Here is a 41,635-nt window from a genome sequence, read left to right as displayed (position 1 = left end):
ACTCACCCCTCCCGAAACGGCCGTCCCATGCTCGACTCCCTCTCCGACAATCGGCGGCTCACCGCCTCGATCCTCTGGATTCCCTTCAGCTGGCTGGTGCAGGCTCTGGGCCTCGCGCTCGTCGCCACGGCGATCACCGCGCTGCTCGGCTTCCGCGGCTCTGTCGAGCCCGGCACCGCACTGCTGATCGTCGGCGCACTCCCGATCGTCGGGATCGTCGTGGCAGCGCTCGCCGCACTCTTCGTCACGCGATCCTCCGACGGGAGCGGGAGCAGTCGGCTCGCGCGGGTCTCGCGAGCGTTCTTCCGCATCTTCAGTCTCCCGGCGCGCTGGTGGGTCTTCGGCTTCGGATGGGTGGTGAAGATGATGGTCGTGTACGCCGTGGCGGTCATCATCGGCTTCGTCGGCCTGCTGATCACCGGGTGGGCGGTCAGCATCTTGATCGATATGGGGGCTAACGGGCTGCTCGTGATCCTCGTCGGCGTCGCGCTCCCCTTCGTCACCATCGGAGGTGCCGCCTGGGGCAACCAGTACGGCAGCGGTACCACCGGGGGAATGCCGTCGGGCATCATCATCGCGATCGCCCTGGCGATCATCGGAGGGTTCTTCTGGTTCTGGCTGCTGATCCTCATGCTCGCACTGTTCGCGCTCCCTGCGTCGATCGTGCTCTTCGCCTTCAGCGGCGGTGATTTCTCGTCGCCGAGCTGGGAGCCGCACGAGTGGGCGATCGCCATCGGCGCGTTCCTCGCACTGACGGTGCCTCCGATCATCGTCGAGCGATCCGGCGAGCTCGGAGCGGCGTTCGGGGCGCTCGCCGACCGGGTTCCGTATTTCGGCCCCCGGCGGCGGGCTCGGCGGAACTTCGATGCCGCGGTGGCGGAGAGCCGGCGCCGCCAGGTCGAGGAGCAGACGGAGGCGCGGGCTCGCGCCGAGGTGGAGCAGCTCCGCCAATCCGTCTGGGCGCCGGCGAAGGCCCGAGCCTTCCCCGATTACGCCGATGCGGCATCGTTGCCGATTACGGAGTGGGGGCGCGCGCGGCTGGAACTGCAGCGCGTCGAGCTGCTCGAAGCCGAGGTGCGGAGGAGGTTTCCGCTCGGTCTCGACGGAGACGCGAAGCGGCAGCTGATGCAGCAGCACCCGTGGGCGAGCAGCATCATCGAGCAGTTGGCGTAGCGATCCCGCGCACCCGTCGCGCAGGGGCATACTGTTCGCATGCAGATTCGCTCCGTTCGACCCGCAGATACCGATGCCCTGGTGGCGCTCTGGGAGGCTGCCGACCTCACGCGCCCGTGGAACGACCCGCGGAAGGACATCGCGCGCAAGCGCGAGGTGCAGGCGGAGCTGTTCGTCGTCGCGGAGAGCGCAGACGGGCGCATTCTCGGGTCGGTCATGGCGGGGTACGACGGGCACCGGGGGTGGATGAACTACCTCGCCACGCACCCCGAGGCGCGCGGCACCGGGGTGGCCCGGGCGCTCGTGGAGCACGTCGAGCACGAACTGCTCAACCTCGGGTGCCCGAAGCTCAACCTGCAGGTGCGCGCCGACAACGCCGACGTCGTGGAGTTCTACCGGCACCTCGGGTACGGGATCGACGAGACCGTCTCTCTCGGCAAACGGCTCATCGCCGATTGACCGCGGCCCGGCGTCAGGGCTGGTCGGTGGTCCTGGCGGTTCGACTTCTGCGCCCACCGGGGCCGGTGGCCGATTCCGGCCCCTCGACCTCCATCACTTCGCGGATCGCTGCCTCCGGATCGCACAGCAGCTCGCGCCGATCCGGGTGACGCAGGTAGTACAGGATCAACTCTGCGACGTAGTAGGGATTCGACCCGACGTGGACGGGCATGACGGAATAGTCAGGGCCGGACTGGAACTCGAGCACCACCGTCAGATCCCGTTTCACGGGCCGGAGAGATACGCTCTCGAGCTGATGCCAGGGAATCGTGTGCTCGATGATCCCTTTTCGCACTCGAAGCGCATCCTCTCCGATCTTGATTCCTGTCGGCAGGAACGGTTTGATGGTCCCCGCGACGACGCAACCGGCCCCAGAGATCAGGAAGACGAGTGGTCCACCTCGTCGACCGCCGTTTCCGAAGACCGGCGGCACCCCGAAGCGCGCGCTCAACCAGGCATCGGCGAACACGACGCCGATGAGACAGAGCCCGGCGAGCACCGTCAGCGAGCCGCCGTACTTCCCGCCGATGAGATGCAGTGGTCCCTGCGACCGAATCCGAAATCCGTTCCATACGATCCGCAGGTTCGCTCGCACCGATACGAAGAGGAGCAAGTCCAAGGCGGCGACCATCAGCATCAGCGATGTAGCCATCGGGCGCCAGTCATCCTCACTGAACAGCACCCACGCAAGCGCGGCGAAGAACAGGACAGGCATCACCCAAAGTCGCCGCACCAGGAGCTTCCAGGTGACGCCTCCCAACCCCAGCGTCCTCGGATGAAGCAGGGGCTGGTCGCCCACTTGGGCGACCAGCACGACGCGATCCCCCCTGGCAGCACCCGATGGCAGAGAGCCCTTCGATCTCCTCTCAGGCAACCTCCATCACCTCGCGGATCGCAGCATTCGGATCGCGCAGCAGCTCGCGCCGACCCGGGTGACGCAGGTAGTAGAGGATCAGCTCCGCGACGTAGTAGGGGTTCGAACCGAAATACATAGGCCTGACCGAGTAGTCCGGACCTGATTCAAAACTGAGCTCGAGCGCTAGAGCTTTTCCGCGCATTTTCAGAGCAACGTCTTCGAGCTGATCCCAAGGCATTCGGTGCTCGATAATCCCTTTACGCACCCAGACCGCGTCCTCACAGATTCTGATCCCCGAAGGCAGGAACGGCTTGACTATTCCGAATGCAACGCAGCCGAGTCCGACGAGTACGAAGAAAAGTGGGCCTCCCCTACGCCCGCTGTACCCGGAGCTTGGTGGCATGCCCATACCTGCTCTCAACCACGACTCCGCAATCACCGAACCCACGAAACAGAATCCGACGAGCACTGTGAGTGGCCCCCCATACTCCCCTCCGACGAGATGCAACTCTCCCCTAGAACGCACTCGCAGCCCGGTCCAGGCGATCCTGCGGTAAACCAACACTGATACGAGCATGAGTGAACTCATCCCGGCAAATACGAGCGTCGTACTGACAGCCAGCGGACGCAGATCGTCCTCGCCGAGGATTGCCCCTGCAAGGGCAACGAGAGACAACAATGGAAGCAAGCAGAGCGGACCCTCGAGGCACTTCCACGACACCCCGGTGAGCTCGCAGGAATTCGGGTGAGAAAGCATCGGCCTGAGGACCCGCGTGATCTGCACTACGGACTTACGTGAATACATAGCCGAAGTCCCCTGAATCGATCGCTTCGCACGCGTCGTCACGGCGCATCAGGCCCTTCGATCTCCATCACCTCGCGGATCGCAGCATCCGGATCGCACAGCATCTCGCGCCGACCCGGGTGACGCAGGTAGAAGAGGATCAGCTCCGCGACGTAGTAGGGATTCGACTCGTAGTAGATGGCGGGAAGCGACAGGTGGTTTCCCTCCTCGCCGGCGATGTCGAGAAAGGCGTGTCTGCGCCGAATATGCAGGGTTACGCTCTCGAGTTCGCTCCAGCGAAAGCAACGTTCGCTGATCCCCTGGCGCACCCGCACTGCTTCCGCGTCCATCTTGATGCCGGACGGATAGAAGCGTTTGAGAACGACGACGCTCAGCGTGCCGAGCCCCATGAAGGTGAGCAGGAGCAGCCCCCCGGTGCGACCGACGGGACCGGTGATGGGGATCTCACCGGGGGTGACCCACGTCCATATGATGATGGCTGCCGCACTCGTGAAGCACAGCCCCGCGAGTGCGGGCGATACGCCGGAGAATCCAGTGCCGACGAAGTGCATCTCGGTGCCGGATCGGAGCCGAAAGCCGTCCCACACCACGCGCCTGAGCATGACGAGCTCCATGACGACGAGGAAAGTGACCCCCAGGAAGAGCAACGTCACCATCACCGCGAAGGGCCGGTCTTCTCGGTCGGCGAGTATGGCGAACGCCAGGCACCCCATACTGACAGCCGTGAAGAGCACGCTTCGCCATGCTGCTGGAACATGACTCGACCTCATCACTGCATCGAACGAGGCCGGCGCATCGACGAGTGGCCGCCGCACCCGGTCGACCCTCAGAACATGCTCACGTGAAGACATAACCGAAGTCCCCCGCGTCGATGGCCTCCCGAATGTCTAGGGGTACCTGTGACTCCCACACCTTCTCAGACACCCAGCCCACGCCAGCCGCGATCGCAGCAACAATGAGGGCTGCGACACCTGGAGAGAGGGCAGTAGCTGCAAGGATCGCTGCACCCGCTGAACCACCTGCAGCGCTACCGGCGAGCCCCACCCCCGCAGATGAGACCGATCCGCCATTCGCCACGTCCGCGCTCGCCGAGACGATGTCGATGACCAGCCCGGAGCCGGGGATGATGATCTTCGTGCCGACTGTGAGCTGCCCGACGCGGTCTGCGAGCACGTCGGCGACGGCGCGCACCTCCGCCTTCGACGTGCGCTGCAACGGCCCCGAGACCGACGGATCTCCCGAACGGAGTCGGTCGGCGAACTCGTCGGCGGACGCCTGGGCCGACTTCGCCTCGCTTTCGAGCGCCCTGAGCTGCTCCTCCCAGGCACCGGCGCTCAATGCGAGCGGAACGGACCGGGCGAACTCGGTCGCCGCCTGCAGCTCGTCCATGTAGTCGGTGAGCGGTGCGAAGTCCGTCGCGCGTGCCATGAGCGGAACGATCTGCTCGTTGATCCAGTTCTCGAGCTCGCCCCACCACGTGCCCACGCTCTCGCCGATCTCGTCGAACAGTCGGCACGCCGCCTCGTACTCCTCGCCGCTCATCGGGTCGAGGCACACCCCGCCCGGCCCGCGCTCGATGGGCGTCGCCTGCCCGGGCGCCGTGATGTAGGTCTTCGGCGGCATGGGAAGCGCGATCGTGTCGCCCGCGACGATCAGGGCCGAAGCGACGGCCTCGTCGCGGTACCCTGCGAATTCCTCCCGTCCGCGCTCGAGCCGTCGCGCGTAGGCGCGGAACACCGCTGCGGCCTCGCCCGCGAACTCGCCGATCGGCTTCACGCCTTCGGCGATCGTCTCGGCGTTCGCGCGAAACCGGTCTCCGGTGCGCCCCTGCCAGAACTCGTGCGAGTCGCCATCCGTTTTCTTCAGCGACGCCTCGATCTCCTCCGCCGAAGTGACGACGTTCGCGTCGAGCCAGTCGGCCAGGTCGTAGATGCCCGAGGGGTGGCCGGGAATCGTGAGGTCGATCGCGCCCATCAGCCGAAGTGCTCCGCGGTGATCGCCTGCAGGGATGCGAACACCTCTGCCTCGTCGCCCAGCTGCCCGGTAACGGCCGCCCGCGCGACCGTTGCGAGGCCGTTCGTGGCGTCTGCCGCGAGCTGCGCGGCCTCGATCGCCATGCGCACGATGAAGGCGATCTTGTCGCTCGCGATGCCCCCATCCGCAGTGATCGCGAACCCGCCGAGGGCCGCCGTTGCGTCGGAGGCGACGTTCTCGGTTCGACGCAGCAGCACCTCCATCTGGTCCGGTTCGACCGCGATCCGGCTCATCGCGCTCCTCCACCGCGCCGAGCGTGTCGATTCACGCGAGGATCGAACGCGACCACGTCGAACGGCTGCGCGTCGCGCACCTCGCCGAGCGATTCGACGGGCATCAGCACCCAGCTCTGCTCCTCGCCGAGTTCGGCCACGAGCCGGTCGAGCGCGGTGAATGCGAGGAGGGCATGCCGTCCGTCGCCGCGCATGCGAACCTCCGCCGCGGGCCGCCCCGCTTCGTCCACGCGCACCGGAAGATACAGCACCGGCGGAATGATCACCCCGTCGCGCTGCGACAGCGGAGCAGGCCGATCGACCTTCGACATCACCTGCTCATAGGCCAGATCCTCGTCGAAATCGAGGTCGTCGTCGACGAACGGCTGACGGCTGCGGGACGCGGTGTGGTCTCGCGCGGGCGACCAGTGGTGCATTCGGGGCTCCTGTTTCGGCGTGGCCCCCCAGCGCACCATCAATCTACAAGGCCGCCGCCACCGAGTGCCCACGCTTCCCGTTCAGTGGGAGCGGGGCCCGCAGCGCTCAGACGCTGAGGCGCCCCGCGAGCACGCCGACGCCGTCGCCCGAGAGCTGCGGCAGAAACGCGCGCCGCCCCGCCATCACCATGACGAGCGCGAGGATCGGCCCCCGCACCGCCGGGCCCGCGCCGTTCGCGAAATCAGCGTCGCTCGCCTCGAGCGAGACTCCGCGCACCATCTTCTTGCTGTTCACCGCGAAGTCGCGCGTCGAGAAGAACCGCGCGATCTCGAGCACGCTCTGCGGGTCGGGATCGAGCGGGATGCCGAGCGGCTGCGCGATGTCCTGCCCGTGCACTACGACCTCGCCGAGAAACGCCGCGTAGTCGCGCGTCGGGGTGATCCGGCTCGGCACCGCATCGCGAAAGCGGGCGAGCGTGCCGGTCGCATCAGCCCCGCGGTAGCGCTCGATCATGCGATCGTTGTGCTTCGCGGCGTCGAACCCGGAGCGCACGATGCTGAGCAGCCACGCGGCGGTGCCGGTGCGCGCCGCCGCCGTGAGGTGCGCGACGACCTCCTCCACCGTCCAGCCGTCGCAGAGCGACGTCGCCTGCCACTGCTCCTCGGTCAGCTCGCAGAGGCGGCGCTCCAGACCGGCGCGCTCGGCGCGGACGAGGGTCTCATACGCGTCGCGTTGCATGTGCGCCTTTCGGTGAGGTGCCGCTGCCCCCGAGGCGAGCGTCTCTGAGTACTGAGTAGTCTCGCACGGCCGAGCGGCACGCGCGCACGCTCACGCGCTCGGGTACCGCAGCACGAAGCGCTCGCAGATCACCGGCATGTCGGGAGCGAAGCCGCGCTCGTTCTCCGAGTAGCGACGCCAGTAGCGCTCGTGCGTCTCGCGCCAGTCCTCGAGGGTGCGATCCCCCTCTCCCTCGGAGTGCGCGTGCTCGGCGGTGACGTCGCGGAACGGGACGATGTCGATCCGCGTCGTCTCGAGCACGGCCCGCGGGGCGCCCGATCCGTCGATGATGACGCTCAGGTCGCCGACGGCGGGCACCGGATCGCCGCTCGCCTCGTAGTCCCAGAGCGATGAGGCGGTGCCCGTCTTGATGCCCGCCAGCACGAGGTCGAGCAGCGCGTCGGCGTGCGCCGGGGTCGCCCCGAACGCCCACACCTCGGGAAGCGCCTCCGGCAGCGCGGGGTCCGCACGGCGTCGTTCGTTCCAGAAGCTCTCGACAGCCGGGTCCGCACTCATACCGAGTAATCTACCGCCCGCGCGCGGTCACATCGCCAGATACGCCTCGCGCAGGGCCGGGTAGTACTGATCGAAGCCGGGGCGCTCGGTGCCCTCGGTCGCCGCGACGAGCAGGTCGAGGTAGTACTCCCAGCCGGGCCCGATCTCCCCCACGGCGTCGTCGGGGGCGAGGTGATGCACGAAGGTGAGCAACGAGTCCTCCCCGTCGGGCTCGAGGTGCAGTTCGAGTCGCCACGATCCGACCTCCTCGTCCGACAGCAGCGCGAGCGCGCGCGGCGGCTCGCACGCCAGAATCTTCATCGTGACCGCGGGCTCGTGCTCCTCGAAGCGCATGCGCACGCGCACTGCGCCGCCCACCCGGTGATCGCCCTCCCACGGGCCGAACCACTGCTCGGTGAGCTCCGATTCGGTGAGGTACGCCCACGCCTCCGCATCGCTGAGCGCCAGAGAGCGCACCAGCACCAGGTCCCGCCCGCGCTCCGTCGCGACGACGCGCCCGCTCGCCTCGGTCATGTCGGCCTCCACCCTGCTCCACGCTGCTCGATGCCGGATCGCCCGGCCCCCACCAGCCTAGAGCCCGCAGGAGCGCCCGCGCAGAGTTCGCCGCGCCGAACTCGCGACACACCCCGTTTCGAGGTCTGATCCGGGCTTCTCACGATCACGCGAACGTTGCTACGGTTGCTGCTCGTGCGCCGCCGCGCACCGCACGACTGGAGCACACATGAGCGAGTACAACATCGCGAAGCCGCACGACTACGACCACCGTCACGCCGACGTCAGCGCCGGCTGGCTGCGCGCCAGCGTCTTCGGCGCGATGGACGGCCTCGTCTCGAACCTCGGCCTCATCGCGGGCATCGCCGCAGCGGGCGCGGCGCCCGGCATCGTCGCTATCACCGGCATCTCGGGACTCATCGCCGGCGCCATCTCGATGGCCCTCGGCGAGTACACCTCGGTGCGCACGGCCAACGAGCAGCTCGACGCCGAGGTGCGCATCGAGCGCGAGGCGCACCTGCGCAACCCCGAGGGCGAGATGGCGGAGCTCACCGCCCTCCTCGAGAATCTGGGCGTCGAGCCGCGCATCGCCGAGACCGCCGCCGAGCAGGTGCACGCGAACGCCGATCAGGCCGTGCGGGTGCACCTGCTCTCCGAGCTCGGCGTCAGCCCCGAGGAGCGGCCGTCTCCATGGGTCGCCGCGTTCTCATCGCTCGCAGCCTTCGGCATCGGCGCGCTGATCCCGATCCTCCCGTTCATCTTCGGCTTCGGCACCCTCGGCTTCGGGCTCGCGTTCGGCGCCGCCGGGCTGCTGATCGCGGGCGGTCTCGCTGCGCGGTTCACGAAGCGCAACTGGCTGATGGGCGCCGCCCGGCAGCTGCTGTTCGGCGGCATCGCCGTCGCGGCGACGTACACGATCGGGTCGCTGCTCGGGGTCTCGGTGGCGTAGTCGGCGGCGGCGCGTGGCTCCGGCCGGACGACGCGGTGGCATCGCGCCCGAGCGCGTAGGCTGATCACATGCCCAGCGCCGAATTCGTCGAAGCGGTGCTCGACGTCGTCGTGCGCATTCCGCCGGGGCGCGTCATGACCTACGGCGACGTCGGGATCGCGATCGGCTCGTCCGCTCCGCGCGCCGTCGGCCGCGTACTCGCACTCTACGGGCACGCGTCGCCGTGGTGGCGGGTCGTGCCCGCCAGCGGCAAGCCCCCGCAGGGCCACGCCGCGCTCGCGCTGCCGCACTACCTCGACGAGGGCACGCCGATCCGCGCGACGGGCTCCGCCTTAGCGGGCACTGCGGCGGCGGCGAGCGCGAGCGCCCCGCGTCGCGCCGCCCTCTCGGGCGATTACCGCATCGCGCTGTCGGCGGCCCGGCTCCCCTACACCCATGACATCTACGGAGAGGTGGCGCTGTGAGCGACACGACGACCGCACCCGACCCCGGCGCGCCGAACGATGCGGGATCGGCCCCCGCTCCGATCCGTCTCGGGTTCGCCCGCGGCATCGCCCCGAGCAAGTGGGCCCGCCGCTGGAAGGCCGCGACCCCCGGCCGCAAGCTCGAACTCGTGCCGCTGGAGGTCGCCTTCGGCACGGCGCTCGACGCGCGGAATCGGGAGACGGCTGCCGCGGCCGCCGGCTGCGACGTGCTCATCGAGCGCACCGCTCCCAGTGCCCGCCCCAGCGGCTCCGACGGCCCGGAGAGCACCCGCCGGGCGATCCGGCTGTACGCCGAATCGATGGCGCTCGTCGTGCCCGCCGACCACGAGCTCGCGCAGCAGGAGTCCGTGAGCCTGGCCGAGATCGCCTTCGTCGAGCTGCTCGACCACCCCGATCACGACGCGGGCTGGCCCGAGGCGCGCCCGTGGGACGACCCGGAGTGGATGCCGAAGGGGCCGCGGGCCGCGCTCGCGCTCGTCGCGACGGGCGCCGGGGCCGTACTCCTGCCGGTGCCGCTCGCGCGGCACCTCATCGACAAGCGCGAGCACACGGTGCTGCCCATCCGCCCGGAGGCGGGCGAGCAGCCTCTCGACGGCCCCGTCGTCTGGGCGGTCTGGAACGCTGAGCGCGACGACGCGACGGTGCAGCACCTCGCCGGCATCCTGCGCGGGCGCACTGCCAACAGCTCCCGCGAATCCGCGCAGGAGGAGACGAAGCGCACCACCCGAGCACCTCGGGTGCAGGCGCAGCCGAAGAAGCAGGCCCCCAAGCTGAAGCCGAACTCGCGCGGCGCGCAACTCCAGGCGGCCAAGGAGAAGGCGGAGCGCAAGAAGGCGGAGGCCCGGCAGGCGAAGCGGCGCAAGCGCCGGTGATTCGCGTCGCCTACAGGTCCGCGGCGCTCACGTCGAACGTGCCGCAGGCCGTGGGCCCCTCCTCGTAGCCCGTCATGAACCACCGCTGCCGCTGCTCCGAGCTGCCGTGCGTGAACCGCTCGGGGTTCACGTCGACGCCCGCCGACTCCATGATGTGATCGTCGCCGACCGCAGCGGCTGCGCTCATCGCATCGTCGATCTGCTGCTGCGTGACCGGCTTCAAGAACGTCACGCCCTGGTCGTCGGTGGTCGTGGACGCGGCCTGCACCCACGCGCCCGCGAAGCAGTCCGCCTGCAGTTCGAGGCGCACGGAGCCCGACGCGGGGCCCGTCTCGCGACCCGTGCTCTGCAACGAGCCGATCAGGTTCGAGATGTGATGGCCCCACTCGTGCGCCAGCACGTACATCTGCGCGAGCGAGCCGTCTGACGCGCCGTACTCTCCCGAGAGGGTGTCGAAGAACGCGACGTCGATGTAGATGGTCTCGTCGGCCGGGCAGTAGAACGGGCCGGTCGCGGCCGACGCCGCACCGCAGCCCGACTGCGTCTGCCCGTCGAACAGGATCACGGGGCCGGGCGAGCGGTAGTTGCCGACCTCGCCCGCCCAGAAGCGATCGAGCGAATCGGCGGTCGCGTTCATGCGGCACTCGTCGTCGGTGTTCGCATCAGCCCCGCTCTTGCACGCGTCGAGCACCACCTCCGACTGCTCCGACGTCGTGCCGCCGCCCACCGCCTGCTGCACCGCGGGGGCGAACGGGGTCAGGTCGAAGCCGAGCAGCTGCGAGCCGAGCGCGAGCAGCAGGGCGATGCCGATGCCGCCTCCGGCGACCATCCCGCCGGTTCGTGCGCCCCGGCGCTTGCGCACCTTGCTGTTGTCGATGCGCACGTTGTCGTTGAACGTCATGGCTCCCCCACCGTCACTCGCGGACCGTGCCCGTGTCGGCCCGCCCGAGATGCTTCAGAGTGTACTGCGCCGGCGCGGGCGCCTTCGCGAGCGGGGTCACTTCGGGAGGGTGTTGCGGGCCCGCACACGCGCAACACGCTCCCGAAGCGACCCCGCTCGCACGACCCCGCTCGCACAACCCCGCTCGCACCGCCCACCGCCGCTCGCTCAACCGACCGCCGTTCGCACGACCGCCGAGCGCATTACCGTCGCGCCGCCGCCCCGCCTCCGAGCGGCGGCCTAAAAGATCGACCAACCGGTGCGCGACGTGAGCTCGTCGAGCGCCGCCATGCCGATCAGCGAGTTGCCCGAGGAGTCGAGCCCCGGGCCCCACACGCAGATCGAACACACGTCGGGCACGACCGCGAGAATGCCGCCCCCCACGCCCGATTTACCGGGCAGGCCGACGCGGTACGCGAACTCGCCCGCCGCGTCGTAGAAGCCCGAGGTGAGCATGACGGCGTTCATCCGCTTCGTCTGGTTGCCGCTGAGCAGCAGCCTGCCGTCCGCGCTCTCGCCGCGCCGAGCGAGAAAGGCGCCCGCCGCCGCGAGGTCGGCGCAGCTCATCGCGATGGAGCACTGGCGCACGTACCGGTCGAGCACCGCGTCCACGTCGTTGATGAGGTTGCCGAAGCTCCGCAGCAGGTGCGCGATCGACGAGTTGCGGTCGGCGTGCGCGAGCTCCGATGCCGCGGTGAGCGCGTCGATCGAGATGTCGGGGTTGCCCGACTCGGTGCGCACGAAGTCGAGCACCGGGTCGTCGGCGTCGGGCGTGAGCGACAGCAGGTGGTCGGCGACGACGAGCGCGCCGGCGTTCATGAACGGGTTGCGGGGAATGCCGCGCTTGTACTCGAGCTGCGCCAGCGAGTTGAACGCCGCTCCCGAGGGCTCGCGATCCACACGCTGCCAGATCTCATCGCCGTCGCCGGCGATCACGAGCGCCAGCGAGAAGACCTTCGAGATGCTCTGGATCGAGAATTCGACATCGGCATCGCCCGAGGAGCACTGGGTGCCGTCGGTCATCATGACGGAGATGCCGAAGTGATCGGGGTTCACCGCCGCGAGGCGCGGGATGTAGTCGGCGACGCTGCCCGAGCCGATGAGCGGGCGCACGGCCTCGTGCACGTCGTCGAGGATCTCCTGGAGGTCGACGGGCATCTGAGCGCTCACGCCGCGAAGCGATCGGTGGCGCGCACGAGCGCGTCGACGATGCCGGGCTCGCTCGCCGCATGCCCCGCATCGGGAATCATCTCGAAGTGCGCTTCGGGCCAGGCCCGGTGCAGGTCCCACGCCGTCTCGGGCGGCGTGCACGCGTCGTAGCGCCCCTGCACGATGACGCCCGGGATGCCGGCGAGCTTCGCGGCAGCATCGCGGATCAGCTGCCCCTCCTCGAGCCACCCCGCGTTCGAGAAGTAGTGGTTCTCGATCCGCGCGAACGCGACGGCGCTCGCCTCGTCCGCCCGCGCCTCCGCGATGCCCTCGAGGTCGGGGAAGAGCCTGATCGTCGAGTTCTCCCAGACGGTCCACGCGACCCCGGCGGGCACGTGCACCGACGGATCCGCATCGAAGAGGCGGCGGTGATAGGCGGCGACGAGGTCGTCGCGCTCCGCCTCGGGAATGACCGCGAGGTACTCCTCCCACATGTCGGGGAAGAGGTGCGACGCCCCCTCCTGGTAGAACCAGCGGATCTCACTGGCGCGCAGCGTGAAGATGCCGCGCAGCACGAGCTCCGTCACCCGCTGCGGGTGGGTCTGGGCGTACGCGAGCGCGAGGGTCGAGCCCCAGGATCCGCCGAAGACCTGCCAGCGTTCGATGCCGAGCGACTCGCGCAGCCGCTCGATGTCGGCGACGAGATGCCAGGTGGTGTTCGTCGAGAGGTCGGCGTCGGGCGCGCTCGCGTGCGGCACGCTGCGCCCGCAGCCGCGCTGGTCGAACAGCACGATGCGGTAGCGCTCGGGATCGAAGAAGCGTCGATGGTCGGGCGCGCAGCCGCCGCCCGGGCCGCCGTGGAGGAACACGACCGGCTTCCCGTCGGGATTGCCGCACGCCTCCCAGTAGATGGAGTGGCCGTCGCCGACGTCGAGCATGCCCTCCGCGTAGGGCTCGATGGCGGGGTACAGGTCTCGCAGCGCTTCGCTCATGCCTCCACCCTAACGAGCGGCGGGCGGCCCGGGCTCAGCTCGCCTGCGCCTGATCGGCGGACCGGAGCTCGGCCTCCTGCTGCCGCCGGCGCAGTTCCTTCTCGTGCACGGGCCAGGTGCCGGCGGCGCGCTGCGCCTCGACGTAGTCGTGCGCTTCCTGCTGCCGCTCCGCCTCGATGCCGGTCGCGATCTCGGCGCGCAGCAGTTCGGGGGTGAGCCCGAACGGCTCGATCAGGTCGAGCGCGTGCGGGCGCAGCCGCGAGATGAGGCGGTCGACGTACGCCGTCACCGATTCGGCGCGGTGCGGGGAGATGCGCCCGGCGGTGAGGTACCAGGCGGCGTTGCGCTCGATGATGCCGAGGCCGAAGAGGTCTCGCAGCCAGGTCAGCACCTGGCGCGAGCCGGCGTCGGTGATCTTCTCGATCGCGTCGGTGAACGCCTCCCACTGCAACAGCTCCCCGTGCGCGCGAGCCGCCTCGATGAGCTTGTGCTGCTGCGCGTTGAACGCGTTCTCATTGGCGATCGCGCGGGCGCGTCGATCGTCCTTCGCAATGCCCTTCGTGGCGTCGCGCAGCGCGAGTGCGATCTCGCCGATCATGGTCTGCACGCGATCCGCGAGCAGTTGCCGCTGCGCCTGCGGCGAGCGCATGCTCTCGATCGAGCGGGCGACCTGCCCGAAGTCGGCGATGCTCTGCCCGACGACGCGGAGGCCGAAGCGGCTGACGCGGTTGCCGATCTGGCTGGCGGCGGCGCGCGCGAGCGTTGCACGGTCGGCGTTCTTGAACTGCGCGGCGTAGTCGCTGAGGAGGCGCTTGCCGACGAGTTGCAGCAGCACGTTGTTGTCGCCCTCGAAGGTCACGTAGATGTCGAGGTCGGCGCGCAGGCCGACGATGCGGTTCTTCGCGATGAACCCGGCGCCGCCGCAGGCCTCACGGGCCTCCTGCAGGGTGTCGAGCGCGGCCCAGGTCGACAGCGGCTTGAACGCCGCCGCGAGCGTTTCGAGGTCCTCGCGGTTCTCGTCGGTGTCCTTCGCCCCCGAGAACACCTCGTCGAAGACGGTCAGCAGGCGCTCGTCGGCGAACTGCATGGCGTACGTCTGCGCGAGGCGCGGGATGAGGCGTCGCTGGTGCAGGCCGTAGTCGAGCAGCACGGTCTCGCGCCCGGATGCTCCGGGGAACTGGCGGCGCTCGCTGCCGTACCGGATCGCGATGCCGAGGGCGGCCTGCATGGCGCGCACCGCCGATCCGTCGAGCGAGACGCGGCCCTGCACGAGCGTGCCGATCATCGTGAAGAAGCGACGGCCGGGGCTGTCGATCTCGGAGGAGTAGGTGCCGTCGGCCGCGACGTCGCCGTACCGGTTGAGCAGGTTCTCGCGCGGCACGCGCACGCGCGTGAAGTGCAGGCGCCCGTTGTCGATCCCGTTGAGGCCGCCCTTGACGCCGTCGTCCTCGCTGCCGACGCCGGGCAGCATCTCCCCCTCGGGCGTGCGGATCGGCACGTAAAAGGCGTGCACGCCGTGATTCACTCCGCGGGTGATGAGCTGCGCGAACACCACGGCGGCGCGGCCGTGCAGGGCGGCATTGCCGAGGTAGTCCTTCCACGCGCCGGCGAACGGCGTGTGGATCTCGAACTCCTCGGTCTCCGGATCGTACGTGGCCGTGGTGCCGATCGATGCGACGTCGGAGCCGTGCCCGATCTCGGTCATCGCGAATGCGCCCGGCGTCTGCAGGCTGATGACGTCGGGCAGCCACCGCTCGTGGTGCTTCGCGGTGCCGAGGTGCAGGATCGCGGCGCCGAACAGGCCCCACTGCACACCGCTCTTGATCTGCAGCGAGGGATCGGCGAGCACCAGTTCCTGGAATGCCGCGATGTTGCCGCCGTGGTTGTCGCTCCCGCCGACCGCTGCGGGGAAGGCGCGCTGGATCGCGCCCGCTTCGACGAGGATGCTCAGCTGTTCGAGCACCCGCTCCCGGTGGTCGCTCATGGACTGCCCGGGGATGGTGTGCAGCCGCGGGTCGGCCGCCAGCTTCCGCGACTCGAGCCGCTCGGTCTTCCACTTGCCGAGGAGCGCGTCGCTCACGACGGCGGGATCGATTCGGGGGTGGGACGATGCGCTGAGGTCGGCCATCGGAACTCCTTCGAAGATGACGAGCGGGGCGGCCCGGGCCTACCGGGCCCCGAATTGCTGTCAGCCTAGAGTCGCGCGACGGCACTGCCAAGCGATGGGCGGTGCCCCCACAAACCGGCGCACCGAGGTCACGGGAATCTATTGTGCCCTTCCTCTAAAACGAGCCCCTTAGCACTGGCGGGTTCGTCAACCGCGCGTCGTCGCCCCGGTGGAGCCCGGTGCGGCCTCGCCGAAGAAGGACGGGCTGATCCCCGCCTCATCGAGCATCTCGCGTGTGCGCGCCTCGCGCGACGGCGGGATCACGAGCACCGCGCTGCCCGCCGTGCCCGCGCGGCCCGTACGGCCGGTGCGGTGGAGGTACCCCTTGGCGTCCTCCGGCGCATCGGCCTGCACCACGAGATCGACGGCGTCGATGTGGAGGCCGCGCGCCGCGACGTCGGTGGCGACGAGCACGCGCGCCCGGCCCGAGGCGAACTTCGCGAGGTTGAGCTCGCGCCGGGCCTGGCTGAGGTTGCCGTGAAGCGCGGTGACCGTGATGCCGGCGGCGCCGAGCATCTCGGCCGTCTGCTCGGCGGAGGTGCGGGTGCGGCAGAACACGATCGTTCGCCCCCCGCCAGCGGCGAGTTCGACGAGCACCTCGTCCTTCTGCGCGCGCTGCACGACGAGCACGCGGTGATCCACCGGCATCGCCGCGGCCTCCTCGGCCTCGTGCACCGCCGGGTCGGAGAGGAACTCCCCGATGAGCGCCGACACAGATGTGTCGAGGGTCGCGGAGAACAGCAGGCGCTGGCCGCCGCGCACGGTGTGCCGCAGCACGCGCTGCACGGGTTCGAGGAACCCGAGGTCACACATGTGATCGGCCTCGTCGATGACGGAGACGAGCACCTCGCGCAGGTCGAGGCGTCGTCGGGCGACGAGATCCTCGACCCGCCCCGGGGTGCCGATGATGATGTCGGCGCCGCGTTCGAGCGCGTGGATCTGGGGGTCGACGGGCATCCCGCCGACGAGCTGCGCCGTGTAGAAGCCCACCGATCGGGCGAGGGGCTGCACCGTGCGGTCGATCTGCAGCGCCAGCTCGCGGGTCGGGGCGAGGATCAGCGCCTTCGGCTTCCGCGTCGCGCCCCGGGCCTCGCGCACGCCCCGCTGCTTCCGCGCCTGCGCGGGCTTCGGGTCCGATGCGAACGCGCCCTGCCCCTTCAGGCGCAGCAGGCGCTCGACGAGCGCCGCCCCGAAGGCGATCGTCTTGCCGGAACCGGTGCGCGCGCGCCCGAGCACGTCGCGGCCCGCGACGGCGTCGGGGATCGTCGCCGCCTGGATCGGGAACGGCCTCTCGGCCCCGAGCTCCCCGAGCACCCGGATGAGGTTGCCTCCGAGCCCGAGGTCGGCGAACGCCAGCCCGGCCGCATCCGCAGCGGTCGTGCGCCGGGCCTCGAGCCGCTGCGGCAGCGCTGCCGGGCGGCGGGTGTCCCGCCGGTTCTCGGCGGATCGCGATGCCGTCGTGTCCGCTTTCGCTGCGCGCCCCGCTGACCGGGCGGGCTGCCGCCGCGGGGCGGCGGATTGCGACCGCTCGGCGCGGTCCTCCGCGGGCGCCGTCGGCCGTCCGCGGCGCGGTTCGGCGCTCCCCGCGCTTCCGGCGCGCTTCGGCTTGCGGTGGGGATCATAATCGGCGGGAGGCTTGAACCCGCCGCCTCGCTTCCGCGCCACGATCAGCGCGCGTTCCCGGGAGGGGTTCCCGGCGTCTCATCCGGGGCGTCGCCCGAGCCCGGGTCGGTCTTCGGGCTCGCGGAGCGCTCCGCCTCGTCGACCTCCTGGGTGGCCTGCCACAAGAGCTGCTCCCAGTCGAGCTCCCCCGTGATCGGAGGTGCCGGTTCGGCCCGCGCCGATTCGGCCTCGGGGTCGCTCGCCGCATCGGGCGTCGGCGCGTGAGCCGGTGCCGATGCCGGGCCGGGTTGCGGCTCGGCATCCGGTTCGGAGTCGGCCGCGGACTCCGGCGCCGGTTCGGGCTCCGGCGCTGCCGACGCGGTCGGCGCGGATACCGAGACCGGTGCGGGGAGCGGCTCGGTCTCTCCGGGCGCGGCCGACTCCGGCCCGGGCGCGTCGTGCCCGGTCGAGGCAGGGTCGACCGAGGCGGGGTCGTTCGAGGCGTCGCCTGCGGCGACCGGCCCGTCGGTGAAGAGCGGGCTCACCGCGTGATCGGCGCCGCGGCGCTCCTGCGACGCGGGCTCGGTGCTCGGTCCGTGCGCCGGTGCCGCGTGATCCGCTGGCTCGTCGAATCCGAGATCGGCGAGCGGATTGTCGTCACCGGTGAAGCCCAGCTCGTCGAGAGCGAGCGACATCTGCTCGGTGGCCGGCCCCATGGGCTCGTTCACCGCGGCGGGCTCGATGGTGACCGGGGCCTCCGGCGCCGCCGGATCGGTCTTCTTCGGCTCGGATGCGGAAGGTGCGTCGCCCGGTGACTCCGCATCCCATTCCGCCGCCGCAGATCGGCCAGCCCGCGGCCGCTCGGCCTGCTCGGGGATGCCGTGGGCGGGGGTCGACTCTCGCAGCATCGGCGCCTCGGTGCTCTCGGGCGCCTCGGTCGTCACTGCCGCCTCTGCCGCCTCGGTCGTCTCCGCCGCCTCCGCCGCCTCGGTGATCCCGCGCGGGGCGTGGGGCTCCGAGTGTGCGATCGGGTCCTCCTGCGACGGGAGCGCCACGGCGCTCACGGGCACCGCCGGCTCACCTGACGCCGGCACCGCGGGAACAGGTGCAGCGGGCGTCGGGGGCACTGCGGGGTCGGCGGCATGGGTGGCATGCGCGCCGCTTCCCGAGACCGCCGCCGCACTCTCCGCGCGAGCTCGGGAGTCGCCGCCCGATGCGGCACCGCGCCTGCGGCGCACTCCGAGCACGGAGCCGGAACCGGCGCCGACGCCCGATGCGACGGCCGCCGCAGCGCCCGCACCTGCACCCGCACCTGCGACAGCACCGGCACCGGCACCGGCGAGCGCGGGGCCCGCGTCGGGAGCCGGGCTGCGCCGGCGGCGCACCGGGCCTCCGCGCTTCGGCCCGCCCTCGCGGCGACGCTCCACCAGGTAGTACAGGGTGGGGAGCACGACGAGGGTCAGCACCGTCGACGACAGCAGTCCGCCGATCACGACGACGGCGAGCGGCTGCGAGATGAAGCCGCCCTTGCCGGTGATGCCGAGCGCCATCGGGGTGAGCGCCAGGATGGTGGCGAGCGCCGTCATCACGATCGGCCGGAGACGCTGCAGGGAGCCGTGCAGCACGGCGTCGCGCAGCGCATCCCCGCGCATCCGGTACTGATTCACGAGGTCGATGAGCACGATGGCGTTCGTCACGACGATGCCGATGAGCATCAGCACGCCGATGAGCGAGGCGACGCCGAGCGGGATCCCGGTGACGATGAGCAGCAGGATCGCCCCGGTGGCGGCGAACGGCACCGAGATGAGCAGCAGCAGCGGCTGCAGCAGGCTGCGGAAGGTCGCGACCATCACCACGTAGACGATCAGAATCGCGGCGAGCAGTGCGATGCCGAGCTGCTGGAAGGCGTCGGCCTGCTGCGACAGCACCCCTCCGACGCTCGCGCTCGCCCCGTCGGGCAGCTCGAGCGATTCGAGGGCGGCCGTCACCTCGGTGCTCGCGGTGCCCAGATCGTCGCCCTTCGGCAGCGCCGAGACGGTCACGGATCGCACGCCGTCGGCCGTGCGCACGGTCACCGGCCCGTCGGCGACCTCGACCGTGGCGAGACTGCTCAGCGGCTGGGAGCCGGTAGCGGTCTGGATCGGCAGCGCCGCGACGCCCGCCTGATCGGTCGGGGCGGCCGCGTTCGCGAGGTACACGGAGACGGTCGTGGCGTCCATCGAGATCTGCCCGATCTGCGCGGGCTGCATCTGCTGGGTGACCTGCCCCGCGACGCCGGCCTCGCTGAGGCCGAGTTCGGCGGCGCGCGCACGGTCGACGGCGATGCGCAGGAACGCGCGCGACTGCCCGAGATCGCTCTCGACCTGCTGCAGACTCGGCTCGTCCCGCAGCGCGGCGACGACGGCGTCGCTCGCCTGGGCGAGCGTCTCCTGATCGGGAGCCGTGACGTCGACCTCGATCGCGCTCGACGAGGTCACCCCGCCGCCGGACTGCCCGAGGGAGAACTCCCCGGCACCCTCCAGCTGATCGACCGCGGCGCGGATGTCGTCCTGCGCCTGCGCCTGATCGGCGTCGGGGTCGGTGGTGATCGAGTAGTTCACCGTGCCGTCGCCGCCGCCCCCGAAGAGCGCGGCCGCGCCGCCGGCGCTGCCGATCGTCACCTGCACGCTCTCGATCGCCGTCACGTCGTTCAGCGCCTGCTCGACGCTCTCCGCCTGCGTGAGCTGCGCATCGAGGCTGGTGCCGGGGGCGAGGGTCTGCACCAGTCCGACCGAGTTCTGCTCGTCGGATCCGAGGAAGCTCGTCTTCATGAGCGGGCTCGCCGCGACGGTGCCGCCGAACACGACCACGGCGATGAGCAGCGTGATCGCGGGCCGGCGCAGCGTCCACTCGATGATGGGCCGGTAGCCGCGCTGAAGTGCCGTGGGGTGCTCGTCGATCTCCTCGGCCGAGCTGCGCGCCGAGGCCTCCGCGGCGTCGCTCTCCGTTCCGCTGCCGGCCGTGACGAAGCCTTGGCGACGGCGCGACGGGCCGGTGCGCAGGAACCAGTAGGCGAGCACGGGCACGATGGTGAGCGAGACGAGCAGCGAGGCGACGAGCGCGATCGTCACGGTGAAGGCGAAGGGGCGGAACAGCTCCCCGACCATGCCTGCGACGAATGCCATCGGCAGGAACACGGCGACGGTGGTGACCGTCGAGGCGGTGATCGCGCCGGCGACCTCGCGCACCGCTCGGATGATCACGGCGGAGCGATCGCCGCCGTCCGCGAGGTGGCGCTTGATGTTCTCGATGACGACGATCGAGTCGTCGACCACTCGGCCGATCGAGATCGTGAGCGCGCCGAGCGTCAGCAGGTTGAGCGTGTAGTCCGCGAAGTTCAGCCCGACGAAGGTGAGCAGCACCGAGGTGGGGATCGAGATGGCGGTCACGAGCGTGGCCCGGATCGACATGAGGAAGACGAGGATCACGAGCACCGCGAAGACGAGGCCGAGCAGCCCCTCCGTCGTGAGCGTCTCGATCGACTGCTCCACGTACGGCGCCTGATCGAAGATCACGGTCAGCTGCGCGCCGCCGAGCTGATCCTGCAGCTCGTCGAGCTGCTCCTGCACCGCGTGCGACACGTCCACGGTGTTCGCCGCGGAGGTCTTCGTGACGCCGATGGTGAGCGCGGGCGCTCCGTCGACGCGCGAGATGCTCTGCTCGGGGCCGGGCTCGAGGCGCACCTCGGCGACCTCCCCGATGGTCGCGGGGGCGGCGGGCTCCGGCGGCTCGATCTCGAACTGGCCCGGGATCTCGGGCTGCTCCTGCGGGGGCGCGAGCTGCTCGGCGCTCAACGCGATCGGCAGAGCCGCGATCTCCTCCGCCGACTGCAGCTCCGTTCCCGCCTGCACGGCGAGCGTACGATCCCCCTCGGTGATCGAGCCCGCGGCGATCAGCACCCCGCTCTGCTGCAGCGTGTCGGTGATGGTCTGCGGGCTGAGTCCGCGCTCGGCGAGCGCGTCGAGGTTCGGCTGGATGGTGATGCGCTCCGGCCGCGCTCCGCTCAGCTGGGCGTCGCGCACGCCGTCGATGTCGGTGAGCTCGGGCACGGCGACGCGCTCCACGAGGTCGGCCGTCGACTGCAGGTCCTCGCCCTCCGCGGGCGTCACCGCGATCTGGATCACCGGGAAGTCGTCGATCGTTCCCGAGAGCACCTGGGTGTCCGCCGATTCGGGCAGGGTCTGCGAGATGCGGCTGATCGCCCGCTCGACCTTCTGCTCCGTCGCGGCGAGGTCGACGCCGTACGTGAACTCGGCGAGCACCGTCGAGGTTCCGGTGCTCGAGGTCGCCGACGACGATTCGAGCTGCGGCACTCCGCGCAGGGCGGTCTCGATCGGCGTCGAGACGTCGTTGTTGACGACCTCGGGCGAGGCACCGGGGTAGCTCGTCACGACCGCGATCGTGGGGAACTGCACCGACGGCATGAGTTCCTGTTTCAGCGAGCCCGCGCCGATCACCCCGAACACTGCCGCGACGATCGTGACGAGCGCGATCAGCGCGCGGTTCTTGAGGCTCAGCGCCGTGAGGAGGTGCATGGGCTCGATTATCCCATGCGGCCGCTTCGGCGATGCAGGCGTTCGCTGGCCCCGGCTGCGGTGCAGAGGGGATAATACTGGAATGCCGCAGCCCCGCACCCGCCGAACGCTCGGTGCCGTCTCCCCCGCAGACTTCCAGCGCCTCGACGAGCTCCGGCGCATGCAGGCGATCGCCGTCGGTCTCCTCATCGCGATGGCCGTGGTGTTCGTCGTGTCGTTCATCCTGCAGGCGCGCTACCCGGGCTGGGGGTTCGTGCGCGCGGCCAGCGAGGGCGGCATGGTGGGCGCACTGGCCGACTGGTTCGCGGTCACCGCGCTCTTCCGGCACCCGCTCGGGCTCAAGATTCCGCACACCAATCTCATCTCGCAGAAGAAGGACGACATCGGCGAGGGGCTCGGCTCGTTCGTCGAGGAGAACTTCCTGGCCGACGAGGTGGTCCACGGCAAGCTCGCCGAGATCAGCGGCGCGCGGCGGGCCGGCGAGTGGCTGTCGGATCGCCGCAACGCCGAGCGGGTGAGCGCGATGGCGGCCTCGGCCGGCCTCGGCACGCTGGCCGTGCTCGACGACGACGACGTGCAGGAGCTCGTGGAGGTGCTCGTGCGGCGGCACGTGATCGACCCCGAGTGGAGCCCGCTGATCGGGCGAGCCGCAGAGTCGTTCGTGTCGGGCGGCCACCACGAGGCGCTGCTCGACATCGCGGCGGAGCGCCTCGAGGGGTGGCTGGTCGAGCACCCCGACGCGTTCGACCGGGTCGTGTCGTCGCGCCTGCCGTCCTGGATGCCGGGCATCGTCGACCGGTTCGTCGACCATCGGCTGCACGCGGAGGCGGTGCGCTTCGTGCAGAGCGTCGCCGCGGAGCGCGACCACCCCTTCCGCATCGCGGTGAGCAAGTTCCTCGCCGATCTCGCGGGCGACCTGCAGACGCAGGAGCGGCTGCAGGGGCAGCTGGAGGCGTTCAAGCACGGCGTCTTCGACAGCCCGCGCATCCGAGCGCTCGCTCAGAGCACCTGGCGCACCGCCCGGGCGGCGCTCGTCGAGATGCTCGAGGATCCGGCGAGCGACCTGCGCGTGCGCATGGTGCGCGCCGCAGAGGATTTCGGCGGCAAACTGCAGGAGGATGCGACGCTCCAGTACAAGATCGACGTCTGGGTGATGGAGGTGGTGGAGCGTCTCGTGCGCACGTACCGTCATGATCTCGCGAACGTCATCTCGGAGACCGTGCAGCGGTGGGATGCGCGCGAGGCCGCGGAGAAGATCGAGCTGCAGGTCGGCAGGGATCTGCAGTTCATCCGCATCAACGGCACGGTCGTGGGCTCGCTCGCCGGCCTGACGATCTACGCGGTCGCCACGTGGGTGGTGGCGCCGCTCGCCGGCGTCTCCCATTGAGCGGCGGACGGGGCGGCGCGGCGCGCGTCGGCGGGAGACGGCGCGGAGCGCGTCAGCGGTAGACGACGGGGAGCAGCAGGTCCTGCACGCGATCGGCGCTCGCGGTGTGGTCGGCGCGGGTCGCGATCGCGCACCGCGTCTGGCGGCAGTCGAGGCCCTCGCCGCTCGGGTCGGGCATGGTGAGCGCGACGGAGAAGCTCCCCGATTCGGCGTCCGCGTACCGGTGCGTGGCGAAGTTCCGCCAGGCCCAGTCGTCGGTCACCCACGCGCTCGTCAACCGGCTGGTGTCGACGTCACCCGACTCGGCGCCCTCCGGAATCCCGCCGAGGCAGGGCCCCGGCTTCTCGCCCGCCGTTTCCGGAATGGCGCAGACGGCGACGTATATGCCGATCCCGGCATCGAACCCCGATCCGTCGATGCGGAGCTCCTGCCCCGCCTCGATCGATCCGAGGTCGGCGGGTCCATCCTCATCGCTCGCCGACAGCACTCTGACGCGGCCGTCGGCGCCGCGCGCGGTGGTCTCCGACACCGTGCCCGACGGCACCTCCTGGCCCGACCCTCCGGCGCTGCGGTGCAGCAGGATGGGGGCGGCGACGGCGACGGCCGCGATGAGCGCGAGGGCGGCGACGGCGAGGAGCGCGACGAGCACGATTCGAGTGGGACGAGCGCGCATGGATGGCATGCCCACATGCTAACGCGCTGCATCCGTGGGGCGGGTTCATCATGCTAGAATCTGCACCATACGTCTATGAACTGGTATCTGCCTCGGGGGTGAACTCGCGGGGCCCGACTGTGTAAGGGGGTCACGCATGGGGCGCGGCCGTCAGAAGGCAAAGCACACCAAGGTCGCCAGGGAGCTGAAGTACTTCAGCCCCGACACGAACTATTCTGCGTTGCAACAGGAACTGTCAGCAGCAGAGGCGTCGCGCGTGCGCGAAGAGGACCCGTGGGCGGAGTACGCCAGCAAGTACAACGCTGACGACGACGACGAGGATTGACGCTCCACGCATCGTTCGCCGCTTCGTCGCAATGAGTCAGGGCCCCTCCACCGGAGGGGCCCTTACTCGTCGCCTCGGGGCCGGTCGACTCAGGCCCCCTTGCCCTGCGCGGCCACGGCAGCGGCACCCGCGGCGGCGGCCTCGGGGTCGAGGTACCGGCCCGGCCCTGCGGGCGTGCCGTCGGCCGCGATGTCGTAGACGAGCGGCATGCCCGTCGGAATGTTCACGCCCGCGATGTCGGTGTCGGAGATCCCGTCGAGGTGCTTCACGAGCGCACGCAGGGAGTTGCCGTGCGCCGTCACGAGCACTGTGCTGCCGGCGTTCAGGTCGGGCAGAATGCTCTGCTCCCAATAGGGCAGCATGCGCGCGATCACGTCTTTGAGGCACTCCGTCCGCGGCCGCTCGCCGTCGATGCCGGCGTACCGGGGGTCGTTCGCCTGCGACCACTCGCTCGCGTCGTCGAGCGCGGGCGGCGGCGTGTCGAACGACCGGCGCCACTCCATGAACTGCTCCTCGCCGTACTTCGCGAGCGTCTCCGCCTTGTCGAGACCCTGCAGTGCGCCGTAGTGGCGCTCGTTGAGCCGCCACGAACGGCGCACGGGAATCCAGAGACGGTCTGCGCTGTCGAGCGCGAGGTGCGCCGTCTGGATCGCGCGGCTCAGCAGCGAGGTGTGCAGCACGTCGGGCAGCAGGCCCGCCTCGGCGAGCAGTTCGCCGCCCCGCGCCGCCTCCGCACGCCCCTGGTCGGTGAGGCGCACATCGACCCAACCGGTGAACAGGTTCTTCTGGTTCCACTCGCTCTGCCCGTGACGGAGCAGGATCAACGTATTCGTCATGCGCCCCAGTCTATGGGGAGACGGGCATGGCTCGCCGTGCCGAGGAGCGCCGCCGGGCGGCGGTCAGATCCGCTTCAACCGCGGCACGGCGCGCGCCGCACCCGCACTCGCGGGCACGATTACCTCCTGCACGGCCGCGATCGGCTCGCCGGGATCCGCCTGCGGATCGTTCCCCTCGGCGCCGCCGCGCACCTCCAGCGGAGCGTCCTCGGGCACCGAGCGCTTGAGCAGCGCGAGCGCGATGCCGCCCCACTCGTGGTGCAGGGCGGCGCGCGTGATGCGCCCGACGGGCCGTGCGCCCGGCTCCGTCGCCGATCCCGCACCGGCGAAGACGAGCGCGCCGGCCACCGGCAGCTCCCCGCCAGTGCCGTCCAGGTGCAGCAGCGCGAGCCGGCGCGGCGGGTGGCCGAGGTTGTGCACCTTCGCGACGGTCTCCTGCCCCCGGTAGCACCCCTTCGTGAGGTGCACCGCGGTGCGCATCCAGTCGAGCTCATGCGGAATGGAGCGCTCGTCGACATCGCCCGCCTGCGACGGGCGCCACGCGCGCACCTCGAGGGCGTCGAGTGCGAGCAGCCCCGCAGCGCGCACGGCCCCGGAGCGCACGAGCCCGACCACGTCGACCAGGCGCTCGCGCGCGAAGACGAACTGGACGGCCGACCACTGCGCCCCCGCATGCTCCGTCTCGGTGCGTGCGTACTGCACCCCGCCGCGGGCGACCTCCGCCCAGGGGTCGCGCCACTCGACCGCGGGCCCGAGCGCGCGCACCGCGTCAGCAACCCGCCCGTCGAACGCCAGCACTGCCGCGTGCGTGCCGCTGCGATCCTCGACCTCGACCCGCAGCGCGAATCGCATCCGAGTGAGGAAGGCCGCGAGCGGTTCCGCCGATCCTGCGTCCACCAGCAGCCAGGTGCGCTCGCCGTCGTCGACGACGCGGGCCGCGTGCTCGATGCGTCCGTTGGCGTCGAGCAGCAGGGTCTCCGTGCTCTCGCCGGGCCGCAGGGCGAGGAGGTGCTGACTCGTCATCGAGTGCAGCCAGCTCAGGCGATCCGGCCCCGACACCACGACGATGCCGTGGTGCGAGAGGTCGACCACCGCCGCACCCGTTTCGAGGGCGCGCTGCTCGCTCAGCGGTTCGCCGTAGTGCCATGCGACCCCCGCTTCGGGGTCGGCGATGCGACCCGGGAGCGCCGCGAACGGGTTCACGGGGTGCTCGCCGCCCCCGGTTCCGATCTCGTGAACGCTCAGCGCTGGCCCTTGTAGAGCTTGTAGATGACCGTGCCGGAGACCCACGCGATCGAGAGCGAGGCGAGGCCGAGGAGACCGAGGTAGAAGAGTTCGAGTGCGAGAAGCATGGGGCCAGTCTACATCGCGCGCGACGCCGCGTCTCGGCTAGACGATCAGCCCGATGACGTCGATGATCGCGATGATGACGACCGAACCCGCGACGCTGAACGAGACCCGGGTGATGAACCCCTCGCGCTGCGCCGTGCCCAGCTGCAGCGCGAACGTGACGAGTGTCGAGACCCCCACCGCGAGCACGAGCCACGAGAAGCGGTCGTCGGCCTCGGTGAGCAGCGTGACCAGCACGCCCATGACGGCCGCGGCGACCCACGCCGCGATCAGCCGCGGCACATGCCAGGAGTGCGCCTCGGGCATCTCCGCGGCTTCAGGCGTCGTCTCGGTCATCAGGCCATTCTTCCACACGCGCCGTACGCTGCGACCGCCGTGAAACACGCGCGAAACGGGGGCGAAACAGGCCGCGCAGTACTATTTGGTGCAGGCCACGAGACGAGGAGGGGACGACGATGCAGCTGCTCTGCCTCTCAGACCGGGATCCGGCGGATTCGCTGCCCGGGCTCGATCTGCTCCCGCATGACGTGCGCACCTCCCCGCTCTCGCTCCGGGTGCCCGAGACCATGGCAGACCGCTTCGACGCCGTGCTCATCGACGGCACCCTCGATGCGCGCCGCGCCCGAGCCGCATGCCTCAGCATGGTCGACGGCAGCGAGACCCCGCGCGTCGTCATCCTGCCCGAGGTCGCACTCACGGCGCTGACGCCCGAATGGGGCGTGCAGGAGCTGCTCCTGCCGACCGCGAGCCCCGTCGAGATCGAACTGCGCCTCCGACTGCTCGAACGGCCGCAGGCAGCACCGCAGCCCGCGGCGGTGCAGGCGGCCGGCGTGATCATCGACGAGTCGAACTTCACCGCTCGCCTGTTCGGCCGCCCGCTCGACCTCACCTACAAGGAGTTCGAGCTGCTCCACTTCCTCGCCGGCAACCCGGGCCGCGTCTTCACCCGCGAGCAGCTGCTCAGCGAGGTCTGGGGCACCGACTACTTCGGCGGCACGCGCACGGTCGACGTGCACGTGCGGCGTCTGCGTGCGAAGCTGGGCGAACACGAGGGCCTGATCAGCACGGTTCGCGGAGTCGGGTACGGCTTCGCGCGGGCTCGCATCGAGGAGGAAGAGCCGGAATGACGCATCTCGAGTCGCACGCCGCAGCCCGCCCGTCCGACTTCGAGCTCGCCCGTCGCCTGATCGCGGCGGCCGAGGAGCACGACGGCCTCTCCCCCGTCTCGGATCAGGCCATGCTCGCGGCCGCGCAGGGCGAGCGCTCCCTCCGCCTCTTCCGCGTCGGCGCCGACGACGCCCCGGTGGCGGTCGGCATCGCCGGGCAGGGCGAGATCGACCTCGTCGTGCGCCCGGACGCCCGCGGGCAGGGGTACGGCTCCGCCGCACTCGCCGAGCTGCTCGCGCAGAGCGACGGGTCGGCGCTCGCATGGGCGCACGGGGAGAACCCCGCAGCCGAGGCGCTGCTCGCACGAGCCGGCTTCGCCCCGGTGCGATCGCTCTACCGGATGGCGCTCGACCCGGCGCTGCTCCCGCCGCACGACGCGCAGCTGCACGCGCTCCACGCCCCCGCGGGCTTCGAACTGCGCGCCTTCGACCCCGAGCAGCCCGAAGATGCGGCGCGCTGGGTGCGGGCGAATGCGGCGGCGTTCGCCACCCACCCCGAGCAGGGGCGCGTCACCGAAGCCGACTTCGCACTCATGCGCGCCGAGGAGTGGTTCGACCCCGACGACCTGCTGCTGCTCATCGACGAGACCGGCGAAGCGGCCGGATCGACCTGGGTGAAGACGCTGCACGGCCCCGAGGTCGAGACCGAGCTCTACGCGGTCGGCGTGCGACCCGAATACGCGGGCCGGGGCCTCGGCGCGCTGCTGCTCGACGCCACCCTGATCCGCATGGCGCAGCACCGGCCCAGCCGTGTCACGCTCTACGTCGACGGGGAGAACGAGCGCGCGGTGCGCATGTACGAGCGCGCGGGGTTCACCGTCGATTCACGCAGCCGCCAGTGGAGAACCGCCCCGGAGTCGGTGCCCGGTGCCACAATGGTCCCATGAACGATGAACCGCGCGACCACACCGATGTGCTGTCCGGGCTTCCCGCAGATCGGTACATCGACCGCGAGCTGAGCTGGCTCGACTTCAACCAGCGGGTGCTCGAGCTCGCGGAGGACGCGTCGACGCCCGTGCTCGAGCGCGCGAACTTCCTCGCGATCTTCGCCGCGAACCTCGACGAGTTCTTCATGGTGCGCGTCGCCGGGCTGCGCCGCCGCATCGTCACCGGCCTCGCCGTGCCGACCAACGTGGGGCGCGCGCCGACCGACGTGCTCGCCAACATCAACCGCCGGGCGTACGAGCTGCAGCTGCGCCACGCGGAGTGCTTCCGCGGCCAGGTGCAGCCCGCTCTCGCGGAGGCCGGTATCAAGATCGTCGACTGGGAGCAGCTCGACGACGCGGATCGCGAGATCCTCACCGACTACTACGAGCAGCGCATCTACCCCGTGCTCATGCCGCTCGCCGTGGACCCGGCGCACCCGTTCCCCTACATCTCGGGGCGCGCGCTGAACCTGTCGATCCGGGTGCGCAACCCGAACACCGACAAGATCGAGTTCGCCCGACTCAAGGTGCCGCAGATGATCCCGCGCTACGTGCGCGTCGACGGCCGCGAGAGCGTCGACGACGTGCGGTTCATCCCGCTCGAGGAGCTCATCGCGAATCAGCTCGACGGCCTGTTCCCCGGCATGGAGGTCATCGACCACCACGTCTTCCGCGTCACGCGCAACGAGGACGTCGAGATCGAGGAGGACGAGACCGAGAATCTGATCCAGGCGCTCGAGAAGGAGCTGCTGCGGCGCCGCTTCGGCCCGCCCATCCGCCTCGAGATCTCCGACGACATGGACGAGGCGACACTCGACCTGCTCGTGCGCGAGTTCGACATCGACGAGCAGCAGGTCTACACGCTCCCGGCGCCGCTCGACCTCAGCGGCCTCTTCGCGCTGACCCGCGTGGCGCGGCCCGACCTGAAGTTCAAGCCGCACATCCCGGTGACGCACCCCCAGTTCCGCGTGAACACGCCGAGCGACAAGCTCGACACGTTCTCGGCGATCGCCCGCCGCGAGGTGCTCGTGCACCACCCCTACGAGTCGTTCGCGACCAGCGTGCAGGCCTTCGTCGAGCAGGCGGCCACCGACCCCGACGTGCTCGCGATCAAGCAGACCCTCTACCGCACCTCCGGCGACAGCCCCATCGTCGCCTCCCTCATCAAGGCGGCCGAAGCGGGCAAGCAGGTGCTCGCGCTCGTCGAGGTCAAGGCGCGCTTCGACGAGGAGGCGAACATCACGTGGGCCCGCAAGCTCGAGCAGGCCGGCGTGCACGTCGTCTACGGGCTCGTCGGGCTCAAGACGCACTGCAAGCTCGTGCACGTGATCCGCGAGGAGGGCGGCCGACTCGCGCACTACTGCCACATCGGCACCGGCAACTACAACCCGAAGACCAGTCGCATCTACGAGGACTTCGGCCTCTTCACCTCCTCGCCCGAGGTCGGCCGCGATGTGACGAAGCTCTTCAACGTGCTCTCGGGGTACGCCATCGAGACCGACTACGACCGGCTCCTCGTCGCCCCCCTGCAGCTGCGCAGCGGGCTGCTCGAGCGCATCGAGCGGGAGGCGGAGCACGCGCGCGCCGGCCGCCCGAGCGGGATCCGCCTCAAGGGCAACTCGATGGTCGACGAGGCCATCATCGACGCCCTGTACCGCGCGAGCCAGGCCGGTGTGCCGATCGACGTGTGGATGCGCGGCATCTGCTCGATCCGGGCGGAGGTTCCCGGGCTCTCCGACACGATCCGCGTGCGCTCCGTGCTCGGCCGCTACCTCGAGCACTCGCGCATCTACTCGTTCGAGAACGGCGGCGAGCGCGAGGTGTTCATCGGCAGCGCGGACCTCATGCATCGCAACCTCGACCGCCGCATCGAGGTGCTCGTGCGCCTCGACGAGCGAGACCATCTCGAGCGCATCTCGCGGTTCTTCGACTACGCGTTCAGCGACGACGTCTCCTCGTGGCGCATGCTGCCCGACGGCAGCTGGCACCGCACGGTGACGAACGAGGCCGGAGAGCCGCTGCCCGACCTGCAGGATCTCGTCATGCAGGATCGCACCGAAGCGCGGCGCGCGCGGAGAGCCCGGTGACGGAGGAGGTATTCGCTGCAGGCACGGTCTGCTGGACCCGGGAGACCCGCAGCGACGGGAGCGAGCGGGTGCTCGTGCTCGTCATCCACCGGCCGAAGCGCCGCGACGTCTCCTTCCCCAAGGGCAAGCTCGACCCGGGCGAGAGCCTGCCGCAGGCGGCCGTGCGCGAGACCCGCGAGGAGACCGGGCTGAAGGTGCGGCTCGACCAGCACCTCGGCACGATCCGCTACGACCTCAGCGGCAACCGCCGCAAGACCGTGCAGTACTGGGCGGCGCACGTGCCGCAGCGCACCGTGCGCGAGCTCGCGTTCCAGGCGAACGCCGAGGTCGACGCCATCGCGTGGGTACCCGTCGACGAGGTGCGCGACCAGCTCACCTACGCCGCGGATCGGGAGCTCTTCGACGTGTTCCTGAAGCTCGCGGCCCGCGACCTCATCGACAGCTTCTCCGTCACCCTGCTGCGACACGGCAAGGCGCTCCCGCGCGCGCAGAGCGACGAACCCGATCACCTGCGCCCGCTCACCGACTTCGGCCGGGCGCAGGCCGCAGCTCTCGTGCCCATCCTCGACGCCTTCGGGCCCCGCCGCCTCCACACCTCGACGGCCACGCGCTGCGTCGACACCATCGCACCGTACGCGCACCGGCGGCGCAAGGCGGTGCGCCAGACCGACGCCATCAGCCAGGACGCCTGGGATGCGGGCGAGCTCGACGGTCTGCGCGCGCTCGTCTCCGCCGTGGTCGCCCGGGGCAAGGACGCGCTGCTCTGCAGCCACCGGCCCGTGCTCCCCGACCTCGCCCGCGAGCTCGCCCTCGCGACCGGAAGCGAGCTCGGCGCCTACCTGGAGGAGGCCGCGACACTGCCGACCGCCGGCTTCTCCGTGTTCCACCTGTCGCGGCGACACCCGGGGGCCGGCATCCTCTCCGTCGAGACGTATCCGCTGAAGCACTGATCGGCGCACGCGTCGGACGGGGCGAGTTCACCTGTTGTTCACCCTCTGGCAGACCCCGCGTCATGCAGGATGCTTAGCGTGGTGCTGTGGTCGTTCGAGGCCATCACCCCATCCGTTTCCAGATTGGATCAATCTCAAGTGAAGCTCTCCGCAATCGCCAAGATCGCCGCCATCGGCGGTATTGCTGCACTCACGCTGACCTCCTGCGCCGCCAATGAAGGGGGCAGCGCCTCCGGAAGCGAAGACTCGGGTGCCACCTCGAGCCTCTCGGGCGAACTCGTCGGCGCCGGCGCCTCCTCGCAGGGCTCGGCGCAGGAGGTCTGGGTCGCCGGCTTCCAGACCGCCAACCCCGACGTCACGGTGAACTACGAGCCCTCCGGCTCCGGCGCGGGCCGCGAGACCTTCCAGCAGGGCGCGAGCGCCTTCGCCGGATCCGACCGCGCCTTCAAGACGGATGAGATCTCGGCCGGGCCCTTCGACGGATGCGCCACCGGCGACATCGTCGAGTTCCCGGCCTACATCTCCCCCATCGCCGTCATCTTCAACATCGAGGGCGTCGACTCGCTCAAGCTCGACGCGCCCACCGTCGCGAAGATCTTCTCGGGCGAGATCACCAGCTGGAACGATCCGGCCATCGCCGATCAGAACCCCGACGTCGAGCTGCCCGACAGCAACATCACCGCCGTGCACCGCTCCGACGACTCGGGCACTACGGGCAACTTCACCGAGTACCTCGCAGCCGCGGCCGCCGACGACTGGACCGTCGGGTCGATCGAGACCTGGCCGACCGAGTTCGGCGGCGAGGGCGCCCAGGGCACCTCGGGCGTCGTCAGCGCCGTCTCCAACGGCACCGGCACGATCGGCTACGCCGACGCGTCGCAGGCCGGCGACCTCGGCACCGTCGACATCAAGGTCGGCGACGAGTACGTGCCCTACTCCCCCGAGGCCGCAGCCGCGATCGTCGACGCCTCGTCGATGGAGGAGGGCCGCACCGAGGGCGACCTCGCGATCACCCTCGACCGCACCTCCACCGAGGAGGGCGTCTACCCGATCGTGCTCGTGAGCTACCTCATCGGCTGCGCCGAGTACGAGGACGCAGCCAACGCCGAGCTCGTGAAGTCGTACTTCAGCTACATCGTCAGCGAGGAGGGCCAGAACGCGGCTCAGGAATCCGCGGGCAACGCCCCGATCTCCGAGGATCTCCGCGGCCAGGTGCAGACCGCGATCGACTCGATCAGCTGATCGTGCAGGCGGGTGGGGGCGCGGTCGCACCGCGCCCCCACCCGCCGCTGATCGCCCCCCGGCGATCCTCCCAGTACCCCTCCCAGACCTCGGAGACTCAGTGACCGTCACTTCCGCCCCCGCCAAGCCGGTGCTCAGCCTCGGCGACCGCGTCTTCTCGCGCTCCGCGGTCTTCGCGGGCAGCATGATCCTCGTCACGCTCGCGGCCGTCGCGATCTTCCTCATCGTGCAAAGCATCCCCGCATTCGTCGCCACCGACGAGAGCGCCTCGCTGCTCACCAGCAACTTCTGGTCGTACGTGGGCCCGCTCGTGTTCGGCACCGTCTGGGCGGCCGCCCTCGCACTCCTCATCGCGCTGCCGCTCGCGATCGGCATCGCCCTCTTCATCTCGCATTACGCGCCGCGCCAGCTCGCGCAGGTGCTCGGCTACATCGTCGACCTGCTCGCCGCCGTGCCGAGCGTCGTCTTCGGCCTCTGGGGCATCGGGGTGCTCGCCCCCGCCGCGCGACCCGTCTTCGAGTGGCTCAACACCTACCTCGGCTGGATCCCGCTCTTCAGCGGCACCGTCAGCGGCACCGGCCGCACCATCCTGACCGCCGCGCTCGTGCTCGCCGTGATGATCCTGCCGATCATGACGGCGATCTGCCGCGAGGTCTTCCTGCAGGCCCCCGTGCTCCACGAGGAGGCGGCGCTCGCGCTCGGCGCGACCCGCTGGGAGATGATCCGCATGGCCGTGCTGCCCTTCGGCCGGCCCGGCATCATCTCCGCCGCTATGCTCGGCCTGGGCCGCGCCCTCGGCGAGACGATGGCCGTTGCCATGGTGCTCTCGGCCACCGGCCTCGTGACCTTCAAGCTGCTCACCTCCGAGAACCCCTCGACGATCGCGGCGAACATCGCCCTCTCCTTCCCCGAGGCCTACGGCGAGAACGTCAACGTGCTCATCGCCACCGGCCTCATCCTGTTCGTCGTCACCTTCCTGGTCAACGCGCTCGCCCGCTGGATCGTCAGCCGCCGCGCCGAGTTCTCCGCGGCGAACTGATGCTCCAGCAGACCGAATCGAAACAAGAGGGGACCACCTCCGTGGCCATCACCGTCCGCCCCGTTCGCGCGGGTTCCTCGCTCGCCGGCAACCGGCTGACGCGCCCCACTCCGTGGCTCGTGCTCGCCGGCTGCCTCGCGGCGTCGTTCGCGCTCTTCGGCCTGCTGGCCGCCTCCTCCGGCGACGACTTCTCCGTCGTCGGCTCCGTGCTCATCGCCGCCATCGCCTACGTCGCCGTGATCACGATCATGTCGGCCGCGGTCGAGGGCTCGCGCCAGGCCATGGATCGCTTCATCACCGCGATCGTGACCGGCGCCTTCCTGCTCGCCATGGTGCCGCTCGTGTCGGTCGCGATCACCGTCGTCTCGAACGGTCTCGCGCGCTTCGACGCGGAGTTCTTCAACTCCTCGATGCGCAACGTGACCGGTGAGGGCGGCGGCGCGCTGCACGCCATGGTCGGCACGCTGCTCATCACGCTCGCGGCGACGATCATCTCCGTGCCGCTCGGCCTGATGACCTCGATCTACCTCGTCGAGTACGGGCGCGGGCGGGTCGCGAAGACCATCACCTTCCTCGTCGACGTGATGACCGGCATCCCCTCCATCGTCGCCGGCCTCTTCGCCTACGCCGCCTTCGCGCTCTTCCTCGGTCCGGGCGTGCGCATGGGCATCGTCGGCGCCGTCGCGCTCTCGGTGCTGATGATCCCCGTCGTCGTCCGCTCGAGCGAGGAGATGCTGCGCCTCGTGCCCAATGAGCTGCGCGAGGCCTCGTACGCGCTCGGCGTGCCCAAGTGGCGCACCATCACCAAGGTCGTGCTGCCCACCTCCATCGCGGGCATCACCACCGGCATCATGCTGTCGATCGCCCGCGTCATCGGCGAGACGGCGCCGCTGCTCATCACCGCCGGCTTCACCGCGTCGATGAACTACAGCCTCTTCTCCGACCGCATGCAGTCGCTGCCGGTCTACGTGTACACGCAGTTCATGAACCAGGGCAATCCGGCTCAGGCGTTCGTCGACCGCGCCTGGGCCGCCGCGCTCGCCCTGATCCTCATCGTCATGGCGCTCAACCTGTTCGGCCGCCTCATCGCCCGCTGGTTCGCCCCCAAGACCGGCCGCTGAGCCGCTCCCCTCCCCCGCAGACTCCCAACGAAAGAACCACCATGTCGAAGCGCATCGAGGTCAAAGACCTCAACGTCTACTACTCGAAGTTCCTCGCGGTCGAGGGCGTCTCGATCAACATCGAGCCCCGCAGCGTCACCGCGTTCATCGGCCCGTCGGGCTGCGGCAAGTCGACCTTCCTGCGGACGCTGAACCGCATGCACGAGGTCATCCCCGGCGCGCGCGTCGAGGGCGAGGTGCTGCTCGACGGCGAGGATCTCTACGGCGCGGGCGTCGATCCCGTGCTCGTGCGCCGGCAGGTCGGCATGGTCTTCCAGCGCCCCAACCCGTTCCCCACGATGTCGATCCGCGACAACGTGCTCGCCGGCGTGCGCCTCAACGACCGCCGCATGTCGAAGGGCGACGCCGACGCCCTCGTCGAGAAGTCGCTGACCGGCGCCAACCTCTGGAACGAGGTGAAGGATCGCCTTGACAAGCCCGGCTCCGGCCTGTCGGGCGGCCAGCAGCAGCGCCTCTGCATCGCGCGCGCCATCGCGGTGTCGCCCGAGGTGCTCCTCATGGACGAGCCCTGCTCGGCGCTCGACCCGATCTCGACGCTCGCGATCGAGGATCTCATCGACCAGCTGAAGCAGGAGTACACGATCGTCATCGTGACCCACAACATGCAGCAGGCCTCGCGCGTCTCCGACCGCACCGCGTTCTTCAACATCGCGGGCACCGGCAAGCCCGGCAAGCTCATCGAGTACGACGACACCTCCACCATCTTCTCGACCCCCTCCGTGCAGGCGACCGAGGATTACGTCTCCGGCCGCTTCGGCTGAGATCGGGCGGCGGCGGGCGCCTCTCTCGCCGAGCCGCTGTGTCGCCGAGCCGCTGTGTCGCCGAGCCCGAGGGTTTCGCCCGAGGCTGCCGACATATCACGGCGAGAAACCCTCGCGCTCAGGCGAAACCCTCGGGCTCAGCGGGCGCGCGGCGGGTGTGCGACGGGCGGCGGGTGTGCGACGGACGGCGGCAGGCGGCGGCGCACCGCCGCCGCGATCACGCCTCGTCGCGGTTCGGCATCTCGTCGGCGTGCGGCATCCGGTCGCGGTCGTACGTGATCTCCGTGTAGCCGTGCGGCACCGGAACCCCGTCGGGGCCGATGTTCACGAAGACGATGCGCTCGATCGAGAGGATCGTCCTCCGCGTGATCATGTTGCGCACCACCGCGCGCATGGTGAGCGACGTGCGGCCGAACTCCGTGGCGACGAGTCCCATCTCGATGAGATCGCCCTGGCGCGCCGACGCCTCGAAGTTGATCTCCGAGATGAGCTTCGTCACGACGTGCGGGTTGCCGAGCTGGATGATGGCGTAGATGGCCGCCTCTTCATCGATCCAGCGCAGCAGGCTGCCGCCGAAGAGCGAGCCGTTCGCGTTCATGTCTTCCGGTCGCACCCACTTGCGCGTGGAGAAGTTGATGCCGTCTGCGTGCGCGTACTGAGATCTCATGCATCCGAGCTTAAGACGGGTGCGTTTCGAGAACGAGAACGGCGTGCGACGCGAGTGCCCGGCGCCGGAAGCGCCGCACACGAAAAGACCGAGCCGCAGAAACGCCTCTCGGCGGAAGGCCGCTCGAAGCGGCGAAAATTGGAGCCCGGGGTTACTGCGGCCCGGCGAAAACCAGTGTAGCGCAGGCCGGCGACGCCGCATCGGCGCGCCGTCAGCGGACGGCGAACGCCTACGACAGCGTGCCGTCGCGCCACCGGCGCGCGCCGGCGTGCAGGTCGCTCGCGAAGGTCGAGTAGCGCAGTGAGCGCGTCGTCAGCTCGGCGGCGTGCGCATCGTCGTGCAGGTCGCGCGCGTCGGCGAGGTCGGCGGCGCCGAGCGACATGATGCGGCAGTAGCTCGCTGCGCGATCCAGCGCTCCACCGAGATCCCCCGTGAAGACGCCGCGCAGGATCGTATCGCAGAGCTCCGCGATCGAGCCGGGGGTGACGGGCTCGGCCGCGCCGGCCACGACCGGGTCGATCGTCGATGCAGCGGCCGCGCCGCGCCTGAAGAGGTCGGCTGATCCTTCGGGATCCGAATCGACCACGCGGCGCAGCAGGTACAGACGCCAGAGCGCACCGGCGAGCGAGTGCGCGCTCTCCCCCGCCCAGAGCTCGGCGATGTCGTCGAGCCCGGTTCCCGAGGCGAGCCCGACGACGCGCTCGACCACGTCGGGGTCGGCGACGCTGCGCACCCGATCGAGGAGCGCCCACGACGTCTCCTGAGCGAGGCGGCGGGCGGCTTCCGGCTCGTCCGAGCCGATGATCCAGTCGAAGGTGAAGCTGGGCTGCAGTATGGGACGCTGGTGGTCGCGTGACATCGGCCTCTTTCGCGGTGGGTTGCTGGCGGGGGTGCTGCTTGCGGTGCTGCTGCGGACGCGGCGGGCGGGCGGCGGGGGTGCCGCGGGATCGCGGGCGCGGATCGCGGACCACGCGAGTCTACGCCGCTGGCCGCCCCGTCGCGCACAGCGAACCCGCGGACCGCGAGCGTATTCTGGAAGCTCCCGATGATTCACACTCGGCGTCGGATGCGCAACCCCCTCGGCTCAGCCGGTCAGAGATGGCACTGTGGATCGTGTTCCCGATTCTTCGGGAATCGGCCCCAACATCGAAGGAGGATTGCATGAGTGCATCGGACAAGATTTCGGCAGCAGGAGACAAGCTGAAGGGCAACGCCAAGGAGGCCGCAGGCCGGGTGACCGGTGACGACAGCAAGGTCGCCGAGGGCAAGCTCGATCAGGCCAAGGGAGACATGAAGCAGGCCGGCGCGAACGCCAAGGATTCTGCGAAGGATGTCTTCGACAACTAGACGTCGCAGTACCGCGAAGGCCCGGCACTCCTCACGGGGTGCCGGGCCTTCGTGCTGCCGTCGCGCTGCTGCGCTGCCATTCTTCGGTGCCCCCAGTAGGGATCGAACCTACGACCTGCGGATTAAAAGTCCGTAGCTCTACCGCTGAGCTATAGGGGCCAACCCGATCAGCTTAGCGGATCGGGGCACCCCGATTCATCGGGGCAAGGCCCCCGATCGGGGGTCAGTGGATGAAGAGCAGGAGCGCCGCGACGCCCACGAAGAGCGCCCCGAACACCGAGTTGAGCACGCGCTGCCCGCGAGCCGTCTCGGTGTAGCGCCGGAAGGGGCGCGCGGCGACCGCGAAGAATCCCCACATCACGATCACGTCGACGCCGACAGCGGTGGCGATGAGGATCAGGTACTGCGGCAGGATCGGGGCGTCGACGTCGATGAACTGCGGGATGAAGGCTAGGAAGAACACGATGGCCTTCGGGTTGAGCAGGTTCACCCAGAATCCGCGGCGGAGCATCGCGGTCCGGGTGGTGGCGCGGCGGGCGCCTTCGGCGTCGGCGGCCGGGGGCTGCGGTTTCGTGAAGATGAGACGCACGCCGAGGTAGACGAGGTACGCCGCGCCGATGTAGCGGATCGCGTTGAACAGCGCGGGGGTGTTCGCGACCAGCACGCCGACGCCCGCCGCGACGATCACGATGTGGGCGAGCAGCGCGAGCTCCTGACCGAGCACGCCCCAGATGGATCGACGCCAGCCGACCGCGAGCGCGTTCGACATGGTGTTGATGGCGCCCGCTCCGGGGGTGATGCAGATGACCACGGTGGCGGCGAGCAGGGAGAGCCAGATCGCGGGAGCCACCAGCACAGTGTAGCGGCGCGCGGGTGCTCGATTTTCGTCGGGCGCGGTTCGCCTGCTAGACTCAGACGCTGTCAGGGTCTGTGGCGCAGTTGGTAGCGCGTCTCGTTCGCAATGAGAAGGTCAGGGGTTCGATTCCCCTCAGATCCACCGAGCAGGGTCTCGACTCCACGGGAGTCGAGACCTTGTGCGTTGCGGCTCCAGTCGGCCGCCACCCCCGCGCTCACGCCACGGCGTCGACCTCCCGGCGCAGGCCCTCGGGCGCGACACCCACGGCCCACGCGGCGACGTCGGTGACGAAGTGGCGGAAGGCAGCGTGCGCGAAGTCCTCGAGATCGTTCGCGTAGGCGCCGACGCCGTCGATGGCGATGAAGATCCGGATGCAGGCGACGAGCGGATCGGGGCACGCGAACTCGCCGCTCGCGACGCCCTCACGGAGGATCGCCACCAGCGCGTCGCGGTCGAGCCGCTCCTGCTCGGCGACGGACCGCGCGAGTTCGGGGCGGAATCGCGAGAGGTTGCGCGCGTTGAGCCAGAATCGGGCGAGGTGGATCGCGTCGCCGCTCTCGACCCGGCGGATCATCGTGGCGAGACGCCGGGTGGGCGTGCCGGCCGAGTCGAAGAGGCCGCTTCGCTCGCTCGCGATCGCCCGTTCGAACGCTGCGATGACGAGCGCCTCCGAAGACGAGAAGTAGTGGTGCACGAGGCTCGGCTGCACGCCGAGGGGCTCGGCGACCGCGCGCAGGGTGACCGATTCGAGGCCGTGCGCGATCGCGATGCGGGCGGCGTGGTCGAGGATCTGCTCGCGCCGCCGGGCGGGCGTCTCGCGGCTCCTCGACGTGCCCGCGCGTGCCCCCATGCTCGGCAGTCTACGAGATGCCGATACCGCGCGCTATTGAAGTATGTTTCAATAGTGGTCGGAATCTCCCGACCGAAAGAGGATTTCAATGCCGAAATCGCCCCCGCTGCAATCCGCCGACCGGGCCTCGCGCCCTGAGACCCGCGGCATCGACCTGGTGCCCGAGACTGAACGGCACGGCCGCGCGCGCAGCCTGTTCGCGGTCTGGGCGGCCCCGAACGTGAGCGTGCTGAGCTTCACCATCGGAGCGTCGCTCACGCTGCTGCTGGGCCTCGAGATCTGGCAGGCCGTCCTCGTGATCGTCGCCGCGCAGCTGCTCTGGGCGCTCCCGGGAGTCGTGGCGATCAGCGGCCCGGCGGCGGGCACCTCCGGCTCCGTGATCCAGCGCGCGATCTACGGCGTGCGCGGCAACAGGATCGTGATCGCGGTGTACGGCTGGTTCATCTCGGGAGTGTTCCTCGCCCTGAACTGGGTCGCCTCGTCGTTCATGGGAGCGGAGCTGCTCATGCGATGGGGGTTCCCGGATCGGCTGACCGCGCTCATCCTCGTGTCGATCGCCGTCTCCGCCTGCACCGTGCTCATCGCCGTCTTCGGCCATGGGATGATCCTCCGCTCGTACACCTGGGTCACCACCGGTCTCACGCTGATCTTCGTCGCGGTGACGGCGTGCATCCTGCCGCGGATCGATCTCGGCTTCGCGCAGCCCGAGCCCCTCTCGGGCGCAGCGCTCTGGTCGAGCCTCTCGATCGGGTTCGCGATCCTCGCATCCACCCCGCTCTCATACTCGAACAGCGCCGACCTCGCGCGCTACCTGCCGCGCCACACGTCTGCGCGCAGCATCATCGCGGCGACCGGTCTGGGCGGCGCGCTGCCCAGTATCGTCCTCGTCTCCGTCGGCGCGCTCCTCGGCACCATCGTGACTCCGGCTGCGGCCGAGCAGGGCATCGAGTACGTGCTCCTCGAGCTGCTGCCCGGCTGGCTCGGACCGGTATTCGTGCTCGGCGTCATCGTCAACACGATCGCCCTCAACGGTATGACCACGTACACCGCGAGCATGGCGTTCCAGTCGATCGGGGTGCCGATCAGGCGCATCCCCTCCGCCATCCTCATCGGCGCCCTCGGCACCGGCTTCACGATCGTGCTCGTGCTCTCGACCAGTCTGCTCGGCGCGGTGAACCTGATGCTGCAGTTCCTCATCGTGATCTCGGCGCCGACGATGGCGGTGTACGCCACCGATGTCGTGCTGCGCCGCAACCGCTACGACGGCCTCGCCCTCTTCGACGAGCGGCCCGGCGCTGCCTACTGGTTCCGCGGAGGTTTCGGCGCGGCGGGGCTCATCGCGGTGGTCGCGGGCGGCGTCGCGGCGGCGCTCTGCGTCTCAACGGACGTGTGGACGGGCCCCATCGCCGTCGCGCTCGGCTTCATCGATCTCTCGGCTCCGGTGGGCGTGATCGTGTCCGCGGCGCTGTACGCAGTGCTCGCCCGTCGCGGAATACGCCGGGAGCGTGCAGCGGTCCGCTGAGACGTCGGCGGATCGCTGAGACGTCGGCGAATCGCTGTTGCGCTCAGCCGGCGTTGCGCCTCCGCCGCAGTACGGCGTCGAGATCGGGCATGCCCGCGGCGGTGTCGCCGACCACGCCCATGCTGCGGAGCCGGTTGCTCGCCTCCTGCTGCTGAGCGCGCAGCTCGCGCTGACGGGCCTGCTCGCGCACCCGAGCCTCATCCGCCGCCTGTGCCTGCTGGCGCGCCTGCTCCTCGGCTGCGGCCGACGCCGCCGCCGCGCGCGGGTCGGGGGTCGCCTCAGCGGCCTGCGCGAGCTGCCTGCGCACCTCGCGGAGCAGCATCGAGTCCGTCTGGTTCTCCTGCGGCGCCGGCCGTTCGGCGCGCGCCCGGGCGCGGGCTCGGGCGAGCTCGATGCGCTCGGCGGCGGCGCGCTGCGCCTCCGCGTGCGCCGCCGCTGCGGCTGCGTCGGAGGCCGTGTCGGGTGCGGCGACGTGCTGCGGCGCCGACTCGACGACCGCGGTCGCGATGGCCGTGGTGACCTGCTCGGCCGGCACCGCGCGCACGCGGGCGCGGCCCGGGGCGAGCAGCACGAGCGCTCCGCTCGACGCGGCGAAGAGCAGTGCGGCGCCGATCACCAGAGATGGCCCGCTCCCCCCGATCGCGAACCCCGCCCCGACGAGCAGCCCCACAAGTCCGAGCAGCGCTCCGAGCGCCGCGGTCGCGCGCACGCGCCGCGCCACCGGCCTGCGCAGTTTCGCCGAACGCTCGACCGCCGCCTGCTTGCGCTGCATCTGTCGAGCGCGAATCTCCGCACGCACCTGTTCTGCCTCCGCTTCTGCGAGCGCGGCTCGACGCTCCGCGTCCTGACGCTTCTGCGCGCTCGCAGAAGCCGCTCATGCCCGACCGCCTCCCGAGCCGTCGCCTCGAGACGCACCCCCTGCGGCACCCCCGTGGTCCC

At 70.3% G+C, this 41,635-nt stretch carries 41 protein-coding genes and 2 tRNA genes; 18 read left to right on the top strand and 25 right to left on the bottom strand.

Features of this window, described 5'->3' with window-relative positions; genetic code table 11:
- Together NS354_RS13535 and NS354_RS04985 are read left to right on the top strand one after the other, a co-directional pair.
- Window positions 1–1,173: WVD2 family protein (locus tag NS354_RS13535; RefSeq protein WP_193750704.1), on the top strand; the 1,173-nt coding region annotated here is incomplete at its 5' end.
- Between the two features lie 39 nt (window positions 1,174–1,212).
- On the top strand, window positions 1,213–1,632 hold the full coding sequence (locus NS354_RS04985) for a GNAT family acetyltransferase (protein WP_058593487.1): 420 nt from the start codon (window positions 1,213–1,215) through the stop codon (window positions 1,630–1,632).
- A gap of 13 nt (window positions 1,633–1,645) precedes the next feature.
- Here the strand turns inward: NS354_RS04985 and NS354_RS04980 are convergent, their stop codons facing one another.
- The 9 genes from NS354_RS04980 to NS354_RS04945 form a co-directional block, all read right to left on the bottom strand.
- The gene (locus NS354_RS04980; protein ID WP_058593486.1) at window positions 1,646–2,485 is read right to left on the bottom strand and encodes a hypothetical protein; all 840 of its coding nucleotides are present in this window, start codon (window positions 2,483–2,485) and stop codon (window positions 1,646–1,648) included.
- Between the two features lie 52 nt (window positions 2,486–2,537).
- The gene (locus tag NS354_RS13310; protein ID WP_153002112.1) at window positions 2,538–2,765 is read right to left on the bottom strand and encodes a hypothetical protein; all 228 of its coding nucleotides are present in this window, start codon (window positions 2,763–2,765) and stop codon (window positions 2,538–2,540) included.
- Window positions 2,766–3,370: 605 nt separating this feature from the next.
- Window positions 3,371–4,066 carry a PH domain-containing protein gene (locus NS354_RS04975; protein ID WP_058593485.1) on the bottom strand — a complete coding sequence of 232 codons (696 nt, stop codon included), beginning with the start codon at window positions 4,064–4,066 and terminating at the stop codon, window positions 3,371–3,373.
- Window positions 4,067–4,169: 103 nt separating this feature from the next.
- Window positions 4,170–5,306, bottom strand: coding sequence for a hypothetical protein (locus NS354_RS04970; protein WP_058593484.1), 1,137 nt, complete (start codon window positions 5,304–5,306; stop codon window positions 4,170–4,172).
- Window positions 5,306–5,599, bottom strand: coding sequence for a hypothetical protein (locus NS354_RS04965; protein WP_058593483.1), 294 nt, complete (start codon window positions 5,597–5,599; stop codon window positions 5,306–5,308). The genes NS354_RS04970 and NS354_RS04965 overlap by 1 nt, the downstream gene beginning before the upstream one ends.
- Window positions 5,596–6,015: an SseB family protein gene (locus NS354_RS04960; RefSeq protein WP_241490341.1), complete on the bottom strand. Its 420-nt coding sequence runs from the start codon at window positions 6,013–6,015 to the stop codon at window positions 5,596–5,598. Before NS354_RS04960 ends, NS354_RS04965 begins: the two co-directional genes overlap by 4 nt.
- 106 nt (window positions 6,016–6,121) lie before the next feature.
- Window positions 6,122–6,754 carry a maleylpyruvate isomerase family mycothiol-dependent enzyme gene (locus NS354_RS04955; RefSeq protein WP_058593482.1) on the bottom strand — a complete coding sequence of 211 codons (633 nt, stop codon included), beginning with the start codon at window positions 6,752–6,754 and terminating at the stop codon, window positions 6,122–6,124.
- A gap of 90 nt (window positions 6,755–6,844) precedes the next feature.
- Entirely contained in the window at window positions 6,845–7,309 is a 465-nt protein-coding gene (locus tag NS354_RS04950; protein WP_058593481.1) for an ASCH domain-containing protein, read from the bottom strand.
- Window positions 7,310–7,336: 27 nt separating this feature from the next.
- On the bottom strand, window positions 7,337–7,822 hold the full coding sequence (locus NS354_RS04945) for an SRPBCC family protein (protein WP_058593494.1): 486 nt from the start codon (window positions 7,820–7,822) through the stop codon (window positions 7,337–7,339).
- Between the two features lie 208 nt (window positions 7,823–8,030).
- On the opposite strand from NS354_RS04945, the gene NS354_RS04940 reads away from it, so the two are divergent.
- From NS354_RS04940 to NS354_RS04930, 3 genes are all read left to right on the top strand, one after another.
- The gene (locus NS354_RS04940; protein ID WP_058593480.1) at window positions 8,031–8,750 is read left to right on the top strand and encodes a VIT1/CCC1 transporter family protein; all 720 of its coding nucleotides are present in this window, start codon (window positions 8,031–8,033) and stop codon (window positions 8,748–8,750) included.
- A 68-nt stretch (window positions 8,751–8,818) separates the two neighbouring features.
- Window positions 8,819–9,214, top strand: a complete 396-nt coding sequence (locus tag NS354_RS04935) for an MGMT family protein (RefSeq protein WP_058593479.1) — start codon at window positions 8,819–8,821, stop codon at window positions 9,212–9,214.
- Window positions 9,211–10,107, top strand: coding sequence for a LysR substrate-binding domain-containing protein (locus NS354_RS04930; RefSeq protein ID WP_058593478.1), 897 nt, complete (start codon window positions 9,211–9,213; stop codon window positions 10,105–10,107). Before NS354_RS04935 ends, NS354_RS04930 begins: the two co-directional genes overlap by 4 nt.
- Window positions 10,108–10,117: 10 nt before the next feature.
- On the opposite strand, the gene ypfJ is transcribed toward NS354_RS04930, so the two are convergent.
- The 6 genes from ypfJ to NS354_RS04900 all read right to left on the bottom strand — a co-directional run bounded on the left by ypfJ (window position 10,118) and on the right by NS354_RS04900 (window position 21,531).
- A complete protein-coding gene (ypfJ, locus tag NS354_RS04925) occupies window positions 10,118–11,008 on the bottom strand; it encodes a KPN_02809 family neutral zinc metallopeptidase (protein WP_010156294.1) in 891 nt (296 codons plus the stop codon).
- Window positions 11,009–11,287: 279 nt separating this feature from the next.
- Window positions 11,288–12,205 carry a glutaminase gene (locus NS354_RS04920; protein ID WP_058593493.1) on the bottom strand — a complete coding sequence of 306 codons (918 nt, stop codon included), beginning with the start codon at window positions 12,203–12,205 and terminating at the stop codon, window positions 11,288–11,290.
- An 8-nt stretch (window positions 12,206–12,213) separates the two neighbouring features.
- The gene (gene pip, locus NS354_RS04915; protein WP_206542593.1) at window positions 12,214–13,188 is read right to left on the bottom strand and encodes a prolyl aminopeptidase; all 975 of its coding nucleotides are present in this window, start codon (window positions 13,186–13,188) and stop codon (window positions 12,214–12,216) included.
- A gap of 34 nt (window positions 13,189–13,222) precedes the next feature.
- Window positions 13,223–15,316: an acyl-CoA dehydrogenase gene (locus NS354_RS04910; protein WP_058593477.1), complete on the bottom strand. Its 2,094-nt coding sequence runs from the start codon at window positions 15,314–15,316 to the stop codon at window positions 13,223–13,225.
- 186 nt (window positions 15,317–15,502) lie between these two features.
- On the bottom strand, window positions 15,503–17,020 hold the full coding sequence (locus NS354_RS04905; protein ID WP_058593476.1) for a DEAD/DEAH box helicase: 1,518 nt from the start codon (window positions 17,018–17,020) through the stop codon (window positions 15,503–15,505).
- A 2-nt stretch (window positions 17,021–17,022) separates the two neighbouring features.
- Window positions 17,023–21,531 carry an efflux RND transporter permease subunit gene (locus NS354_RS04900; protein ID WP_082677902.1) on the bottom strand — a complete coding sequence of 1,503 codons (4,509 nt, stop codon included), beginning with the start codon at window positions 21,529–21,531 and terminating at the stop codon, window positions 17,023–17,025.
- Window positions 21,532–21,613: 82 nt separating this feature from the next.
- Between NS354_RS04900 and NS354_RS04895 the strand changes: the two genes are divergently transcribed.
- Complete coding sequence (locus NS354_RS04895) at window positions 21,614–22,918, top strand: DUF445 domain-containing protein (RefSeq protein WP_058593475.1); 1,305 nt, start codon at window positions 21,614–21,616, stop codon at window positions 22,916–22,918.
- Between the two features lie 52 nt (window positions 22,919–22,970).
- Here the strand turns inward: NS354_RS04895 and NS354_RS04890 are convergent, their stop codons facing one another.
- Entirely contained in the window at window positions 22,971–23,600 is a 630-nt protein-coding gene (locus tag NS354_RS04890) for a hypothetical protein (RefSeq protein WP_058593491.1), read from the bottom strand.
- A 127-nt stretch (window positions 23,601–23,727) separates the two neighbouring features.
- On the opposite strand from NS354_RS04890, the gene NS354_RS04885 reads away from it, so the two are divergent.
- The gene (locus NS354_RS04885; protein ID WP_010156282.1) at window positions 23,728–23,916 is read left to right on the top strand and encodes a DUF3073 domain-containing protein; all 189 of its coding nucleotides are present in this window, start codon (window positions 23,728–23,730) and stop codon (window positions 23,914–23,916) included.
- 89 nt (window positions 23,917–24,005) lie between these two features.
- On the opposite strand, the gene NS354_RS04880 is transcribed toward NS354_RS04885, so the two are convergent.
- The 3 genes from NS354_RS04880 to NS354_RS04870 form a co-directional block, all read right to left on the bottom strand.
- Window positions 24,006–24,752, bottom strand: coding sequence for a phosphoglyceromutase (locus tag NS354_RS04880; RefSeq protein WP_058593474.1), 747 nt, complete (start codon window positions 24,750–24,752; stop codon window positions 24,006–24,008).
- A 63-nt stretch (window positions 24,753–24,815) separates the two neighbouring features.
- Window positions 24,816–25,955 carry a YgfZ/GcvT domain-containing protein gene (locus NS354_RS04875; protein ID WP_082677901.1) on the bottom strand — a complete coding sequence of 380 codons (1,140 nt, stop codon included), beginning with the start codon at window positions 25,953–25,955 and terminating at the stop codon, window positions 24,816–24,818.
- A gap of 186 nt (window positions 25,956–26,141) precedes the next feature.
- On the bottom strand, window positions 26,142–26,438 hold the full coding sequence (locus tag NS354_RS04870; RefSeq protein ID WP_058593473.1) for a hypothetical protein: 297 nt from the start codon (window positions 26,436–26,438) through the stop codon (window positions 26,142–26,144).
- A gap of 119 nt (window positions 26,439–26,557) precedes the next feature.
- On the opposite strand from NS354_RS04870, the gene NS354_RS04865 reads away from it, so the two are divergent.
- The 8 genes from NS354_RS04865 (at window position 26,558) to pstB (ending at window position 35,454) form a co-directional block, all read left to right on the top strand.
- Window positions 26,558–27,229 carry a winged helix-turn-helix transcriptional regulator gene (locus tag NS354_RS04865; RefSeq protein ID WP_058593472.1) on the top strand — a complete coding sequence of 224 codons (672 nt, stop codon included), beginning with the start codon at window positions 26,558–26,560 and terminating at the stop codon, window positions 27,227–27,229.
- Window positions 27,226–28,155, top strand: a complete 930-nt coding sequence (gene mshD / locus NS354_RS04860; protein WP_058593471.1) for a mycothiol synthase — start codon at window positions 27,226–27,228, stop codon at window positions 28,153–28,155. Before NS354_RS04865 ends, mshD begins: the two co-directional genes overlap by 4 nt.
- Window positions 28,152–30,281 (top strand): RNA degradosome polyphosphate kinase, encoded by a 2,130-nt coding sequence (locus NS354_RS04855; protein WP_058593470.1) that lies wholly within the window; start codon window positions 28,152–28,154, stop codon window positions 30,279–30,281. The genes mshD and NS354_RS04855 overlap by 4 nt, the downstream gene beginning before the upstream one ends.
- Complete coding sequence (locus tag NS354_RS04850; protein ID WP_058593469.1) at window positions 30,278–31,231, top strand: NUDIX hydrolase; 954 nt, start codon at window positions 30,278–30,280, stop codon at window positions 31,229–31,231. The genes NS354_RS04855 and NS354_RS04850 overlap by 4 nt, the downstream gene beginning before the upstream one ends.
- A 138-nt stretch (window positions 31,232–31,369) precedes the next feature.
- Window positions 31,370–32,473, top strand: coding sequence for a phosphate ABC transporter substrate-binding protein PstS (gene pstS, locus NS354_RS04845; RefSeq protein ID WP_058593468.1), 1,104 nt, complete (start codon window positions 31,370–31,372; stop codon window positions 32,471–32,473).
- 100 nt (window positions 32,474–32,573) lie between these two features.
- On the top strand, window positions 32,574–33,512 hold the full coding sequence (pstC, locus tag NS354_RS04840) for a phosphate ABC transporter permease subunit PstC (protein WP_058593467.1): 939 nt from the start codon (window positions 32,574–32,576) through the stop codon (window positions 33,510–33,512).
- On the top strand, window positions 33,512–34,633 hold the full coding sequence (gene pstA / locus NS354_RS04835) for a phosphate ABC transporter permease PstA (RefSeq protein ID WP_058593466.1): 1,122 nt from the start codon (window positions 33,512–33,514) through the stop codon (window positions 34,631–34,633). The genes pstC and pstA overlap by 1 nt, the downstream gene beginning before the upstream one ends.
- Window positions 34,634–34,674: 41 nt before the next feature.
- Window positions 34,675–35,454, top strand: a complete 780-nt coding sequence (gene pstB, locus NS354_RS04830) for a phosphate ABC transporter ATP-binding protein PstB (protein WP_010156268.1) — start codon at window positions 34,675–34,677, stop codon at window positions 35,452–35,454.
- A 217-nt stretch (window positions 35,455–35,671) separates the two neighbouring features.
- Here pstB and NS354_RS04825 read toward each other — a convergent pair whose 3' ends face one another.
- Together NS354_RS04825 and NS354_RS04820 are read right to left on the bottom strand one after the other, a co-directional pair.
- Entirely contained in the window at window positions 35,672–36,121 is a 450-nt protein-coding gene (locus NS354_RS04825; protein ID WP_082677900.1) for an acyl-CoA thioesterase, read from the bottom strand.
- A 229-nt stretch (window positions 36,122–36,350) separates the two neighbouring features.
- A complete protein-coding gene (locus tag NS354_RS04820; protein ID WP_058593465.1) occupies window positions 36,351–36,980 on the bottom strand; it encodes a hypothetical protein in 630 nt (209 codons plus the stop codon).
- Between the two features lie 302 nt (window positions 36,981–37,282).
- Between NS354_RS04820 and NS354_RS04815 the strand changes: the two genes are divergently transcribed.
- Window positions 37,283–37,468 carry a CsbD family protein gene (locus NS354_RS04815; RefSeq protein ID WP_010156265.1) on the top strand — a complete coding sequence of 62 codons (186 nt, stop codon included), beginning with the start codon at window positions 37,283–37,285 and terminating at the stop codon, window positions 37,466–37,468.
- An 87-nt stretch (window positions 37,469–37,555) separates the two neighbouring features.
- On the opposite strand, the gene NS354_RS04810 is transcribed toward NS354_RS04815, so the two are convergent.
- Window positions 37,556–37,627: transfer RNA gene (locus tag NS354_RS04810), tRNA-Lys, on the bottom strand.
- Window positions 37,628–37,691: 64 nt separating this feature from the next.
- Window positions 37,692–38,318, bottom strand: coding sequence for a LysE family transporter (locus NS354_RS04805; protein ID WP_058593464.1), 627 nt, complete (start codon window positions 38,316–38,318; stop codon window positions 37,692–37,694).
- Between the two features lie 74 nt (window positions 38,319–38,392).
- Here NS354_RS04805 and NS354_RS04800 point away from each other — a divergent pair.
- Window positions 38,393–38,465, top strand: a tRNA-Ala gene (locus NS354_RS04800).
- 73 nt (window positions 38,466–38,538) lie between these two features.
- On the opposite strand, the gene NS354_RS04795 is transcribed toward NS354_RS04800, so the two are convergent.
- Window positions 38,539–39,174, bottom strand: a complete 636-nt coding sequence (locus NS354_RS04795) for a TetR/AcrR family transcriptional regulator (protein WP_058593463.1) — start codon at window positions 39,172–39,174, stop codon at window positions 38,539–38,541.
- A gap of 88 nt (window positions 39,175–39,262) precedes the next feature.
- Between NS354_RS04795 and NS354_RS04790 the strand changes: the two genes are divergently transcribed.
- Window positions 39,263–40,696 carry a purine-cytosine permease family protein gene (locus NS354_RS04790; protein ID WP_058593462.1) on the top strand — a complete coding sequence of 478 codons (1,434 nt, stop codon included), beginning with the start codon at window positions 39,263–39,265 and terminating at the stop codon, window positions 40,694–40,696.
- A 43-nt stretch (window positions 40,697–40,739) separates the two neighbouring features.
- Here NS354_RS04790 and NS354_RS04785 read toward each other — a convergent pair whose 3' ends face one another.
- The gene (locus tag NS354_RS04785; protein WP_058593461.1) at window positions 40,740–41,468 is read right to left on the bottom strand and encodes a hypothetical protein; all 729 of its coding nucleotides are present in this window, start codon (window positions 41,466–41,468) and stop codon (window positions 40,740–40,742) included.
- Window positions 41,469–41,635 lie beyond the last annotated feature (167 nt).

It is taken from the genome of Leucobacter chromiiresistens, assembly GCF_001477055.1.
Taxonomy (GTDB): domain Bacteria; phylum Actinomycetota; class Actinomycetes; order Actinomycetales; family Microbacteriaceae; genus Leucobacter; species Leucobacter chromiiresistens_A.
The sequence above is the reverse complement of the archived record's forward strand: the minus strand, read 5'-3'. Positions and strand labels throughout refer to the sequence as shown.

Bases quoted from the DNA above. Each gene is read 5' to 3' on its own strand.
- NS354_RS04790 (WP_058593462.1), top strand. From the start codon at position 39,263: ATGCCGAAATCGCCCCCGCTGCAATCCGCCGACCGGGCCTCGCGCCCT.
- NS354_RS04970 (WP_058593484.1), bottom strand. From the start codon at position 5,306: ATGGGCGCGATCGACCTCACGATTCCCGGCCACCCCTCGGGCATCTAC.
- NS354_RS04855 (WP_058593470.1), top strand. From the start codon at position 28,152: ATGAACGATGAACCGCGCGACCACACCGATGTGCTGTCCGGGCTTCCC.
- NS354_RS04865 (WP_058593472.1), top strand. From the start codon at position 26,558: ATGCAGCTGCTCTGCCTCTCAGACCGGGATCCGGCGGATTCGCTGCCC.
- NS354_RS04820 (WP_058593465.1), bottom strand. From the start codon at position 36,980: ATGTCACGCGACCACCAGCGTCCCATACTGCAGCCCAGCTTCACCTTC.
- NS354_RS04945 (WP_058593494.1), bottom strand. From the start codon at position 7,822: ATGACCGAGGCGAGCGGGCGCGTCGTCGCGACGGAGCGCGGGCGGGAC.
- NS354_RS04965 (WP_058593483.1), bottom strand. From the start codon at position 5,599: ATGAGCCGGATCGCGGTCGAACCGGACCAGATGGAGGTGCTGCTGCGT.
- NS354_RS04955 (WP_058593482.1), bottom strand. From the start codon at position 6,754: ATGCAACGCGACGCGTATGAGACCCTCGTCCGCGCCGAGCGCGCCGGT.
- ypfJ (WP_010156294.1), bottom strand. From the start codon at position 11,008: ATGACGTTCAACGACAACGTGCGCATCGACAACAGCAAGGTGCGCAAG.
- NS354_RS13310 (WP_153002112.1), bottom strand. From the start codon at position 2,765: ATGCCTTGGGATCAGCTCGAAGACGTTGCTCTGAAAATGCGCGGAAAA.
- pip (WP_206542593.1), bottom strand. From the start codon at position 13,188: ATGAGCGAAGCGCTGCGAGACCTGTACCCCGCCATCGAGCCCTACGCG.
- NS354_RS04785 (WP_058593461.1), bottom strand. From the start codon at position 41,468: ATGCAGCGCAAGCAGGCGGCGGTCGAGCGTTCGGCGAAACTGCGCAGG.
- NS354_RS04920 (WP_058593493.1), bottom strand. From the start codon at position 12,205: ATGCCCGTCGACCTCCAGGAGATCCTCGACGACGTGCACGAGGCCGTG.
- NS354_RS04825 (WP_082677900.1), bottom strand. From the start codon at position 36,121: ATGAGATCTCAGTACGCGCACGCAGACGGCATCAACTTCTCCACGCGC.
- pstA (WP_058593466.1), top strand. From the start codon at position 33,512: ATGCTCCAGCAGACCGAATCGAAACAAGAGGGGACCACCTCCGTGGCC.
- NS354_RS04950 (WP_058593481.1), bottom strand. From the start codon at position 7,309: ATGAGTGCGGACCCGGCTGTCGAGAGCTTCTGGAACGAACGACGCCGT.
- NS354_RS04900 (WP_082677902.1), bottom strand. From the start codon at position 21,531: ATGCACCTCCTCACGGCGCTGAGCCTCAAGAACCGCGCGCTGATCGCG.
- NS354_RS04960 (WP_241490341.1), bottom strand. From the start codon at position 6,015: ATGCACCACTGGTCGCCCGCGCGAGACCACACCGCGTCCCGCAGCCGT.
- pstB (WP_010156268.1), top strand. From the start codon at position 34,675: ATGTCGAAGCGCATCGAGGTCAAAGACCTCAACGTCTACTACTCGAAG.
- NS354_RS04910 (WP_058593477.1), bottom strand. From the start codon at position 15,316: ATGGCCGACCTCAGCGCATCGTCCCACCCCCGAATCGATCCCGCCGTC.
- mshD (WP_058593471.1), top strand. From the start codon at position 27,226: ATGACGCATCTCGAGTCGCACGCCGCAGCCCGCCCGTCCGACTTCGAG.
- NS354_RS04880 (WP_058593474.1), bottom strand. From the start codon at position 24,752: ATGACGAATACGTTGATCCTGCTCCGTCACGGGCAGAGCGAGTGGAAC.
- NS354_RS04815 (WP_010156265.1), top strand. From the start codon at position 37,283: ATGAGTGCATCGGACAAGATTTCGGCAGCAGGAGACAAGCTGAAGGGC.
- NS354_RS04895 (WP_058593475.1), top strand. From the start codon at position 21,614: ATGCCGCAGCCCCGCACCCGCCGAACGCTCGGTGCCGTCTCCCCCGCA.
- NS354_RS04935 (WP_058593479.1), top strand. From the start codon at position 8,819: ATGCCCAGCGCCGAATTCGTCGAAGCGGTGCTCGACGTCGTCGTGCGC.
- NS354_RS04885 (WP_010156282.1), top strand. From the start codon at position 23,728: ATGGGGCGCGGCCGTCAGAAGGCAAAGCACACCAAGGTCGCCAGGGAG.
- NS354_RS04890 (WP_058593491.1), bottom strand. From the start codon at position 23,600: ATGCCATCCATGCGCGCTCGTCCCACTCGAATCGTGCTCGTCGCGCTC.
- NS354_RS04795 (WP_058593463.1), bottom strand. From the start codon at position 39,174: ATGGGGGCACGCGCGGGCACGTCGAGGAGCCGCGAGACGCCCGCCCGG.
- NS354_RS04985 (WP_058593487.1), top strand. From the start codon at position 1,213: ATGCAGATTCGCTCCGTTCGACCCGCAGATACCGATGCCCTGGTGGCG.
- NS354_RS04870 (WP_058593473.1), bottom strand. From the start codon at position 26,438: ATGACCGAGACGACGCCTGAAGCCGCGGAGATGCCCGAGGCGCACTCC.
- NS354_RS04940 (WP_058593480.1), top strand. From the start codon at position 8,031: ATGAGCGAGTACAACATCGCGAAGCCGCACGACTACGACCACCGTCAC.